Here is a 55,554-nt window from a genome sequence, read left to right on the forward strand (position 1 = left end):
ATTCTCTTCTTTTGTAAGAGTAATTGCTACTTTCATATTTCCTAATTTCAAAGTGGAATTAAACTTTTCACTTCAGCGTTTTTTTATATTATTTGATATTTTTTTGTTTTATTTGTTAGCTTTTTATCATTTTCAATTATTTTTCTTCTCTTTTCTCCTATTGTCGCTCAATTTGTTCGCTTTCCAAAAACACTTGTGCAAGATATACTAGAATACAGTTCAGTTTTTGTTTAGTTTTTCACATAATTGAAAACTTAAATTTTTAGTAAAGTTGTCACTTTCTGTATTTTTATTCATTTTTAGCGTATTTTTATTCTTTGCTTGTACGAATATCCGACAGTTTTATACAATTTTTTCACTTATAAAGAAAGTTTATGCAGAACGGCCTCTTATAGGCGAAAAAAATACAGGGACGTACCGTAATACGTCCCTGTATTGTAAATTATCTGTCAGTTTCTGGCATTCAATTATTCTGTTTTTCCGTACAGTGTAACAAGTTTGTTGAGATATTCGTATCTCTCCTTTGCTTCCTGTTCGTTCTTGGCAAATAAAACTTTTGCTTTTTCCGGATCCTGTCTTACAAGAGAGTTGTAACGAACTTCTCCGTTGAGGAATTCCTGATAGTCTCCTGTAGGAGCCTTGCTGTCAAGTGTGAACTTGTTCTCTGCAGCCGGGTTGAAGCGGAAGTTGTTCCAGTATCCGCACTCTACTGCGAGCTGTTCTTCTGTCTGAGCTTTGCTCATACCCTTCTTGATACCATGGTTGATACATGGAGCGTAAGCAATGATCAGTGACGGTCCCGGATAAGCCTCAGCCTCGGAGATCGCTTTTACTGTCTGGTTGAAGTCAGCGCCCATTGCGATCTGAGCAACGTATACATAGCCGTAGCTCATCGCGATACCCGCAAGGTCTTTCTTCTTGGTTTCTTTTCCGCCTGCTGCAAACTGTGCTACCGCACCTGTCTTTGTAGCCTTGGAGGACTGTCCGCCTGTGTTGGAGTAAACCTCTGTATCGAATACCATGATGTTGATATCCTGTCCGCTTGCAAGTACGTGGTCAAGTCCGCCGAATCCGATGTCATATGCCCATCCGTCTCCGCCGAAGATCCACTGTGACTTCTTAGCGAGGAAATCTTTATTGTTTACGATGTCTTTGCATACTTCGCAGTCGCATCCTGAAAGAACTTCTACCAGTTTGTCTGTAGCTGTTCCGTTTGTTGCGCCGCAGGAGAATGTATCAAGCCATTCCTGACATGCTGCTTTTACTTCTTCAGAAGCGTTTTCAGATGCTGCAACAGACTCTACTTTTGTCTTTAATCCATTTCTGATTGCCTTGTTTGCAAGAAGCATACCATATCCAAACTCAGCGTTGTCTTCGAAGAGGGAGTTAGACCATGCAGGTCCCTTGCCTTCTGCGTTTACTGTGTATGGTGTGGACGGTGAGGAGTTACCCCAGATAGAAGAACATCCTGTTGCGTTTGCGATGTACATTCTGTCACCGAATAACTGTGTAACAAGTTTTGCGTAAGGTGTCTCACCACATCCTGCACATGCGCCTGAGAACTCAAGCAGCGGCTGTTTGAACTGGCTTCCCTTTACAGTATTTTCTTTGAATTTTGCTACTACTTCTGGTTTTACCGGAATTTCTCTTCCGAAATCGAAGTATACCTGCTCTCCTGCATTTGCTTCCATGTTGCCCATAACGAGAGCCTTCTCGCCCTTCTTTCCAGGACATACATTTGCGCAGGAGCCGCATCCTGTACAGTCGTAAGCGGAGACTGTCATGGTAAACTTCATATCCGGCATACCGATCATCGGAATTGTCTGAATTCCTTCCGGTGCGTTTGCAGCTTCTTCCTCTGTCAGAGCTACCGGACGGATAACTGCGTGCGGACATACATACGCACAACGGTTACACTGGATACAGTTCTCCGGCTGCCAGATCGGGATATCCACTGCGATACCACGTTTTTCGTAAGCAGCTGTTCCTGACGGTGTTGTACCATCTACGTATTCTGTAAATGCAGATACCGGCAGAGAGTTGCCTTCCTGAGCGTTTACTTTTGCCTGGATATTCTTAACGAAGTCTACAACTTCTTTTCTTCCGCCTTTTACTTCCGGTGTGAATAAACCTTCGTCAGCTGCATCTTTCCAGCTTTCCGGTACAGTTACTTCAACAACCTGTTTTGCACCTGCATCGATTGCGTCATAGTTCATCTGAACGATCTTGTCACCTTTTCTTCCGTAAGTAGCTTTTGCTGCTTTCTTCATCAGGTCGATCGCTTCTTCCTCCGGAATGATGGCTGCCAGTTTGAAGAATGCAGACTGAAGGATTGTGTTGATACGTCCGCCAAGTCCGATCTCCTTACCGATCTTGATACCATCGATTACGTAGAACTTGATGTTGTGGTTTGCAATAAATGCTTTTACCTGTCCCGGAAGGTGTTTCTCCAGTCCTTCCATATCCCATGGACAGTTCAGAAGGAATGTTCCTCCGTCAACGAGTTCCTGTACCATGTTGTATTTGTTGATATAGGACGGGTTGTGGCATGCAACAAAGTTTGCTTTCTTGATCAGGTAAGTGGACTTGATCGGTTTCTTACCGAAACGTAAGTGAGACATTGTCACACCGCCTGATTTCTTGGAGTCATAATCAAAGTATGCCTGTGCATACATATCTGTATTATCACCGATGATCTTGATGGAGTTCTTGTTAGCTCCGACAGTACCGTCTGCTCCAAGTCCCCAGAATTTGCAGTTGATTGTTCCTTCCGGTGTTGTAACAAGCGGTTCACCTTCGTCCAGTGACAGGTGTGTCACATCATCAACGATACCGATTGTGAATTTTTCTTTTTCTGTGTTGTTGTATACGGCAACGATCTGAGCCGGTGTCGTATCTTTGGAACCTAATCCGTAACGTCCTGTGAGGATCTTCACGCCATCGAATTTTGTTCCTTTTAATGCTGCAACAACGTCAAGGTAAAGCGGCTCGCCCTGTGCTCCCGGCTCTTTTGTTCTGTCGAGAACGGAGATCACTTTTACGCTTTCCGGAATTGCATTTACAAGTGCTTCAGCGCTGAATGGTCTGTAAAGACGTACTTTTACGACTCCGACTTTCTGTCCTTTTGCAAGCAGGTAGTCAACAGTCTCATCGATTGTCTCACATACAGATCCCATAGCAATGATTACATGCTCAGCATCCTCTGCTCCGTGGTAGTTGAACAGTTTGTAGTTTGTTCCGATCTTTGCGTTTACTTTGTCCATGTATTCCTGAACGATGGCCGGCATTGCGTCATAGTACGGATTACATGCTTCTCTTGCCTGGAAGAATACGTCAGGGTTCTGAGCGGATCCTCTTTCGCAAGGATGATTTGGATTTAACGCGTGCTTACGGAATGCATCGATCGCATCCATGTCAACGAGATCTTTCAGATCTTCGTAATCCCATGTCTCGATCTTCTGGATTTCGTGAGATGTACGGAATCCGTCGAAGAAGTTGATGAACGGAAGGCGTCCTTTGATTGCCGCACAGTGAGCAACCGGTGTCAGGTCCATAACTTCCTGAACGCTTGATTCACAGAGCATTGCGCATCCTGTCTGACGGCATGCGTATACGTCGGAATGATCTCCGAAGATGGAGAGCGCGTGGCTTGCAAGCGCACGGGCAGATACATTGAACACACCCGGAAGCTGTTCGCCTGCAATCTTGTACAGGTTCGGGATCATCAGAAGGAGTCCCTGAGATGCTGTGTATGTAGTTGTCAGGGCACCTGCTGCAAGAGAGCCGTGTACGGCACCTGCTGCTCCGGCCTCGGACTGCATCTCCGTAACCTGAACTTCCTGTCCAAAAATGTTCTTTCTTCCCTGGGTAGCCCACTCATCTGTAGCTTCTGCCATAACAGATGAAGGGGTAATCGGATAGATCGCAGCTACATCGCTGTATGCATAAGAAGCATGAGCAGCAGCATGGTTACCATCCATGGTTTTCATTGATCTTCCCATTTCTTTATTCCTCCTTAAGTTTCAAAAAATGTTTCTAAATTCATAGATATTCATATTATATCGCCATTACCTGTAAAAGTCCAGTATACTTGTCCCAGATTTTTGCACCTTTTTCTGAACAAAAAGCCGCACAGCCGTCGTTTCCCGACAGCTGTACGGCTTACCTGTTGTTTTTGAAGTTGTTATACGTTAAACCGGAACAGTACTACGTCCCCGTCTTTTACGACATATTCTTTTCCTTCGGAACGGACGAGGCCTTTCTCTTTTGCGGCTGTCATGTTGCCGCAGGCAATCAGGTCATCGTATGCAACTACTTCCGCGCGGATAAATCCTCTTTCGAAATCAGAATGAATCTTTCCGGCTGCCTGAGGTGCCTTTGTCCCTTTCTTGATCGTCCATGCACGGACTTCCGGCTCTCCTGCTGTCAGGTAGCTGATCAGGCCAAGGAGACTGTAGCTTGCCTTGATCAGTTTTTCCAGTCCGGATTCTTTCAGGCCAAGATCCTCGAGGAACATCTGCTTTTCGTCGTCCTCAAGCTCTGCGATCTCCTGCTCGATCTCAGCGCAGACCACAAAGACTTCATAACCTGCTTCTTTGGCAAATTCTCTGACTTTCTGTACCCCTTCATTAGAGGCGCCGTCATCCGCCAGATCATCTTCTGATACGTTGGCCGCAAAGATCACCGGTTTTGCTGTGAGGAGATTGTAGCTGTTCATCCACTCTTCTTCCTCTTCATCCCGGATATCCGTAAAGCTTCCTGCCATTTTTCCGTCTTCCAGATGCGCCTTGATTCTCTGCATCAGGTCCACTTCTTTTGCTGCCGCCTTGTCGTTTCTTGCCGCCCGGATCTGCTTGCTGATACGGCGTTCCAGCACTTCCAGATCGGAGAAGATCAGCTCCAGATTGATGGTCTCTATATCACGGAGCGGATTGATGCTTCCATCTACGTGAACGATATTGCTGTTTTCAAAACATCTTACCACATGGACAATGGCGTCTACTTCCCGGATATTGGCAAGGAACTGGTTTCCAAGACCTTCCCCTTTGGATGCTCCTTTTACAAGTCCCGCAATATCTACGAATTCAATGACAGCCGGAACGATCTTTTTTGTCTGGTACATTTCCGCCAGTACATTAAGTCTCTCGTCCGGTACAGTTACGACGCCCACATTCGGGTCAATGGTACAGAACGGGTAGTTGGCTGATTCCGCTCCTGCCTTTGTCAGGGAATTAAACAGCGTACTCTTCCCTACGTTCGGTAATCCTACGATTCCAAGTTTCATTTAATTTCTCTCCATTCTCTTTGTAAATTTCTTACTCGTCTTTTGTTTCCATCAAAATCAGTGTTCCGTATGCAAACGTGATCACAAGCTCGTCTTCCGCGATCTCATTGCTGACACAGAGACTGTCGTTCGGGAGCAGGTGATGATGGTTCAGCGGATATTTCGCTCCGCGGATCGTGAGATCCTCCACCTCTCCCCCAAACGGGAACAGGGAAAAATATTTCCCGAATGCATTGCGCCGTTTCAGGCGCACTTCCCGGTCGCATAGCCGGATCCTGTTGCATGAATCCAGAATCTCCGCCTGTATTCCTGCCTTTCTGGCAATTTCCAGAGACTGTACATTGGCCCAGACATGGTCAATCCTGCATCCCGTTGCTCCCAGAATAATCATCCGGTCGCAGCCAAGTGTAATGGCAAGCCGGATTGCGATCTCTGTATCCGATGCATCCTTGACCGGATTATACTCCCGGATCGGAATTTTCGTCTCCTCCCGGTAATAGCGGATTACTTCTTCTGAGATACTGTCAAAATCCCCTACAATGTACTCCGGCTCAATTTTGTGCCTGTACAGAAACTCCACTCCTTTATCCACTCCGATGATACGTTTCGATTCGTAAGATTCCAGTACGGAAAGTGCGAAATTATCGTTAATCGCGCCTCCGCTGATGATGATTGTCACTCTACTCATATTGTCTTAATCTCTCCATCATAGCCTTTGTATTTTGTCCCGGATCTCCGCCAAATACCGCGGATCCTGCAACAATTACATTCGCCCCTGCTTTCAGCACTTCCTCTACATTGTCCTGATAGATTCCTCCATCCACTTCCAGATCAATGTCCCGGCCGCATTCCGTAATCATCCGGCGTACCTTCCTGATCTTTTCAATGGATTCCGGAATAAACTTCTGTCCTCCAAATCCAGGCTGTACACTCATGACAAGAATCATGTCCACAAGCTCCATATACGGGAGCAGCTGATCCGCATCCGTCTGCGGACAGATGGAAATCCCTGCCTTCTTCCCGCAGTTCTTAATTTTCTGAATCGTTTCCTTCACATCCTGACATGCTTCCAGATGGATCGTAATGATATCCGCGCCTGCATCTGCAAAATCTGTCACATAGCGGACCGGTTCCTGAACCATCAGATGCACGTCCATCACCTGCTCTGTAGCTCCTTTGATGGACTTTAATACCGGCATCCCGAAAGAGATACTTGGTACAAACATCCCGTCCATTACATCAAAGTGCAGGTACTCTGCCCCGTTTTCCTCTGTCATTTTCATCTGCCCGGCAAGACATTTAAAATCTGCCGCCAAAAGAGACGGCGCCAAAATATATTTCATGCTTTTCCTCCTCAATATCGCTTTTTCTGCTCCAGTTCGCGGTACATCTCCAGATAATTTTCATATCTGCTCTTCGGAATGAATCCTTCTGAAAGTGCCTCCTTTACCTCGCATCCCGGTTCATGGATGTGGCTGCATCCCTGAAAACGGCAGCTTCCCTCGTAAGGTCTGAATTCACGGAAATAATCCTTCAGATCTTCTTTTTCAAAATCATTCACATACAGCGAACCAAATCCCGGCGTATCCATGATATAGGTCTCCCCGCCAATGGAAAACAGTTCGGAATGTCTCGTTGTATGGCGTCCCCGTTCAATCTTCCTGCTGATTTCTCCGGTCTCCATATTGGCATTCGGATCCAGCAGATTGATCAGTGAGGATTTTCCCACACCGGACGGTCCCGCAAGGGCAGTCGTCTTTCCTTCCAGGATCTTCCTTACCTGATCGATATTCTCCTCTTTTGCGGCGCTGGTAAATATAACCGGATAGCCGCAGGCTTCATAAGTCTCTTTTAACAGTTCCCATTCTTTTTCGTCTGCCAGATCCTTTTTATTAAAGCAGAGCGTCACCGGAATGGATTTGCTCTCCATCATAATCAGAAACCTGTCCAGCAGATTCAGATGGGGTTTGGGGCTTGTCACCGCGAATACAATCAGTGCCTGATCGATATTTGCGACCGCCGGACGGATCAGTTCATTTTTCCTTGGCAGGATCTCTGTGATATTCCCCGTTTTCTCCGACTCATTGATCACATCAATTTCGACATTGTCTCCTACAAGCGGTTTGATCTTCTCCTTTCGGAAGATCCCTTTTGCCTTACATTCATAAACACCGGATTCTACTACGTGAACGTAGTAGAATCCGGCAATTCCTTTCACAATCTTACCCTTCATGAAAGTCTCCTTGTATGTTTGTCCGCATCCTGTCCTTAGCCGATGCTTACATAGAAGGTGTAACTTCCGTCAGAATTCTGTTCGTAACGGATCACCTGTCCACGGCTTACTGAAGAATTTTCCTCGTATTCCACATTATATTTCGGATTTCCGTTTTCCTGTACCCAGGATGCGATGTTACTCTCCCAGACCGGTCCATCCGAAGATGTAGAAGATCCGGAATCGTTTCCGGATGAGGAATCGCTTCCTCCATTATTGGTATTGTCACTGCTGTTGTTGTCATTGTTATTACTGCTGTCCGACGGCTCTTCTTCGTCCGGCTCTCCTCCAAGGCTCACCACGTAGCTGATGGTCGTGCCTTTTGCCACAGTGCCGGATGTCAGAGACTGGGAAATGATTCTTCCTATGCCCACATCATCACTGTAGTCCTCAGACCTAGATACGTTGATCTCATTGTCTTCTGCCCAGGATGTCAGATTTCTCTCCGGCATGCCGACAAAGCTCTGAACTGTCACCATCTCATCCTCCGGATTTACTCCCTGGCTGACTACCAGATTAACTGTGGAGCCTTCTTCCACCTCACTGCCGGAAGACGGTGTCGTCCGGATCACTTCTCCTTCATCGTACTCATCGCTGTACTCTTCACTTGTGGAACCCACGCTGAGTCCTTCGGCCTCAATCTTCTCGGTTGCCGTGCTGACATCATCACCGGTTACATCCGGAACAGTCACGGTCGACGGTCCTGCACTTAAAACAACATTGATCGTGCTTCCTCTCTCAGCCTCTTCTCCATATTCCGGATCCTGATCGATGACAGTACCTTCGTCCTGGTCAGACGCTTCGGTGCCGGATACTTCCAGCTTGAATCCTGCTTTCTCGGCAGCTTCTCTTGCCTGGTCTTCTGTCAGGCCAAGGTTGGCAAGATTCGGAACGTCCGCCATACGGACTTCTTCCTCTTCCTGACTGCCGGAGCCTCCTCCAAAAAGGCCTACCGCGCTTCCGATTCCGTAAGCTGCCGCACAGACAACAAGGACTGCCACCAGCGCAATAATGATCTTCATCATATTGCTCATCTTCGGCTTCTTGCCGGTGTGTTCCTCTTTGTTCCTGTGGGTTTTCAGGTTTCTTGTATCGTAATCGTCATCGTCGTAACCATCGTCATGGTCATCGTCGTATCCGTCATCGTACTCATCGTCGTATCTGTCGTCATCATCATACTCGTCATCGTACTGATTCTGAAGTTTCCTTCTGTCTGACTCGGAAATCATGACAGTATCAGCGCCTGCACCGTATGCGGCAGCGCCGTTCTTCACGAAATCACCATTCGGATCGGAAAGTGATCTTCTAAGATCCTGTGCGAGCAGTGTCACGTTTGGATATCTCAGATCCGGATTCTTCTGGGTACATTTTAAGATGATCTGCTCAAGACTGTACGGCATCGGCACGTACTCTGACGGCGGCACGATCTCTTCCTGGAGATGCTTCATGGCAATCGCAACTGTGGAATCTCCGTCAAACGGCACGCGACCGGTCACCATTTCATACATCGTAATACCGATGGAATAGATGTCGCTCTTTTCATCGGAAAAGCCCCCTCTTGCCTGTTCCGGTGAAGTATAGTGGACCGATCCCATGGCATTGGAACTCGTTGTATTAGAGCTTGCCGCCTTGGCAATACCGAAGTCGGTTACTTTTACCTTTCCTTCATTTGAAATAATAATATTCTGCGGTTTGATATCACGATGAATGATGTGGCCTTTATGTACCGCCTCCATGCCGGCACATACCTGAAGTGTGATGCTGATTACCTCTTTCGGTGTCAGCTTTTCTTTCTTTGCGATATATTCTTTCAGCGTGATTCCCTCTACCAGCTCCATTACCATATAATAAAGTCCGCGGTCCACGCCTACATCATAGACATTGACAATATTCGGATTCATGATTCCGGCTGCGGCCTGAGCCTCCGACCGGAACTTCTTCACATAGGTTTCATCTTCCCGGTATTCTTTTTTCAGTACTTTGACGGCAACATAACGATTCAGTACATTGTCGCGTCCTTTGTAAACATCGGCCATGCCTCCGGCACCGATCTTACTGAGGATCTCATACCGCTCCCCTAATACAATACCATCTTTTACCATACACTCACCTCATCTGCATACGGCTGCGCCAGTACTACTCCAATATTATCCGAGCCGCCGTTTTCATTTGCTCTTTGAATTAGACTTTCCACTGCTTCCACTATATCACGTGCGCTCTTTACAATCTGAAAAATTTCATCGTCATCTACCATATTCGTGAGGCCGTCGCTGCACATCAGTATGATGTCTCCGCCCTTTAAGCGGTACTCAAAAAAGTCCGGCTCTACTTTCTGCTTCACCCCGATCGCACGTGTGATGATATTTTTATCCGGATGATGCTTTGCCTCCTCTTCTGTCAGTCCTCCAAGCCTTACCATCTCTTCCACCATGGAATGGTCTTTGGAAAGCTGTCGGATCTCCTTGTTGATCAGATAGAGTCTGCTGTCTCCGACATTTGCAAAATAAAGTACATGATCCAGTATCGTGGCAGCGACCAGAGTCGTTCCCATGCCCTCCAGCCTGTTGTCCTTTTCGGCCTCTTCTAAAAGCCGCTCGTTTGCCGCCTGGATCGAGTTTCCAAGAATCGTCTCAGGATGGGTCTCTTTGCAGTTCTGTACCTCTTCGGCCAGAACCTCCACGGTAAACCTGGAAGCAAAGTCACCCGCACGATGTCCGCCCATTCCGTCAGCTACCACAAGAAGATTCGGGAGATTCCCGATCGTTTCATCTGTAGCGAACACGTAGTCCTGATTGATCTCTCTTTTTCTTCCAATATCAGTCATTGAAAATGTTTTCATTTTCATTCTCCTTATTATTGTCTCTGTGTTTTATTCTGAGCTGACCACAGGCTCCGTCAATATCAGAGCCCATTTCTCTTCTTATAGTAACATTAATCCCATTTTTTTCAAGTTTATTTTGAAAAATCCCTGCAGTTTTTTTATCCGGTCTTTTGAAATTATTTTCCCTTACCGGGTTGACCGGAATCAGATTCAGGTGGCAGTTTCTATGCTTCAAAAGGGCCGTCAGCTCCCGGATGTCTTCTTCTGTATCGTTGACCCCGTGCACCAGACTGTACTCAAACGTGATCCTTCTTCCGGTCTTTTCAAAGTACTCGTCACACGCCGCAAGGACTTCAGACAGCTCATATTTATTTGCCACGGGCATAAGTGATTTCCGCTTCTCCTGGTTGGATCCGTGAAGGGAAAGCGCCAGCGTGATCTGAAATTTCTCATCCGCCAGGCGCCGGATATTCGGCACAATCCCGCAGGTGGATGCGGTGATGTTTCTCTGGCTGATGTGAAGCCCGTGCCCGTCGCTGACCATCCGGATAAACCGGACGAAATTCTCATAATTGTCAAGGGGTTCGCCCGTTCCCATCACAACGATGTTCGAGATCCGCTCCCCGCTGATTTTCTGCACTTCATATACTTCTCTCAGCATCTCTGACGCGGTGAGGTTTCGCACCAGTCCGCCGATGGTTGACGCGCAGAAGCGGCACCCCATCCTGCATCCTACCTGGGAGGAAATGCAGATGCTGTTTCCGTGTTTATATTTCATCAGGACACTCTCAATCATGTTTCCGTCCGAAAGCTCAAAGAGAAATTTGTTCGTTCCGTCGATTCCGGAAATCTGCCGTTCCACCAGACTTACCGTCGCGATCTCATACTCCCGGTCCAGCTTTTCCCGGAGAGCTTTGGATACGTTGGTCATCTCATCAAAGGATTCCACCAGTTTTACATGGATCCACTCGTAAATCTGCTTTGCCCGGAACGGCTTTTCACCGATGGCTTTCATCTCGTCTTCCAGTTCCTGAAGAGTATAGGACGCAATATCTTTCTTTTCCATCTATTTCGACTCCTGTTTTTTCATAACTGCTATGTAAAATCCGTCGCACGGATCAATGCCCGGAAGGAACTGTTTTTCCTTTTCAAGCGTAAACTCCCTGTGCTGTTCCAGAAACCAGGCTGTATTTTCCTCGTTCTCCTCCCGGTTGATGGTGCAGGTGCTGTAAAGAAGCGTTCCGCCCGGCTTCACATAACGGTGCACCACGGACAAGATCTCCCGCTGAAGCGCGGCAAGCTCTTTTTGTGTCTCCGGCGTCATATTGTAACGGATATCTTTCTTTGTGGCAAGTACGCCAAGGCCGGAACATGGAAGATCGGCAATGACGATGTCCGCCGTTTCAACCGAAGCCTCATCGCACACTCTTGCGTCCTGCTGCCGCGCGCTGATATTGGTAAGCCCGCTGCGCCCGATATTCTCTTCGATAAGACCCACTTTATATTCCGTCAGGTCTCTGGCGTCCACATGCCCGGTTCCCGCAAGCTTTTCCGCCGCATGGAGCGCTTTCCCGCCCGGCGCGGCACAGACATCGATAATCGAATCGCCTTTCTTGACCGGCAGGCTTTCCACCGCCATCATGGAACTTGCATCCTGCACATAAAACAGTCCTTCTTCAAATGTTTCCAGGCCGCCCAGATAATCGTATCCGGAAATCCACAGCGCATACGGGAGAACCGGATGATCCTCCACTTTTTCCACTCCGTCTTCTTTCAGGCGGGCTTTGATTTCCTCTTTGGTGATCCGTTCCGGGTCAAACCGGATACAGGTCGGATGCTCTTCCATCATAAAGGAAAGCATCTTCTCCACCGTCTCTTCCGGATAGCTCGAAAGCCACATTTCCACCATCCATTCCGGAATGGAATACTGCACAGAAAGACGTCTGGAAAGAGGATGCTCCGGAAGCTTCACCTGATCCATCTGTCTTGCGATGGTCCTAAGTACTCCATTAACAAATCCGGAAAGATTCTGAAATCCTCTCTTCTTTGCAAGTCTTACCGCCTCATTGCAGACTGCGGAGGCCGGTACCTGATCCATATACTTCAGCTGGTAGACCGCGCTTCTTAAAATAATACGGATAACCGGCTTCATTTTTGCTGTTTTTGTTTTGGAAAACTGATCGATGATGTAATCAATCTCGATCATATGCTCCAGCGTTCCTTCCGTCACCCTTGTGATGAAGGCACGTTCTCTTTTATCCAGATACTGATACTTGCTAAGGACTCTTGACAGGGCCAGGTGCCCCGGCACCTTGTCTCTTGTCACCTCCAGCAAAATGGCAAGAATCAGTTCTCTTTCTTCGATCGGTTTATTCACGCCGTCTTCCTCCTGTCAGCAGAATGATACGCAGAAGCTGCAGAATCGCCGAGGCGGCTCCTGCCACATAGGTCAGCGCCGCAGCCCGTAATACTTTCTTCGTCATGGAGAGCTCATCCGGAAGCAGCATCCCGCTCTCTCCCAGAATCTGCACTGCCCTTCTCGATGCGTTGAACTCCACCGGAAGGGTAACAAGCTGAAACAAAACGGCAAACGAAAATGCCAGAATCCCGATCTGGATCAGCAGATACGAAGAACGGCTGTTGAATAACAGTCCCAGAAGGATCAATGGCCATGCGATGGCCGATCCAAAATTCGCCACCGGAACGATAGCGCTTCTGATTTTCAACGGCGCATATCCCCGTGAATGCTGGATCGCGTGTCCGCACTCGTGGGCCGCCACTCCAACCGCCGCTACAGAAGCAGACTGATACGTGGCATCTGACAGACGCAGTACCCTGTTCCTTGGATCAAAGTGATCCGTCAGATTTCCGCTCACATGCTCGATCCGTACATCGTAGATCCCTGCGCTTCGCAGAATCCGATCGGCAGCCTCCCGTCCGGTGAGCCCGGAACGGCTCCGCACTCTCCCGTACTTTGCATAGGTGGAACGGACCCGTGCCGATGCCGCAAGGCAAAGGAGGAGCCCGATCAGTACAAGGCTGTACGTCGGATCATAGTAATAGTAAAATGGCATTTCTACCTCTCCCTTTCTTTATTCAGATCAGTTCTCCCCTAAACTCATTCCTGCTTCCAGCGGATATCCACGCAGAAATGCTCCCGCGTCCATCCGCTTTTTCCCCGGAATCTGAAGCTCCCGGATCACCAGACTCTTCTCTCCGGTCTTTATTGTGAAATCCTTTTTGGACACTGCCGTGATCTCTCCCGGTCCGGCATCTTCCGTTCCCGGCACATCTTCTGTCACATCCGCATCCCAGATTTTCATTGTCTTGTTGTCCCATGTAGTATATGCACTTGGCCATGGATTTAAACCACGGATCAGACGTTCAATGGAAACCGCATCCTGATTCCAGTCAATGGCTCCCATCGCTTTATTCAGCATCCGGGCATATTCCGTCGGGCTTTCTCCCTGCTTTTCCGGCTGGATGCTTCCTTCCTCCAGACGTTTTAATGTTTCAACACAGAGCTTTGCCCCGGCATCTGAAAGTTTGTCGTGAAGGCTTCCTCCCGTCTCCTTTTCATCCAGAACAATCGTTGTCTTTAACAGCATGTCTCCGGTATCCAGTCCTTCGTCCATCTGCATGGTCGTCACTCCGCTTTCCTTTTCCCCGTTGATCACGGCCCACTGAATCGGCGCCGCGCCCCGGTACTTCGGAAGCAGGGAGGCATGAACATTGACACAGCCATACGGCGTCATCTCCAGAATCTCTTTTGGCAGAATCTGTCCAAAAGCGATGACAACCATGATGTCCGCCTGATAGGCGGCAAGTTTCTCGATACATTCTTTTTCCCGGATCCGTCTTGGCTGGTAAACCTCAATTCCATGCCGAAGAGCCGTCTCCTTGACCGGAGGAAACTGCATTTCCTTTCCTCTTCCCTTCGGCTTGTCCGGCTGTGTCACCGCAAGGACAACCTCATGTCCTGCCTCAAGAAGCGCCTCCAGTGTTCCGACGGAAAAATCCGGTGTTCCCATAAAAATGACTTTCATACTCTGTCACAGTCCTTTCTATTCTTCTTCCGCTGCATTGTCATGGATGCCGTCTTCTGCAAGACGCATGTACATCAGGCCGGAGAGATGATCAATCTCATGACAGAATGCTCTTGCAAGGAGGCCTTCTCCCTCCCAGATGACTTCTTCCATGTCCTCGTTGAGCGCCCGCACTTTGACATGGTTCGGACGGGTTACAATGCCGTATTTGCCCGGAAGACTTAAACATCCTTCCTCCCCGGTCTGCGTGCCGTCCGATTCAATGATTTCCGGGTTGATCAGCACGATCGGCTGATCTCCTACATCAATGGTGATGATCTGCTTTAAGATGCCAACCTGCGGAGCCGCAAGTCCGACTCCCATTGCGTCATACATCGTATCGAACATATCCTGAATGAGGATCTTCGTCCGAAGTGTCATCTTGTCCACCTTTTTGCACTGCTTTTCCAGTACGTCATCTCCAACTTCCCGTATCTTTCTGATTGCCATAATGAATCCCTCTCTTTACTATTAAAATGTCTGAACCGGATCAAAGTCAAACTGGATCCGGATGTTTTGAAATCCTTCATTAATCTCAATATATTGTTCCATCTTATCCTTTGCCTCTGTCAGCACGCGGTAATCCTCATGCTTCAGATAAAGCACTTTCCGGTACTGATCCTTCACCTTTCCGATGGCAGGACTGGCAGGCCCGATGATCTCAAGCCCTGCATCCGTCCGGATCCTGCCCGCAAACAGCTTTAGATAGTAGGCCCCTTTATTTAAAAGCGCCTCATCTTCGCTCGTCATCAGCACCGCCATCAGGTGAGCCGCCGGCGGATATCCCATCAGCGTCCTGAACTTCATCTCCTCCGCAAAGAACGCCTCGTAGTCCTGCCTTGCCGCGGCCTGTATGCTGTAATGCTCCGGATTGTAGCTCTGGATCACCGCTTCTCCCGGCAGATCCCCCCGGCCTGCACGGCCTGCCGCCTGACAAAGAAGCGCAAAAGTCCGCTCTGCCGCCCGGTAGTCACTGATATAAAGGGAAAGATCCGCCGCCAGCACCCCGACCAGGGTGACATTTGGAAAATCATGTCCCTTTACGATCATCTGGGTACCGATCAGAATATCGGCCTCCTGATCTGCAAACGACGAGAGAATAGTCTCGTAGCTTTCCTTCCCTCTTGTCGTATCCAGATCCATCCGAAGCACCTTTGCCTCCGGAAACTCTTTCCGGATCAGATCTTCCACCTGCTGCGTCCCTGCCTTAAAGGCTCCGATGTGAGGGGAACCGCAGGACGGGCAGGTATGAATCATCGGTTCCTCATACCCGCAGTAATGGCAGACCATCCGTCCCCCTCTGTGCCAGGATAAAGACACGTCGCAATGAGGACATTTTACTACATATCCGCAGGACCTGCAAGACAGGAAGCCCGCAAATCCCCTCCGGTTCAGGAAAAGCATAACCTGTTCCCGCCGCTTCAGCCGGTCCTCGATCTTCTCCCGTAAACAGTCACTTAAAATGGAGCGGTTTCCTTTTTGCAGTTCCTTTCGCATATCGATCACGGACACCTCGGCCATCTTCTGCTTCTTCACCCTTTGGGTCAGGCGGAGCAGGCGGTACTGCCCTCTCCTGCATCCTTCAAAGGCTTCCAGCGACGGTGTCGCCGATCCGAGCACCACGCCCGCCCCTTCGATTCTGGCCCGCTCGATCGCGGTCTCCCTTGCATGATACCTTGGCACCTGCTCGCTTTTATAGGTCGTTTCATGCTCTTCGTCAATCACAATCAGACCCAAATGCTCAAACGGGGTGAAAAGCGCCGACCTTGGACCGATCATCACATCGATCTCACCATTCTTTGCCCGCATCATCTGGTCATAGCGTTCCCCGGCAGACAGTCTGGAATTCATAATGGACACCCGGTTTCCAAATACCCGCACAAACCGCATGACCGTCTGATAGGTCAATGCTATCTCCGGGATCAGGACAATCGCCTGCCTGCCGCTTTGTACAACGCTTTGGATCATCTCCATGTAAACTTCCGTCTTCCCGCTTCCTGTCACGCCGTACAGAAGATAAGTCCCCGGATTTCCCCGCTGGAAATCCTCCTTGAAAATCCGGATTGCTTCTTTCTGCTCTGTTGTATATTCGATCTGCTTCGTCTGCTCTTCGGATGCCTTGACCGGATTTCTCCATACCGTTTCTGTATCCACGGTAAGAATCTGCATTTCCTCCAGTGCCCGGACAACCGAAGCGGTCAGACCAAGCTTTCTCAAAATCCAGCCGTAATCCAGCTCCTCATTTTCCAGAAGCGCCTCCAAAAGCCTTGCCCTTGCCTTCTGATTCTTCCTTTGGAACAGAGCAAGCCACTCTCTTCCTTCTTCCTCTGTGACAGTCCGGCGGATGATCCGCTTTTCTTTTGGACGCTCCTGTTTCTTTACCGGCCAGACCGTCTTAAGCGCCTGGATCATCGTACCGCCGTAATGCTCTTTCATCCAGGCTGCCAGCGCTACCAGATTCTCCTCGATCCGGACACTTTTCGGAGCTTTCCCCCTGATCTCTTTGATCTTTGCCGGATCAAAGCTGCTCTTTTCCGAAAATCCGATGATAAAACCTGTTCGGACTTTGTCCCCGTTTCCAAACGGAACCAGAACGCTGCTTCCGACGGCAAGTGTCCCTTCCAGTTCTTCCGGCACCTTATACTCAAAGGTCCGGTCCAGTTTTTCATGTGTGATATCTATAATAATTTCTGCGTACATGCTTCCTCTACCAATTCCTGTTCATCCATCCGATAGAAAACACCCTGAATCTCCTGGGTATTCTCGTGGCCTTTTCCCGCGATCACAACCAGATCGCCCGGTCCTGCCATCTCCACCGCCTGTTTCACTGCTTCTTTCCGGTCCGTGATCCGAAGATACTTCCCGTCTGTCTTTCGTACTCCGGTCTCGATGTCATCCATAATCGCCTCCGGGGCCTCCCATCTTGGATTGTCAGATGTAATCACCGTCAGATCCGACAGTCTTCCCGAGACTTCGCCCATCTGAAATCTACGTTCCTTCGCCCTCTGGCCTCCGCAGCCAAACACCGTAATCAGCCGGGCCGGTCGGTATGCCCGAAGCGTCGTAAGCACACTTTCAAGGCTCATGGCATTGTGCGCGTAATCGATGACCGCCTCTCCTCCTCCCGGGATGGAGAAAAACTGCATCCGTCCCTTTACCTGAAAATCAAGAAGGGATCCGGCTGCCGTCTTCGGCGTCACGCCGTACCGCATACAGACACGGACAGCTGCCAGCGCATTGTATACGGTAAAGATTCCGGGTGCCGGGATCTGAAAATGCACCTTCCCGATGTCAAACTCCACTCCCGGATGCCCCTGGACAAAGCTTTCCGTCCGTATCTTTACCGCCCGGAAGTCTCCATTTCGGATACCAAAGGTCTGAAACGGACATCCCGTACCCGCAAGCATCTGCTTCCATGCCGGATCATCCGCATTGACCACTGCCTCCCGGCTCTGCAAAAACAGCTTCCTCTTACATGCCAGATATTCCTCTTTGTCCGCGTGCTCAAATCTTCCGATATGATCATCCCCCAGATTCAAAAACACGCCGGTATCAAAGCAGATCCCCTTCGTTCTCTGAAGCTTCAATGCCTGGGAGGATACTTCCATCACACAGGCACGGCAGGCATTTTTCCTCATTCTTGCGAGACTTCTCTGCAAGGTCACCGCATCCGGCGTCGTATGTTCGGACGGCAGATGCTCCTTCCCGTCAAACTGCCCGGTCGTTCCGATCATTCCGGTCCGGATTCCGGCCTCCGACAAGATCTTCCGGATCATGCTGACTGTCGTCGTCTTTCCCTTGGTTCCTGTCACGCCGATCATCGTCATGGATCTCGACGGTTCTCCTTCGTACCTTGCCGCCAGAAGGGCCGCTGCCTCCCGCTCATCCTCTACAAGGACTCCTTCACATTCCGGGAATTGCCCAAGTATCTTACCGATCAGTTCCTGCTCTTCTTTTGCTGCCACCAGAACCTTTGCTCCATGCCGGACCGCTTCTTTTGCATAGCGGCTCCCGTTGCATACGCTTCCCCGGATGCATACAAACACCGAACCCTCCCGGCAGTCTCTGGAATCGAGGCTGACTCCGAAAATCTCTCTGTCCGGAAACCGGATCTTCTCTCCTGCCGGCTCATACCGGACTGCCTGTAAAAGCTCAATTGCTCTCATAAGCCCGCATACTTTCTGACAGTTCTTACTATCAATATAAGTAATCATAGCATAATTGTTACTTTTAGCCAACCGTCATCTTAGAGCCCTCCTTGTCTTTTCCATACCCTCATGTTATACTGGTTAGGCACAAAAACTATATCATTGGAGGTTGCTATGTTCAGTATTTTTGGATGTCCGATGCACTTTGGGGTTGGCGCACCAGGACTGAAATATAGTCTGGATTATCTGAGAAATCGTTACGAAAATTTAAGAATTGTAAAGCTTCCGGAAATCATAATGGAGGAAGATCCGGACTGCGTATTAAAAAACCGGAATACCGTGGCTGCTACCTGTCAGAGCATTGCCCAGTATATGTATTCTGTATTTGAGACAGGAAAGACGCCTTTGTTTCTGGGCGGTGACCACAGTGTAGTGATGGGCTCTGCCTCGGCTGCCAGTGTCTATGTAAAGGATCACTTTCAAGAGGAAATCGGACTGATCTATATCGATGCCCATGCGGATATCAATACGGATGCCACGACGGTAACCGGAAATATTCACGGTGTGCCGGTAGCTTCTCTTCTGGGACTTGGCGATCCTAAACTCACCGGATTCTTACACCCGGGTGCCAAGATCCGCCCTGAGAACATTGTATATCTTGGACTTCGGGATATCGATCCGCCGGAGCTTACGATCATGAAGGATCTTGGGATCCGCTTCTATACCTATCCGGAGATCTGCAAAAAGGGACTGGCTTCGTGTCTCTCCGAGGCGGTACAGTATCTCTCCCGCCTGAACTACTTCCATCTGAGCTTTGACATTGACTCCATGGATCCGGCCCTGATGCCGGGAGTGTCTGTTCCTGTCAAAAGCGGCTTTACGGAAGAAGAAGTCTATGAAATGATGGGAACTCTGATGAAAGAACTGCCGATTGTATCGTATGATATCGTCGAGTTCAACCAGGAGTTTGACCGCGATAACCGGACCGCCGACTTTGTCTCCGAGCTGGTTGACTTTATCACAAACGCCGAACGAAAAGAGGCCTTCTGACAAATGATGCCGGGGAAGCACATCCCCGGCATTTTTCTTTAATGAGTCTGGTCGTAAATCTCCAGATATTTTTTCACATATTCCACGTCGGACGGGCAGTCGATGTACTCACTTCCGTACTTCTGACGTGTCTCATTTCCCTTTCCTGTCACAAGGATCACGGTCTTGTCCTCTGACTCCTCGATCGCTGTACGGATGGCTTCCCCACGGTCTTCGATCATCACATACGGACAGTTCTGGGCTTTCACATACTGGGCGATATCGCCGGAAATCTCTTCCACCGGCTCATATCCCGGATCTTCCGCCGCCAGATACACCTTTTCGGAATACTGTCCCGCGATAGTTCCCAGATCCTTTCTCCGGATGTAGGCTTTCTTTCCCGGGCATCCGAACACCGACTTGATGGCGTAGTCCGGATATTCCTCCTTCGTAGAGGAGAACAGCTTTTCAAAGCTGAGCTTGTTGTGGGCATAATCGACAATGGCAATGATCTTTTTGTCCCTGCTTGCGTAAAGCTCCATCCGTCCGCTGGATCTTGCTTTTTCCAGTCCTGAATGAATGCAGGAATCCGGAATGCCAAGAATCTTTGCCGCCACAATGACCGCCACCGCGTTTTCCACATTAAACAGGCCCGGCATGGTCAGGACATAATCTTCCTCCCCGTCTTTGGAACGTACGGAAAACTTCGTCTCATGTCCGTCTTTCCGGATGTTGTACGCAAAGTAGTCTGCCCCCTCGTCCTTCTGGCTGAACGTGGTCAGGTCACCTGCCGCCCTGGCAGCTTCCAGAATCCGGTCTGAAAAGTCCGCGTCCAGGTTGACTACCGCATGATCGGTCTGGGCAAACATTTTCATCTTGGATGTAAAGTAATCCTCAAAATCCGGATGCTCAATCGGACTGATATGGTCTTCTGAAATATTCAAAAAGATTCCAACATCAAAGCGCATCCTGTCCACCCGGTTGTATTTGAGCGCCTGGCTGGATACTTCCATCTCCGCAAAAGTAATTCCGCTGTCCACCGCGTTCCGGAAATGGCGCTGAAGCTCTACCGCCTCCGGTGTTGTGATGTGGGACTCCACTCTGCTGACACCGTCATAGATATCGATGGAGGAAATCACGGCGCTCTCAGGCTTTCCGGTCTCTTTCATATAATCATCTACAACCGATTTCATGTAATATGCGGAAGTGGATTTTCCTTTTGTTCCGCCGATTCCGGTCACGGTAAGCTCTTTCCATGCGGAACCGTAGAAGACATCTGCCAGTACCGCCATCGCCTTACGGATATCTTTTACAAGGATATGCGGAATGTCCTTTCCGGTATCGTACTCTTTCTCACTGATATAAAGGATTGCTCCCTTTTCCACGGCGGAAGTCAGATACTCTTCCTTAAATGCCGCACCTTTGCAGATGAACATCGTATTTTCCGTCACTTCCCGTGAGTCATAGGTCAACACTTCCGGATGAGTGTCTTCCTGTCCGAAGAACTCTGCTTTTACAAGAAGACCGCACTCCTCCATCAGATCCGCATATGTTTTCAAGGTATCGCTTTTCCTCTGTGACATACATTTTCTCCTTTTCTTTATTGATAGCAGGCCCCGGACCTCATGATGGACTCCCGGATCAGCACATCCATGGCATCCAGGCAGATCTCCGGCAGCACGTGATCTTTTTTAAAGACCGAAATCTCGGTACATGCCAGAATCACCACATCGCAGTCCTTTTTGATGAACTCTTCCATCACCCGCTCAAACTTCTGATAATCTCCTTTTTTTCCGGCTTTGACATCATCGTAGATCAGAGACATGACGTCTTTTTGTCTTTTTTCCGACGGCACAATCTCCTCGATTCCCAAAGCTTCGCACTCTTTCCGGTAAATCCCGGCAGATACCGTTCCGTCCGTCCCCATGATTCCGATCCGCTTTACATTTTCATAATGACTTTTTGCGTAGCGGATCGTCTCCCTCGGCATGTGAATGATCGGAATGTCTGTCATTTCCTGAATCTGGTCATAAAAATAATGCGAGGTGTTGCATGGAATTGCAAGATTGGCCGCACCGACCGCTTCCATGATCCGGATATCTTCTGCCATCGCCTGCAGAAGCTTCCGGCTTTCTCCCGTCTGGATCGCTTTCGTCCGGTCCGGCATGGAAGCATGGCTTAAGATGGTCATGTCCAGATGGTCCTGGTCACAGTCCGCTTTCGTATGCCGGATCACTTCCTCGTAAAAATATGCGGTTGCCTCCGGTCCCATGCCGCCGATTACCCCTAATTTTTTCTTCATGGCTCCTCCTGTCATTTCCAGCCTTCTAGCTGTAGTACTTCCTGAATTTGATAAAGTGGCTGAAATGTGTCCGCAGCATCCGGTAAAGTCTCGGCCATCCAAGATCTCCCTTCTTGAAGACCGGGTTGACCATCTTTCCTGCTTTGATCAGTTTCTTCATCTTCGCTTTTGACTCCGGATCTTTGACATATTTGAATGCGACCGCCTTCGGAACAACCATCCAGAGGTGCTCTTCCTTTGCAGTCTCAAACTTCAGTTCTTTTCCGTACACATATTCTTCTACAATATATTTTGCAACATTGAACCCGGAACCGGTCACATAGTAGTTACTCCGTCCCTGTCTTGTGTTGATCTCGAAAAACTTGTACTTTCCGTCCCGTCTGTCGTACTTGATATCGAAATTGGAAAATCCTACATAGTGCAGATCCTCCAGAAGATTTCTTACCCGCTTCATCAGCTCCTGATTCGGCTCGGTGATGATCACCGCATGATTTCCAAGTCCGTGCGGTGTGTGCTCCTCTAACAGTACATGTCCCAGACACATCATTTTCACCTTTCCGTTTTTGTCGGAATAGGAAGTCAGCACACGCATGTACTCGTCATTTCCCGGAATCATATCCTGGATAATCAGGTCATCATCGTATCCCGCATCGTAGATCTCTTTGATGACGCTGTTTAACTCCTGTCTGGACCGGATCGTGTAAACCTTCTTCTGGGTGTCAAACGGATGCTCCCAGTATTTGATACTGTCGGACGGCTTTAAGATCACCGGGTACGGGAAGTCGATGGTAAAATCCATAGACATGCCGTTCTTATAAACAAAGGTTCCAGGATAGTCTACCCCGTGCTTCTCACAAAGCTTATAGAAGGTCTCCTTCTGCTGAAGGCTGTTCATCAGGTCAAAATCAATATAAGGGGCAATAATGTTATCGTCAAGCTCCGCTTTATGCTTACTGATCAGCGCTACATAGCTGTCTCCGCAGCCGATCAGTACAATCTTTTTATCTTTATGTTTCCGTGCAAAGGCATGTACGGTTTTCAGAAAATAGTCATCCGTATCAATCTTTGGATTGGCCCGGTACTCGATCATCCTGCTCTGGTAGCTCGGTCCGGTCGGATATTTTCCAAAAATATACGTCTTTACCTGATACTGCTCATAGAAGGCGCGCGCCACACTGTACGTGTTGATGTCACCGCCAAGCAGAACCGGTATGAATTCTCTTGACACAAATTCCATAGTTTTTTCCTCTTTTCTCCTGTTTCACGTCGTTTTATTATAACCCTCCAGGAAACCGCTGTCAAACGCTATCCCTGCTCTTTCGGGTCCTTTTCCTCTTTTTTCAGAAAAGCGGCACGCATCACCGCATCGTCACCGAATTTCTTCCGGATCTGATCCAGGGCCTGATCCAGCTTCTGATGCTTTTCGTCCTTCCTCTTTGGCTGTTTCTGTGTTTCCTGTATCGTCTCCAGATAATCGAAAAGATTCATCTGCTGCGGAGCGCTCTCTTCTTCCAGTTTTGCAGTCCGGATTCCAAGCAGACGGATGGGCATCCCGTTCCACAGCTCATGAAAAAGAACGCACGCTTTCTGATAGAGAATGGAATCCGACTGTGTGGGTGGTGAAATCTGCATCTGATGGGAGACATTCTGAAAGGTGGCATACCGGATTTCCACAGTGATGCTTCCGGCCTTCTTTCCTGCCTTCCGCAGTCTCCCTCCGACACTTTCGGAAAGCATCAGAAGTACTTTCCTCGCCTCTTCTTCTGTCTCGACATCCTCGGAAAGGGTGGTGGAATTTCCGATCCCCTTTGCCTCTTCCCCTTCGGACCGGACAACGTCATCCCCCTGTCCGTTCGCAAATTCCCACAGAAGCCTGCCGTGGCTTTTCAGATGGATCTCCAGATAATCCGGATCCGCATGAGCCAGCTCCCCGATAGTACGGATTTCCAGCTTTTTCAGCACTTCCACGCTTGCCTTTCCCGCCATGTAAAGCTCCGAAACGGAAAGCGGCCACATTTTCTCCTCGATCTCCTCCGGGAACAGAGTGTGCACCCGGTCCGGCTTTTCAAAATCGGAGGCCATCTTTGCCAGCAGCTTGTTGGTGGAAATCCCGATATTCACGGTAAACCCAAACTCCTCCCGGATCCGGTTCTTGATCTCAAAAGCCGCGTCAATCGGTGTGGCAAACCGGTGGGCGATGCCGGTAAAATCGAGGAAACATTCGTCGATGCTGAGCTGTTCAATGTCCGGCGTGTAGCTTCGCAGAAGATCCATCAGCTTCCTGCTGTACCTTGCGTACATCTTGTGATCCGGCGGCTCCATCCGAAGGGTCGGACATTTTTTGATGGCTGATACGACCGGCTCCCCGGTGCGGATGCCGTAGGCCTTTGCAGGGATGGACTTGGCGAGGACAACCCCGTGCCTTGACTTTCTGTCGCCTCCGATGATGCACGGAATATCGCGGATATCCTCCTCATCCCCTCTTTTTAAGTATTCGATTGCCGTCCAGCTTAAATACGCGGAATTCACATCAATATGAAAAATAATCCGTCTCATCCTCTTCGCCGCCTTTCTCTTCTGCTTCTATGGTAACAGCAAAAGAAGCAGGATTCCAGCAAAATCCTGCTTCTTTTCTATTCTTTTCCCAGGCGGTTATCCCTTCATTCCGCTGATGGTGATTCCCTCTTCGAATTTCGACTGTAAAATCAGATAAAAGATAAACGGCGGAAGGAAGGTCACTGCTGCACCTGCCATAGTCAGCCCTACATCCGAATCATAGGCTGTTTTCATCGTGCTGATGGCAAGAGGCAGCGTCCGCATGGAATCCTCCGTTGTTGCAACCAGCGGCCAGATAAAGTTATTCCATGCACCTACAAAAGTGAAAATGGCAAGTGTCATCATGGAAGACTTCACAAGCGGAAGGATCACTCTCCATAAAATCTTCATATCACCGGCGCCGTCCAGTTTTGCTGACTCAATCAGCTCTTTTGGAACCCCGATGATTGCCTGCCTCATGATAAAAACCCCAAACGCCGTCGGGAGCGGCAGGATCAGTGCCCGGAATGTATTAATCCAGTCAAATCCACGGACAATCAGGTACAGTGGTACAATAATCACTTCCGAAGGTACAACCATCGTCATCATCAGAAAAAAGAAAATCTTGTCATTTCCTCTAAACTTCAGCTTTGCAAATGAATATCCAGCCAGACAGCTGCAGAACAGTGTCAGGGCAACTCCCCCAAATGACACAATCACACTGTTCGTCAGATACTGCAAAAAATTGTTTTTGGTAAAAATCTTAATATACTGTTCCAGTGTTGCTTCGGACAAACTGAAACTGAAATCATAGGCATTCACCGTGCTTTTCAATGACATCAGAATCATGTAGATAAATGGAAGCACACAGAATACCGCTGTCGCAAGCAGAAGAAGATCACCAAGAAATCCCGGTATTTTTTTCTTTCCTTTCATGCTCTTCCTCCCCTCTATATTTCCGAAGCTTCCCGCTTCATGAATCCTTTTTGCAGCACCATGACTGCCAGAACAAGCAGGAACAGCACATTGGATACCGCCATGGCATATCCGGCCTTTCCGGTTTTAAATGTCAGATTGTACGCATAAAATACCATCGTCATAGTGGAATTTGCCGGACCGCCTCCGGTCATTGTATAAATCAGTTCAAAGCTCTGCAGTGAGCTGACCACGCTTAAAAATACATCCATGATAATCGCCGGTTTCATCAGTGGAAGAGTAATGTACCGGAACCGCTGAAGTGTTCCGCCTCCATCCACCTTTGCAGCCTCATAGTAACTGTCCGGTATGGACAGAAGTGTCGCGAGATTCAGTACCATATAGTATCCAAAGCTTTTCCACACCATGATCATGGACACCGTAACGATTGCAGTGGTACTGCTTCCAAGAAGCATTGCGGTATCGATACCGAAAAGATCCAGCAGATCCGAAAGTACCGGAATTCTTGCATTCAACATTGTTTTCCATACAGTACCGACGACCGCATTGGATGAAATCACCGGAATAAAGATTGCCGCCTTGGCAATTTTACCGATCAGAGTATGCTTTCTGGATGCTACCAGCACGGAAAACAGTACAGATAATACTACCTGCAGAGGAACTACCAGTACCATGACTTTCAGTGTATTTATAACAGCCAGATGCATCTTCGGATCTGTCAGCATCCTTTTATAATTATCAAACTGAATGAACTCCGGATCCAGAAGCAGGTTGTATTTTGTAAAACTGAAGATCAGAGAGATCACGACAGATCCGACCACGAAGGTCAGAAGAATCAGGCTGATCGGCATCACGTACCCGTAGGGCGCGATGGTGGATAAAAACTTTCTCCTTTTTTTCATCTCTGCTCCTTTTCTGTAACCGCCAAAGCCGGTTTATTCTTTATCAGCCCAATATTCATCCAGAGCCTGATTCGCGTACTGGGCAGCATCGTCCATTGCTTCCTGAGGGCTCTTGCTTCCTTCCATCATTCCCTGAAGCTCGCTTGCAAGGTTCTGAAGAATATCGCTTCCGCAAGGTCCTACCTGAAGCGGACGGTATTTATCTCTGTCTTCAGTTACAATTCGTTCCATCTTCGGATCTCCCTGGTACTGCTCACTCTTTGTCAGCGGAGCGCCGGAAGCAATCTTGTGGTACTCTGTCATGAACTCGGATCCTGTGATGTACTTGATCAGCTTCATGCAAAGTTCCGGATTTTCCGCCTGTGAAGATAAAGTCAGACAGTCTGTTGCTCCGAATGTACCATAATCTTTATTCTTTAAGGATGTAACATAGTTCCAGTTCAGATCCGGATAGGACTCTGCAAACAGTGTCTCCTGAATTGCGGAAGAACGTGTTACTCCGAACGCCGCTTTTCCCTGTCCGAAGATTGTAGAAAATGCATCCTCAGCCGCAAGAGACATCATGTTCTCCGGCATATAGTCTTTCAGGCTGTAGAAGAATTCCGCTGCCTCTACACCTGCTTCATCGTTGAATTTCACAGTCTTATAGTCATCGTTGTAGATATCTGTTCCTGCCTGCCACAACAAGCTGTAAAAATATGCGTTCAGAAGGTAAAGCATGTTCATGCTTCCATTATTGAATCCGACTGCATATCCGTACTGATCAACCTTGCCGTCACCGTCTGTATCCTGTGTTGCTTTTTCACAGATGCGCGCGAAGTCTTCCCATGTCTCCGGCGGCTGTTCGCCAAGGGAATTCAGAATGTCTTCGTTATAGTAAAGAACAAACGGTACTCCTGTTACAATCGGAAATCCGTACTGTCCGTCCATCATATACCCATGATCCAGATAGAGATATTCTTCTCTGTCTTCATCCGTAATGTATTCACTCATGTCCGCCACGGCTCCGGAATCGATGTAAGTAGGGAACATCTCCGCATACATATATCCGATGTCCGGCAGTTCACCTGATGCCGCGCCTGTGGACCATTTTTCTTCATAGTTTTCCCAAGGCTGAATCTGGATATCGATTTCACAGTTATTTTCCTCTTTGAAGTCTTCTAAAAGCGGCTCCCAGTTTTCCAGCATGTTGTCATCAAGCGGAGGGCACCACATGGTGATCGTCTCTTTTCCTCCGTCGCTGCTTCCGCCCTTATCATCGGATCCCCCTCCGCATCCTGCGAGAAGTCCTGTGACCATGGCTGTACAAAGCAGTACACTCACTAATTTCTTTTTCATGTTCTCTCCTCCTGTATCTTATAAAAAGTTACAATATATATCATCGTTTATGATATCACGCAGTTTGTTATTTCCACAAATCAATAATGTCTATATGGACATAGGCATTTTCTATAAGCCGGAAATCTTACGGATTTCATCCATCCAACTATCCAGCATGGCAAAATCGGTCTGGTACGGCACATCGCATCCGCTGGCACTGATATATCCTTTCGGACTTCCCGCTGCTTTTTGTACCTCTTCCCGGATTTCTTTGCGAAGTTCCTCTTCCGAGCCATGCAGGAGACATTCCACCGGAGGGATATTTCCTACAATCGTCATCCGGCCGCCCAGTTCCTGTTTTGCTTCTTCCAGATCCATAATGTTGTCAAGACTGATGGCACGGATCGGCATCTCCCGGAAATAATCCCATACTTTTCTCGTATTTCCGCAGATGTGAAGGGACGGCTTTTGCCCGATTTTCCCGTCGGCATACTCCATGATCTCCACAAGATAAGGATAAACCAGCTCCCGGAAATATTTCGGAGAGATCAGTGCCGGGGATGCCACCGGATCTGCCATCCGAAGACCGTCTGCATAAGGCGCGATCATGTCCACGCAGTTCTTCATGGAATCTGTCACAAGGCGCAGCAGACGCTTCACCTGTTCCGGCTCCTTTCTCAGATCACGAAGAAAATATTCCACGCCTCGTAAATTGGCAGCAATCGTAAACGGGCCGCCGATACTCGGGGCCACATCCACGACTCCGTCCGCCGCCTTTTTCATCCGTTCCAGCGCCTCCCGGAAAAACAGCAGACGCTTCGACTGTTCCGGACGTACCGGCTCCATCCCATCCAGCATCCGGTAGTCTGTCAGATATCTTCCTTCAAAGTAAGGCATTCCCTCCTCCGGGTAGACAACGTTCCCTCCAAGGGCCTCCAGAATCCCGCACGTATTCGGGCCGAGGCTGAGTTCGTCGTGTCCCAGCCGGTTAAAGGCCGCAATCTCCGCCTCCACCATTTTCCCGGCATCGTGCCAGTACTCCCGGCTCGATGTCCCTGTCAGGCGGCCGGAAATCTCTCCGATAAAAGGAATCACCGGAATCCGGTCTGTCCTTTCCCCTTTCTCCATGGCAAGCCTTCTTTCATGGGGTGTCATCTGATCCCGTCTATTCGGTTCTGCTTTCATCTGCTTTTCACCTCCGTCAGTTTCCCGGAAAGATCATGCTTTCCGTAAAAATCCGTTCGTAATTTTCTGTCTCGGCAAGTTCCATATATTCGATTTTCTCCGCCAGTGCTTCCATCTCCTGCTTCATCGTCTCTGACATCAGTGTCATGTAGGCTCCGGTCTTGGAAGAATTGCCCACATAGACAAGGCGGTCCTCCACCTCTTCTGGCAGGATTCCCACACCGGTGAGGAACTCTGCCGGAAGATGGGCTCCGAACTGCCCGGCAATCAGTACTTTTTGCAGTTCCTTCATCTCGATCCCCGCCTTTTTCAAAAGGGCGGTAAATCCGGAGAGAATCGCTCCTTTTGCAAGCTGTACCTGCCGGACATCCCCCTGTGTGATGAACAGATCCCGTTCGTCATCAAGAATCAGCTCCCGTTTGGTGCCGTTCAGGCGGATCAGGTCATAGCGGTAATCTTCCGGATCCAGAGCATCCTTTTTGACAAAAACTCCGGTCTTTTTGACAAGTCCGGTGCGGAGAAGCTCTTTGACCGCTGCCAGAATTCCGCTTCCGCAAAGTCCTTCCGGCTCCCCGTCTCCGATTGTAGTAAGCCGGATTCCGTCTTCGGTGATCCGGACATCCTCCACCGCTCCGTCCGCCGCCCTCATTCCGCAGCTGATATTCATTCCTTCCAGCGCAGGCCCCGCCGCGCAGGAACAGCTGAGCAGATGTCCTCCGCCTGCAAGGACAATCTCTCCGTTCGTGCCGATATCGATAAAAAGCACCTTCTCCGTTTCCTCATGCAGGCCGCAGACCCGCACGCCTGCCACGATATCCGCACCGATATAGGCAGAAACCGACGGCAGGCAGTAGAGCATGGTCTCTTCCCCTGCCCACAGGCCGATCCCGGCCGCCTTTAATTTCTGTGCTTTTGTAAATTCCGGCCGATACGGCGCGTGTCCGATGGATCTTGCATCTACTCCGAGCAGCATATGCATCATCGTACAGTTTGCCGCCACATCGATCTCCCGGATCTCCTCTTTTTCGATACCGGCTTTTTCGCAGAGCTGCCGGATCTCTTCATTCAAAGACTCCACGACTGCCCGCTGAAGGTCCGCAATCCCGGTATCCGGGTGGTCGTACTCATAGGTGATCCGTGTCAGCACGTCCTGGCCAAACTGCTTCTGGGCATTCAGCATGGACGCCTGGCCCAGTACTTCTCCATCGGAGAGTCTCACCAGATCCAACGCCGCCGTTGTCGTACCGATATCCACCGCAATTCCGTAGCCCTCCCGGAATTCCTTTTCAAATTCCGGAACATAGCCGGAGGTGAGCACCTTTCCTTCCTTTTCTGTTCCAAGAAGCTCCACCTCCAGATCTTCCGTCACCTCTACCAGGCAGGAAAGCCGGATGCCAGGCTCGTCTCCGGAAAGGATTCTGACTTTACACTTTCCACATGTTCCGTTTCCGTTGCATGGATTGTCCACAAAAAAGCCCTCCTTTAAGAGGGTCTGTAACAGATTGGCTCCGTTCTCACAAAGAATGGCTTTTTCGCTTCCTTTTACTCTGATTTCAGGCATGATTCTCCTCCTCTCTCACCGCCTGGAGGATGGCGCGGATGTTGACAAGGGGTGAGCGCATTCCCAGTCCGCATGCCGGGGCAATGATGTCAGATCCGTTTTTGACACAGTTTTTCGCCAGGGTCTCCACCTTGTCCGGATCCCCGAATTCCAGTGTGTAGGTGCTGACATTTCCCATCAGTGTCCGGTCTTTCAGCTCTTCTCTTGCTTCTTTCATCGGTACGACGGAATCAAAGCTCAGTGCATCGCTGTGGATTTCGTCCACCTCTTTGTACACCGGATTCATGTGGCCGCAGATATGCACAATCGTCTGCGCACCTGCCTCCTTCATGGCATCCACAATCTGGTTTACATACCGGACTGTAAATTCCCGAAAATATTTTGGCCCCAGAATTTCCCCGGTTGCGCTTGGGTCGGAAATGGCAATCACGTCCGCCCCCGCTTCAATCTGTGCCTGCCCGAACCGGATCAGCTGGTCTGTCACAAACTGCATAAACGCATGTGCGTCCGCGTTCTTTTTCCGAAGTTCTTTATAAAAGACGACCGGCTCCATCACCGAGCTTGCCGTACTGACCGGACCGGTGAGATTTCCTACGATCGGCACAGCGTCTCCCTCTTCTTTCAAAATCCCCAGAGCATCCAGAACTACCTTTGCCCTTCCTTTCGTCACATCGAGTTTTGGGAGCTTTTCCCAGTCACTCACTGTCCCGATCACGTATTCTGTCACATGCGGCTCGTAGGCACTGGATCCCAGATCCACCCCGGCGCCCATCTCCTCCGCCTCAATCGTCATACAGAACGGCACGCCGTAATTTTCAAAGCATCCCTGTTCGTAGACCGCCTTTGCAAGACCCGCCATCATCCTGGCATCTGTATGCGCCTGCGGCAGATAGATCTGAACCGTTTTCATCAGCTCTTCGGTAATCATATTCATCATACCGCCCGGGCAGATACACGGCGTACGGTCCGCCTTCTTTCCGGAAAGTACCGTTTTCAGTCGTTCTTTTGGTGTCAGCATTTCTTTTCCCTCTTCTTTCTGTTATGCGATGTTGAGCAGACTTTTCGCAAGGCGCACTGCCTCCACTGCATTCTGCGAATAGCCGTCGGCACCGATTTTATCCGCGAAGTTCTTGGATACCGGTCCCCCTCCGATCATTACTTTGACCTCATCCCGGATACCGGCCTCTTTGAGCAGATCAATAACTGTCTTCATTCCGCTCATGGTCGTTGTCATCAGCGTGGACAGGCAGACCAGATCCGCGCGGGTCTCCTTTGCCGTATCCACAAACTTCTGGAGCGGCACGTCTCTTCCAAGATCCACCATCTCAAAACCGGCCGTCTCCATCATAATCTTAACCAGATTTTTTCCAATATCGTGGGTATCTCCTTCTACAACACCGATCACCGCTTTCTTTTTGCTCTCCGGGTCTTCCTCCGGGAGATGCGGTTTTAATACGTTTAATCCTGCGTACATGGCGTCCGAGCAGAGCAGGACATCGGTCACGAAATACTCTTCCTCTTCAAACAGAACGCTTGTCCGGTTCATTCCGTCAATCAGCCCGTCCATGATTCCTTCCAGTGCCGGGTATCCCGCATCGATAAATTCCTGCGCGGCCTCAGCCACATCATCTTCTTCCATGTCCACCACGCCGTCGGACATCCGTTTTAATAATTCTTCCTTTGAACTCATGTTGTTCCTCCTTTTCGCCTCCCGGCGTCTTCGCTATTACTCCTCTATTTCATTCCGGCAAAGCCTGATCACCTGTAATGTTTTGCTTTTCAGCACGCTCCCGCCGCCATTGATACACATCTGAGCCGGAAACCGGGCTTTCCCTGCTGCATAGATGCAGGCTTTCTGATACGTCATCTCTTCCGGCAGGGCAATCTCCTCTCTCACCGCAGATCCGGTGTCTTCCAGCGCACAGGCTGTCTTCGGACAAAGAATCATCACCATCTCCTGTCCAAGGATGTGCTCTGCTTTTCGCAGAAATGGTGCCGTAAACACGTCTGTTGTCCATTCTAACATACGGGGACCAAGAATAGAAAGCCCTCCTGCGGAATCTGCGTAACTGACCATCCGTACACCGTTTTTCTTCACTTCCAGAAGCAGGCCGAGCAGATCCTCCTCCAGCTTCTGAAACAGCGCTTCCACCTGTTCCGGTGTTTTTCTGGCGGCCTTAAAGACCTGTTTCAGTTCAATCAGCGTATTCCAGATCGTGTAAGGTCCGGACATCTGAAATACCACTTCCTCTCCCTGCTCTCTGAGTATTCGGCACGCCGCCAGTGTTTCTGCCATTCTGCCGCTTTCCGGATCCATCCGGGAGAGAAAAGAAAGTTCCTCCAAAGAACTGCAGACCGGGGCAGCCGCCCTCGGTCCTGCTTTCTCATTTCCATAACGGATGCTCCCGCCCATATTCTCTGCCTCCAGCGTATGGTCAAAAGGCAGCGTACAGAATGGTTTCTTCTGTTTCTCTCTTTCCAGCACTGCAGCTTTGATCATCTGTTCTCTCTTTTTATATATTTCCGGAACCGGAAGATCGTATTCCCGGATCAGACCGGCAATCCCCTGCTCTGACATTTCCGGTCTGCACGCATAATCCCGAATCATATCCTGTCTCGCTTTCTTTTGTGTTAACAATAAAGTATCACAAATGCTTATTCTGCTCTAATAAATATTTTCTATGAATACGCAAAAAAAGAGACGGTACTCTATAAGTACCGCCCCTGAGTTTTTGTTAATGATCACTTTCCTGATATTCCATCGGCACCCGTCCTCCGGTGCTTGCTGTCAATTCTCCGTCCTTTTCATCGATGATAATCGTATCACCGGAGCCTACATTTCCTTCCAAAATCAGCTTTGCTGCAAGAGTTTCCACATATTTCTGCAGATACCGTTTCAGCGGTCTTGCACCGTACATCGGATCGTAGCCACCCTCAACGATGTGCTTCTTGGCATCCTTTGTCAGTTCAATGTGCAGATCCCGATCTGCCAGACGTTTATTGACATCTTTAACAAGCAGATCAACAATTCCGGTAATGTTTTCTTTCGTCAGCGGACGGAACATGATGATCTCATCCAGACGGTTCAGAAATTCCGGACGGAAATGCGCTTTCAGTTCGTTCATAACAAGCTCTTCATTTTCCGGGCGGATATTTCCGTTCTCATCGATTCCTTCCAGCAGGTGGGCAGAACCGATATTGGATGTCATGATCAGGATGGTATTCTTAAAGTCTACCGTCCGTCCCTGAGAGTCCGTGATCCGCCCGTCATCCAGTACCTGCAGGAGGACGTTGAATACATCCGGATGTGCCTTTTCCACCTCATCAAAGAGGACAACCGAATACGGTTTTCTCCGGACTGCCTCTGTGAGCTGTCCGCCTTCGTCATATCCGACATATCCCGGAGGTGCTCCGATCAGTCTGGACACGGAATATTTCTCCATATACTCACTCATATCAATACGAACCATGTTCTTTTCATCGTCAAACAGGCTTTCCGCCAGTGCCTTGGCAAGCTCCGTCTTTCCGACTCCGGTAGGTCCAAGGAACAGGAAGGATCCGATCGGCTTTGTCGGGTCTTTGATACCCGCTTTGGAACGGATGATAGCTTCTGTCACTTTGGTAACACCTTCGTCCTGTCCGATCACCCGTTTATGAAGCTGCTCATCCAGGTGAAGAGTCTTGCTCCGCTCACTTTCATTTAACTTGGCTACCGGAATTCCGGTCCATCTGGAAACAATCTTCGCAATTTCTTCTTCTGTCACACTTTCGTGTACCAGGGACATGTCTTCATCTTTGACCTTTGCTTCTTCTTCCTCCAGCTGTTTTTTCAGCTGCGGGAGACGGCCGTACTGAAGCTCTGCCGCCTTCTCCAGATCGTAGCTGCTCTGTGCTTTCTGAATCTCCTGGTTGACACTTTCAATCTCTTCACGGAGACGGTGTACCTGCTCCAGAGATGATTTTTCATTATCCCACTGGGCTTTCTGTTTGGCAAATTCTTCTCTGTTTTCCGCCAGCTCCTGCTGCAGTTTTACAAGACGCTCCTGACTTAACCGGTCGTCTTCTTTCTTAAGAGCTGCTTCCTCGATCTCCAGCTGCATCGTCCTTCTTCTGAGCTCGTCAAGCTCGGTCGGCATGGAATCCAGTTCTGTCTTGATCAATGCACATGCCTCATCCACCAGGTCGATCGCCTTGTCCGGCAGGAAACGGTCGGAGATGTAACGGTTTGACAAGGTTGCCGCCGCTACCAGGGCACTGTCTGTAATCTTTACACCATGGAAGACTTCATACCGCTCTTTCAGTCCACGAAGAATAGAAATGGCATCCTCCACTGTCGGCTCATCTACCATTACCGGCTGGAACCGCCGCTCCAGAGCAGCGTCTTTTTCAATGTACTCCCGATATTCATCCAGCGTGGTGGCTCCGATACAGTGAAGCTCGCCTCTTGCCAGCATCGGCTTTAACATATTGCCGGCATCCATGGAGCCTTCCGTCTTTCCTGCTCCCACGATCGTGTGCAGCTCATCGATGAAGAGAATGATCTCTCCGTCGCTGTTTTTGACTTCCTCAAGAACCGCTTTTAAACGTTCCTCAAATTCACCTCTGTATTTTGCTCCTGCTACCAGCGCACCCATATCCAGTGCAAACAGCTGCTTATTTTTCAGTCCTTCCGGAACATCGCCCCGGACGATCCGCTGTGCCAGCCCTTCGACAACTGCGGTCTTTCCGACACCCGGCTCACCGATGAGCACCGGGTTATTCTTCGTTTTACGGGAAAGAATCCGGACTACATTCCGGATCTCGACGTCACGTCCGATGACCGGATCCAGTTTCTGCTCTCTGGCTCGTTCCACCAGATCATACCCGTATTTGTTCAGCGTATCATAGGTTGCTTCCGGATTGTCACTTGTTACTCTCTGGTTTCCTCTGACTTCGGAAAGCACCCGCAGAAAATTCTCCCGATTGATGCTGAACTCTTTAAAAATCTCTTTTACCTCACGGTTTGCGTACTTCAGAAGTGCCAGGAAAATATGCTCTACTGAAACATATTCGTCCCCCATCTGCTTTGCCTCATCCTCCGCATGGATCAGCACCTTGTTCAGATTCTGACCGATATAGAGCTGTCCGCCCTGTACCTTCGGACGCTTCCTGAGCGCCTGCTCTACACGCTCAATCAGCAGTTCTTTCTGAATCCCGAGCTTTTCCATCAGCTTCAGAATCAGGCTCCCATCCTGTGTCAGCAGGGAATAAAGCAGATGCTCCTGCTCGATCTCCTGATTTCCGTAATCATCTGCGATCTTCTCGCATCCCTGTACCGCAAGCATAGAATTTTGTGTGAATTTGTTAATATTCATACCTTTCTTCCTCCTTACGAATAATTCTCTTAATCTATTTACAGTTTCTGTTTGTCTGTTCTATCGACGATATAACAATAGCATTTTTTATTAGCACTGTCAACACTCGAGTGCTAATTTTCTGAATTTTCTCGTTTCAATTTTCTATATTCCCTGCTCTTTCACTATCTAGTTCTTACCTGACTTAGAAGATCATCGCCAGTTATCCGCCTGTGCGATAAAACTACGGTTCTGTCAAGGAAACTCTCTTTTAGAACCGTAGTAAAATGTGGGTGACTACGGTGCTTACAACGAAAATCGAGCTGGTAACCGTAGTAAATCGTATGTAACTACGGTTCTCTTAACGAAAACTGGCTAGCTAACCGTACTATATCGCCCGTGTCTACGGTTCTTACAGCGAAATTTGATCTGGCAACCGTACTATATCGCGCATGACTACAGTTCTTACAGCAAAAATCGATCAGCTAACCGTACTAAACCGCTTGGAACTACAGTTCTGCCAGGGAAATACTTTGCGATTGTTCTCTTTCTTTCCTTATTGTATAATGAAATCAGGGGTGATCCTATGTCCGTAACTGTAGAGATCCGTCAAAAATCTATTTTCAGAAAACCGTTGACCCTGGAGGATGTGATAAAACTTATTTTGACGCAAACCACCGGATCATTTCACTGAGCCAGGAGAAACTGGATGCCATTCTGGAAACCTGGGAATCTCCGGTAGACTAAAGCGAAGGCTGTGCGGATGTCGTTCCGCACAGTCTTCGCTTTACTTTCCTACGGCACCAGCCGGTGGATGTCTCTTGGAAACAGGGATGCCCGGCGCACATTTTCAAAGCCAAGCAGCCTGCTTGTAAATCGTTCCAGTCCAAGTCCCAGGCCTCCGTGCGGCGGCAGTCCGCACTTATGTGCCATGAGATAGCTTTCAAACACTTCCGGATGCATGCCTCTTCGTTTCATCTTCGCCACCTGTTCTTCGTAATTGTGAATCCGAAGCCCTCCTGTCGTGACTTCCAGACCTTTGTAAAGAAGGTCGAAACTTTTTGTCACATTCGGATTTGTCTCGCTGTCCATAGCATAAAATGGACGCTTTTTCTCCGGATATTCGGTTACAAAGACAAGCTCGCTTCCGGTCTCTTTTAGAATCCATTCGGAAAGCAGCTTTTCTTCTTCCGGTTCCAGGTCTTCCGGCTCCTCCACCGGTCTTTTCCGAATCTTGGCCACAATCTCTTTTGCTTCGGCAAATGGAATCGCCGGGATTTCTTTCCATTCCGGAATCTCCACCTGAAGGAGGGCAAGCTCTTCCTGGCACTCTTCTTTCAGAGAAGCGAATACGAATTTCAGCATCGCAGCCTCCATCTCCATCAGCTCTTCCACTCTCGTCACATATCCCATCTCAAAGTCCACGCTTGTATACTCGTTTAAATGTCTGGAGGTGTCATGTTTCTCCGCCCGGAATACCGGCGCGATCTCAAAGACTCTCTCGTAGACGCCTACCATCATCTGCTTATAAAACTGCGGGCTCTGTGCCAGATACGCTTCCTTTCCAAAATAGTCCAGCCGGAAAATATTAGCTCCGCCTTCGGCTCCTGCGGATCCGATCTTCGGTGTATGAATCTCCGTAAATCCCTTTCCTTGCAAAAATCTGCGTACCGCGTTGGTAATGCCGTTCTGAATCCGGAAAATGGCACGTTCCTTTTCATTTCGAAGTGTCACCGGACGATAGTCAAGCAGCGTGGCGATGGATGTGTCCACCTGCTTTTGATTGATGACCACCGGGCTTTTTTCATACGGCCTTGAGAGTACTTCCATCCCGATCAGATGCAGCTCCACACCGGTCCGTGACCGCTCTTCCTTCACCACTTCCGCCTGGAAGATCACGCAGCTTTCCTCTTCCAGTTCCTCCAGCGAAAAGGATGCCTTTTCTTCGGAATAAACACACTGAATCACGTGTTTTGCCGTCCGCAGCAGCACAAATGCAAACCCTCTCATCTTCCGGATTTTGTAAATGCTTCCGTGTATCTCCACAATCTCCCCTGCATGCTCCAGAAGGCTGAGCTCCTCCTGCTGATTTTTTACGTTTCCTTCGATATATCTGATTTCTTCCATCTTTCTTTTCCTTACCTTTTCATGAATTTCTGATCGTTATTTTCTCCTTTTCTATCCGGACCCTCATCCATGTGGGCATCGTCTTTATGTCCCATTCGATCACAACCTTTCCTGCCAGAATAAAAAGAGCTGTTGGCTGTACCTTTGGTTTTTCGGTAATAAAAAACAGAACCACACAAGATTTCTCATTATCCTGTGTGATTCTGTCTCTATTTCTTCCACACAGGTACAACACAAGAAGCGCTTGTACCTGTGAACTCTCTCACAATACAAGCGCTACCTATCGTCGTCCCTGTTCATGCTTACAAACTGATTCATTAATACCGGGCTCATACAAAAAGCAGCTCCTTTCGATTTTCTTCATTCTAGATCGAAAGGCGTGCCCTGTCAAGACCTTTTATATTTTTCGTACTTTTTTTCCTTAAAGCTTCTGCCGGAAAAGAAAGCCGCCAGCCATACGCCGAGAAATACCACTACAAGAAACGGTGTCAGCACATAGGAAAGCACGGCTCCGAGCACAAACCACAGTGCCCACAACACAAGTCCGTTTCTTGCCCCGTTTACAACAAGGCCCGGATCGTAGAGATCCCGTTTCTCCTTTGGAAGATCCCGGTAACTTTTAATCAGCCAGACGCATTTTTCACCCAGAACAGTAAAGACCACTGCGTGGGCAATCAGAAGCGCCGTCATCATCATGCAGATAAACACTGCAATTACAATCACTCGTTCCATTATCCTTCTCCTTTGCATCGGTCTTCTATTATCTTACTCCGATTTCCAGAAAAGGCAAGTGCTTCTTTTTCAGGATCGTTCTTTATGAATACTTACCCACACTGCCATCAGGAGGCATATAAGGCCGGTCACAGCCAGATACCTTTTTTCTGTATAGCCTCCCGCCGACAAGGAAAACAAAAACCAGTTGCCCAGATATTTTTCTCCGGTCCCGAAAGCGAACAGATAATATGCAAGAGATGCCATATAACCGATGACCGGATTTCCGCTCAGAGCGTAAGCCACGGCCCCCAGTCCTCCCAGGAAAATCATTCCGGAAAGTGCTGCCAGAAGGAATTTCCCTGCTGGAAAACTGCATCCGCCCTGTTTCAGCATCCACACAAAAGCCGTGGTCAGAAGCACCATCACAAGAGCGCTTAGTAGAATCCGGATCAGATAAATGCTTCCCATGGAAGTATATTTTGACCGGATCAGATCCCGGATGTCCGGATTCTGTTCCGGAAGGAAAATCGGAATCAAAAGAATCATGCCGGGCAGTACGGCATAAAAATCCAGAAGCTGTGCTGTCTCCACCTGACTTAAATTCTCGACTCCGGCAATCAGGGGAGCCGCGCCAAACAGAACGGCACTAACGAGTGCCTGCTGCGGCAGATGATGCCGGATGTACTCTTTTCCGGCCGCGAGATAATTTTTAAAGCATCCGGATTCCCGGTTCATCATCTACAATCAAAAGTCGTTCCATTTTCTTTTCCTCTTCTTTTCCATATCATTTCAGCGTTATTATACTACATCTTTCCCTATTTTTTCCCTACAATTCTCCCTCCAAAGTGTCCTTCCGGATTTTCGGGACTTGTACATCCTGTAAAAAATGCTATAATGGGATATAGGAAAATTTACAATAAAGGAGAGGAATTCCAATGAAAGCTTATGAAAGATTACTAAAATACGTCGTTGTCAGGACACCAAGCGATGAGAACAGCGAAACTGTTCCATCTTCCAAATGCCAGTTTGATCTTGCGAACATTCTGGTAGACGAACTGAAAGAGCTGGGCGTGGAGGCTCATGTGGACGATCAGTGCTATGTATACGGAAAGATCCCGGCAACTCCGGGCTACGAGAACTGCCCGAAGATGGGATTCATCGCTCACATGGACACGGTTTCCGATTTCTGCGACCATGACATCGTTCCGGTGATCCATGAAAACTATGACGGCGGAGACGTTGTGCTTGGCGACAGCGGCCGTGTACTGGAAGTCAGCGCCTTCCCTCATCTTCCGGAACTGAAAGGCCGTACTCTGATCACAACAGACGGCACGACAGTACTCGGAGCAGATGACAAGGCCGGCATTGCCGAGATCATGACCATGATCGAACGCATCAAAGAAGAAAACATTCCTCATGGAGCGATCCGTGTTGCTTTCACACCGGACGAAGAGATCGGAACCGGCGCTTCCCACTTCAATGTAGAGGAATTCGACGCGGACTTCGGCTACACTCTGGACGGAGACGGCGAAGGGGAAATCCAGTACGAAAACTTCAACGCATGCAAAGCAGACTTTGAAATCACAGGCTTTGCCGTTCATCCGGGATCCAGCAAGGATACAATGATCAATGCAAGCCTTGTTGCCATGGAAATCAACAACATGCTTCCGGGCTGCGAGACACCTCGTGGAACTGAAGGATATGAAGGATTCTACCATCTTGTTTCCATGAGCGGAGATGTAGGAAAGGCGGAACTCCACTACTTCCTCAGAGATCATGACGCTTCCATGTTTGAAGCACGCCAGCAGACACTTCGTCTGATCGAAAAAGACCTGAACGAAAAATGGGGCGAAGGCACAGTAAAACTGACGATCACACAGCAGTACAAGAACATGTCCACCATTATCAAGGACTGCATGCACCTCATTGAGAATGCGAAAACTGCCTGTGAACGTGCCAATGTTCCGGCTCAGATTCTTCCGATCCGCGGCGGCACAGACGGATGCCAGTTAAGCTTCAAAGGACTTCCTTGCCCGAACCTTGGTACCGGCGGACACGCATACCACGGACCATATGAACATATCACAGTAGAGGGAATGGATCTTGCAACCGATGTAGTAGTCGAAATCGTAAAGCTTTACGCAGAACAGAAATAAAAGATACGAAAAAAAACGGCAGAGACCTGAATGATCTCTGCCGTTTCTGTTTTCTCCTACATGTCCCGGGCTTTAGTGGGCTTTGAATCCCTCTCCAAGCACCTCGTTGGACTCTACAATGATGATAAATGCCTTCGGGTCAATCTCCTTTACAACCTTACGGATTCCGTACATTTCTTTATTGTTGCATGCACAAAGTACAACATCTCTCTGAATATGTGAATAGCTTCCCTCTGCCTTTAAGAACGTGCTTCCCCGTCCGACTTCTTCGTCGATCCGTGCCGCCACTTCTACCGGAAAGTCTGTCACAATCAGAGACATCTTTCCGGAATCAATTCCGTACATTACCTTGTCCACAACCGCTGAGAGAATAAAGCTGATCATCATACCGTAGATCAGGCTGTCAATATCTTTCGAAACAAGAATTGTTCCAATAAGAACAACAATCGCTTCCAGCGCAAATGAAATCTTTCCAAGAGACAGATGCGGATTCAACGCCTTAATAGAAAGCATGATGAAATCCGATCCTCCTGTAGATGTATTTCTCATGTAGATCAGGGCATAGCCCAGACCGGAGAAAATACCCGTACAGATTGCTGCCAGCATCCGGTCTCCGGTATATACCGGGAACATCGGCGCAACAACGTCCATGATCACGGACGTAATGATGATCGTCCGGATGGAGCGGATAAAAAAGTCTTTTCCGAGGATCCGGAAGCACGCAATGGCAACCGGGATATTCAGAAGCATCGCAACCGTACCGATCGGCAGTCCAAACAAATGATAGAAAATCAAAGCAATTCCGTTAAATCCTACCATTGGGAATTTCGCCATGGCGGCAAAGTTGTATGTTCCAATTGCAATCAGAATTCCCCCGACAATATCAATCAGTATGTCAATTCCAAGTTTCTTCGTATCCAGTTTCTTCATGTTGGATTCTCCTTTCCGCAGTTTTACTCTCTTTTTTCCAAAAAAATAACATCTGCAAACTATTAGTATAATTCGCAAATGCTCTTCTGAGGATTAGTATACTATTTCTTCTGATTTATTGTCAACCCCTTTTCTTTACTTTTCCGTTCGTTCTGTCTATAATGAAAAAAAAGAAATAATAAGGAGGCTCTTTCATGAAACTTGTATTTCTGGATGCCAAAACCATCGGCTCAGATATCGATCTGTCCGCTTTTGAAGACTTGGGCGAAGTGATCTATCACGACTTCACGACACCTTCGGAAGCATCTGCACGGACTCAGGACGCTGATGTTCTGATTGTCAATAAAACACCCGTCAACGAAACAACCATCGGGAACGCTTCCCATTTAAAGCTGGTCTGCGTCACCGCCACGGGTACCAATAATCTGGATAAAGACTATCTGGAACGCCGTGGGATAGCCTGGCGCAATGTGGCCGGCTATTCTACCGAATCCGTTGCGCAGCACACCTTTGCCATGCTCTTTTACCTGCTGGAAAAGCTCCGCTATTACGATGACTATGTTAAGGAAGGCAGCTATATCAACGACCGGATCTTCACCCATTTTGCCGAGCACTTTCATGAACTTTGCTCCATGCGCTTCGGCATCATCGGACTTGGAAACATCGGCCGCCGGGTAGCTGATATTGCCTCCTGTTTTGGTGCGGACGTTGTATACTATTCTACCTCAGGCAACCCGGAGCAGGAAGGCTATCATCAGGTGGACTTTGACACTTTATTATCCACCTCCGATATTATTTCCATTCACGCCCCTCTGAATTCAAATACAGAAGGGCTGATCAATACAAAAGCTCTCGAAAAGATGAAATCATCCGCCATCCTGCTGAACCTCGGACGGGGACCGATCGTTGTGGAGCAGGATCTGGCGGACGCATTAAAAAAGGGGACCATCGCCGCGGCCGGTCTTGACGTACTTTGTCAGGAACCGATGTCAGCTGACAATCCCCTCTTTGATATCAGAGACAGTAAAAAACTTCTGATCACACCTCATGTTGCCTGGGCGGCGGTAGAATCCCGCACCCGGCTGATGGAAATTATTCATGGTCAGATTAAAGAGTTTTTCTCTGCTTCTTAACCTCTTTCCGGATTTCTTTTGTAACTGATCTGGCGGCCTGGGCGGCTGCAAGAACGGCAGCCCCGGCCATCAGGCAGAAATCTCCGATATTAAACGTAATCTTTCGTATCTGCGGATCCGCCGCCGCAAATCCGATGTAATCCACCACATAGCCTCTCCTGAAACGGTCGCATAGATTACTCAGCGCCCCGGCAAGCATCAAGGATGTCCCTGCAAATTTCCATGTTCCTTTTTTAGAAAAAAACAGCTTCACATGGTAACAAAGCAGCAGGATTCCGGCAAGAAGGGATCCTCCCTTTACAATCCGGTCCTCTCCGCTTAACACATTCAGGGCAAATCCATGATTGTGTACCTTGCGGATCAGCACTTTCCCTCCGAAAAGCTCTTTTTCTTTCTCTCCGTCGGCTTTTTGTTCCGTACGGTACTTACAGAAGAGATCTGCACCCAGAAGAACGGCCGCAAATCCCGTTATCCATTTTTTCATCCGCATTTATTCTCCTTTGATCCGGTCGATCTCCTTTTTCAAGTCTTCGATCTGCTCCTGTCTTTTCTCAATCGCTTCACAGAACTCAATGCATGACTCATCTGTCACCTCATTCTCCTGAAACTTCTCATAAACGGACTTGCCGATGTCAATATAGTCCCGCTCATTGGCACGTTCCAGAGTACGGATCCGGCTTTTCAGCTTTTCCGTATCCAGGATCTCATTGGTCTTTTTTCCTACAATATCTGCAGTCTCTGAAATTTTCTTCCCAAGTTCGCTAAAAAAATCATCCATTGTTTCTTCCTCCTTTATAACTGCCGTATCTCTTCAAAGGTGTGGTAAAGGTCCATCGTACCATAGCCCCACTGCCGGTTCGGATATTCGTTTCCCGGAATCCTTCTTGTACCAAGAATAAGAATATTCCTCACCTGAGCCGAGGATGCCTGAGACTTCTGATCCTGTATAATCCACTGCAAGAGAAGCGCCGCGCTTCCGGCCGCAATAGCGCTCGCCGCGCTGGAACCGGACCTCTCCGTAAAGGTTCCTCCCGGAACAGCCCCTGTCACATTAACGCCCGGAACGGCAAATTCCGGCTTGATCATCCTGTTTCTAGTATAGCCCCTGCCGGACTGAACCGCAACCGAATTTTCTTTCCAGTTATAAAAGGAAGCGGTAATAGCTGACGGTGTGCTACCCGGCTCCAGAATCGTCTCGTCCGGGCTCGACCTCAGAAAATAGACTTCTCCCGTCAGAAAATCCGAAACCGGAAGCCAGATATGAAAAAGCCCGTCGATACTCTGCAGAGGTTCCAGACCGATTTTCCAGATTCCTTCTGCCGGATTGATAAATCTCAGAATAATCAGTTCCGAATTCGTCCGCTCTACCAGGAGACGGTAGTCTATAATAACCGTTGTCTGTTCCAGAAGAAAACGGTATTCATTTCTACTGTTCTGACGGATCGGAACTTTCTGAACCTGCTCCCCGGACGGGGAGTATAATGAGACTGCCAGAACATCCGGAATGTCTGTCCAGATTTCCGCCTGAAATCCCCGTACTCCCGGCCCGACCCGAAGTTCCACCATCTCCCTTTCCTTCTGTCCGCTGGTCTCTCCCTGATAATGATGCCGCTTATCTGCCTCGTTTCCTGTTCCTGTCACAACTACGCGGTTTTTCTGACCGGCATAGAATTCCAGTTCCTCACATACCGGCGCCGTCCCGTTATGCCCTCCAAGACTGCCCCCCAGGGGCACGCAGAGTACAAGCGGCCGGTCATATTTCAGCGCCAGCCGGTTTAAATAGTAAAGTCCGGCAAGCATATCATTCTCCTGATAGGCCAAGGCCCCTTCCCGGATAAAATAATACTCCCGCAGATACTGTTTTGCGGGTTTCAGCTTCACCATGGCAATCATCGCCTCCGGCGCAGCCCCCACGAACTGGTTCTCCACATTGGCGCTTCCTGCTGCCACGCTTGCCGTAAAGGTTCCATGCCCGTCCTCATCTTTTGTCGGCACAAAAGCCAACGGATCTTCCTGCTGCAGTGCCTTGTTAATATCTTCTCTTGTATAGGCACTTCCATAGCAGAATCCTTCCGGCGGATTGCCGTCCTGAATGGTCTGGTCCCAGATCCCCAGAATCCGGGTGGATCCGTCCAGACTTCGGAACACCGGATTTGTATAATCGATCCCGGTATCCAGAAATCCGATCAGCATCCCCTGCCCTTTCAGCTCCAGTCCCGGATAATTCTGTACTGTCGTAATCCCGGCAGCATTTAAGGCCCCCATATCGAGCGGCGTGAAACACTTTGGAATGGAATAATAAGGAATATCATTTTCCGGAAAACGCTCTGCCTCAGAGCGCGGCAGATACACATTCTGATACAAAGTTCCTGCCGGCTGTGTCAGATAGGTTCCTTCCCTGAGTAAAGAAAAAAAACGGTCTGTGAACATAAAGTCCCGATATTCTTCCGACAAAACCGCTTCCCTGCACTGTTCTACATCCATCAAAAAACCTGCATATACTTTTTGTAAGTATATGCAGGTCCCATATTACTTATTTCATTTTTCTAAAGGCCGGACTCCTGTACCGGATTATTCTCAAGCAGCGGAGGCACTTCCTGGCCCCTGAGCCGGATCACCGGTCCGCCGGTTCCCTCTATGTAGTCCCTTGTGATAATCACTTCTCCGATGCTGTCATCCTTTGGAATCTCATACATGATATCCAGCATGAACTCTTCGATAATGGCACGCAGCGCTCTGGCTCCGGTATCCTTCTCCATTGCCTTCTCCGCAATGGCGTACAGCGCGTCATCCTCAAATTCCAGACGCACCTCATCCAAAGCAAGGAGCTTCTGATACTGCTTGAGGATCGCGTTTCTAGGCTCTTTTAAGATCTTGACGAACATATCCCGATCCAGGCTCTGCAATGTGCAGATCACCGGGAGACGTCCCAGAAATTCCGGAATCATTCCGAAGTTTCGCAGATCCTCCACCGTCACCTTTGACAGCAGATTTTTGTCGTTGTCATATTTGTCCTTCAGATCTGCAATAAAGCCGATGGAGGAGTGCTTATTGAGCCGCTCTTTGATAATCTGCTCAAGCCCCGGAAAGGCTCCGCCGCAGATAAAGAGAATGTTTCTCGTATTGACCGTAGTCAGAGGTACCATCGCATTCTTGCTGTTGGCTCCTACCGGAACCTCCACATCGCTTCCTTCCAGAAGCTTGAGCATTCCCTGCTGTACGGATTCGCCGCTGACATCTCTCTGATTGGTATTTTTCTTCTTGGCAATCTTGTCGATCTCATCTACGAAGATAATTCCCCGCTCCGCCTTCTCTACATCATTGTCGGCTGCCGCCAGAAGCTTTGACACCAGGCTTTCGATGTCATCACCGATATATCCGGCCTCTGTAAGGGAAGTCGCATCCGTGATGGCAAGCGGTACATCCAGAAGCCTTGCCAGTGTCTTTACAAGGTATGTCTTACCGGAACCGGTCGGTCCAAGCATCAGAATGTTGGACTTTTCGATCTCGATGTCATCCATCGTATCGGTCACCACTCTCTTGTAGTGGTTGTAAACCGCTACCGAGATAATCTTCTTTGCCTGCTCCTGGCCGATCACATAATCATCCAGCTTTGCCTTGATCTTGTGCGGCGCCGGAATATTGTGAAGATCCAGCTCCGGCTTTTCTTCTTTCTTCTCTTTTTTCTTCTTTACCTTCTGCTGCTTCGGCATCATGTTTTCCAGATCCTGCATATTCAGAATCTGAACACCCGGCATCCGCATCAGCTGGTTTAAGTCGATCTGTCCGTTATTCATCATATCAAAGCTCTTCTGCATACAATCCGGACAGACATACAGATTATTCGGAAGCTCTATCATCTTTCCCGTAATGCTTTCCGGGCGGTGGCAGATAGAGCAGAGTTTTTCATATTCGCTGTCATCTTTTGACGTATCTTCTACAACGCCTTTGACAGTCTCTTCGAGTTTCTGGTCATCTGTGTTCACTTCGTCGATCGTTGTATTCTTTTCATCTGACATTTGCTAAAACCCCTTCTATACTGATTTTATAGAATTTTATAGAAGATATTATAGCCCAGATGTCCCGTTCGGACAAGTAAAGTTTTTCTAAACTGATGCTTTACTCTTCCACCCACGCCTTTAATTCGTCCTCCATCAGGACTCCGGAATGGCGTTTTACGGATTCGCCGTTCTGAAACAGCATGACTGTCGGAATGCTCAGGATCCGGAACTGCTTTGCAAGCTCTCTGTTTTCATCCACATTGATCTTTCCGACTTTTACCGCGTCCGTCTTCTCTGCGTAGGAATGGATGATCGGGATAAAGGTCTGGCATGGTCCGCACCATTCTGCCCAGAAATCAATTAATACCGGTTTCTCGGATTTTAATACTTCCGCTTCAAAATTTTCCTGTGTGATTGTCATTACTTCTGCCATCTATTATTCCTCCTGTGAATTGTTGTTTTCCTTGTTTCTGTCTCCTATTATACGCAATTTCCCACCTGTTTCCGTAACAAAGTCACAAAGCCGGCCGCTTTTTTATCGAAGACTCTCCTCCGCCAGCGCATAAAGGCGGTCCCGGTCCAGGATCCGGACCTTTCCTCTGGAAAGAAGCACAAGCCCCTCCTGCTGGAAATACCGCAGCATCCTTGTGACGACTTCCCGCGCCGTTCCAAGCTCTCTCGCCGCCCGGTCGTGGGTGAGGGAAAATTCCTCCTCCCCGGTATTCTGGGCTTCCTCGATGAGCAGTGCTGCCAGACGCTTGTCCACACTCTTTCCAAGGATCTGCTCCATCGTCCACATGACGTCGGAAAACCGCTCCGCCATCAGGTCGTTTGTATATTTCATGACCGGAAGAGACGTATCCATCAGCTCCTGATAGACGACCGGAGGGATGACCCAGTAGGTCGTTTCCTCCCGCGCCTCCATCCAGATCTCAAAATCAATGTTCCGGAAAATACAGCTTGCCGCCAGAAGGCACATATCCCTCTCAAACATCCGGTATACCGTGATCTCCTTTCCTTCCTCCGAGACCACATAGGCTCTTAGCTGCCCGCTTTTTACAATCAGAAATCCCAGGCAGTCACCGCTTCCCCGGTGGACAATTTCTCCTTTTCCGGCTGTTTTTTGCACTGCCTCCGAACGGATCTTCGCCTTCTGGGGCTCAGTCAGGCTCTCCCAGAAGGGCAGGTACGCTTCTATTTTATTTTCTGCATGATTTCCCATTTTTATCCCTCGTTTTTCAGCATATCCAGAAAATCTTCCTCCGAAAGAATCGGAATTCCGAGCTCTTTCGCCTTCCGGTTTTTGGAGGAAGTGGATTCGGTGTCATTGTTGATCAGGTAGTTTGTTTTGGATGTTACAGAACCTGTCACCTTACCGCCCCGTTTCTCAATCTCTTCCTTGACTTCGTTTCTGTTTTTAAAATGTGTAACCGATCCGGTAATGACAAAATTGATTCCGGCAAAGCTCTGCTGCTCCTGCCGTTCTTCCTTTTGCAGATGAACTTCCTTTAACAGATTTTCATACCGGGCTCTCTTTTCCGGATCCTGAAAATACTCTGTAAATGTTCCGGCAATAACATCCCCGATTCCCTGAATCCGGCTCAATGCCTCCCGGTCTGCATCGGCAATCTTTTCCGGATCGTCATCAAACTGTCTGCAAATCAGTTTTGCCGTGGCCGCCCCCACGTTTTCAATACCAAGGGCGTAGATCAGCCTGGAAAGTGTCGTCTCTCTGGACGCTTCAATACTGTCCAGCAGATTCTGGCAGGACTTTTCTCCGAAACCGTCCATCCCCTGAATCTCCTCCCGGTGTTCATCCAGGTGGTAGATATCCGCAAACTCGTGGATGAATCCCTTTCCGATCAGCTTTTCCATGGTCGCCTCAGAAAGCCCGTCAATATTCATGGCATCCCGGCTGACAAAAAGGGTGAATGCCTTGATCTGTTTTGCCTGACACTGCGGATTCGTACAGTAGAGCGCTTTCGCATTCAGGATCTGCCGGACCTCAGTCTTCCCGCTGCACACCGGACACGTTTCCGGAATGTCCCGTACTCCGCTTCTGGTCAGATTTTCCGCGATCTGCGGGATAATCATATTGGCCTTGTACACCTGAATCCGGTCCCCGACGCCCAGCTCCAGTTCCTCCATAATGCTGATATTGTGGACGCTGGCTCTGGAAACGGTCGTTCCCTCCAGCTCCACCGGATCGAAAATAGCCACCGGATTAATCAGCCCTGTCCTGGACGGACTCCACTCGATCTCCCGAAGCGTCGTCTCCCGGATTTCATCCGCCCATTTAAAAGCGAAGGAATCCCGGGGGAATTTGGCAGTACTTCCTAAAGACTGGCCGTAAGCAATGTCGTCATACAGAAGCACCAGCCCGTCGGACGGCACTTCATTTTTCTGAATCTGATCCGCAAACCAGGCCACTTCTTCCTCGATCGTGCCTGCATTTACCATATGATATTCTACAGTCTCAAAGCCCTGTTCTTTTAACCACTCCATCTGGCGTTTTCTGGAGTTCTCAAAGTCTACGCCATCCGCCCGCACAAGGGAAAAGGCATAAAAGCGGACATTTCGCTTTGCCGTGATCTCATTATTCAGCTGCCGCACGGAACCGCTGCAAAGATTCCGCGGATTTTTGTATTTCGCATCCACATCCTCGATTTCCTCGTTGATCCGCTCAAAATCATCGTAGCGGATCACCGCCTCGCCACGGAGAATCAGTTCTCCCTGATAAGGAATCTTTAACGGAATGTTTTTGAACACCCGGGCATTGTTGGTAACAACCTCCCCGATTTCTCCGTTTCCTCTGGTGACCGCCTTAAAAAGCGCCCCGTCCCGGTAGGTCAGGACAATCGTAAGCCCGTCCATTTTCCAGGAAAGCAGGGCAGTCTGGTTTCCCAGAAATTCTTTCAGACGGCCCACCTCCTTGGTCTTGTCCAAAGAGAGCATCGGACGCTCGTGCCGTTCTTTTGGAAGCTCGCTGACTACCTCGTATCCGACATGCACCGTCGGGCTTGCCGCAAGGGTCGTCTGAAGCTCTTCCTCCAGCGAAAGCAGTTCATCATAAAGCCTGTCATACTCAAAGTTGCTCATGATCTCCCGCGCTTCCTGATAGTAGGCGCGTCCTGCCTGATTCAACAGATCGACAAGCTCGGTCATCCTCTGCTTCTTTTCTTCTATGCTTCCCTGTATTTTTGTCATGGTTTCTGTCTCCTGTTCTCTTTTCTTTCCCGGTTCTTCCGGTCACGCTCCGGCATGTTGGAAGAGTGTTCCAGCATCCGATCCAGGCTTGCAAGCTCCTGCTCTGTAAGAGTCCGGTACTGCCCCGGCTTTAAATCTCCAAGGCGGATCTGCATGATCCGCACACGCTTCAGCGTCACGACCTTATAGCCGAGTGCCTCGCACATCCGGCGGATCTGACGGTTCAGTCCCTGTGTCAGGATAATCCGGAAGGTCTTTTTCCCCTCTTTCTTTACCTGACATGGTCTTGTCACCGTATCAAGAATCGGAACTCCACGGGCCATATGCTTCAGGAATTCCTCTGTCACCGGTTTGTCCACCGTAACAAGATATTCCTTTTCATGATAATTGCCTGCCCGCATCATCTTATTGATAATATCCCCGTTATTTGTCATCAGAAGAAGTCCCTCGGAATCCTTGTCAAGCCTGCCTGCGTACGTGATTCTGGTCGGATAATTGAGAAAGCGGATAATATTGTCCGGCTCCCGCTTCTCTTCCGTACAGACAATTCCCCTTGGCTTGTTGACCGCAAGGACAATCATTTCCTCCTCCGGTTTCACCAGTTTCTGGTCTACCCGGACTTCCTGTCCCGGCGTGATCTTCATGCCGGTCCCGGCCTTTTTTCCGTCCACGGTCACCCGGCCGGCTTCAATCAGACGGTCCGCCTCCCGGCGGGAGCAGACCCCTGCTTCGCTCAAAAATTTATTCAGACGTAAGGCTTCTCTTTTGGAACGTTCCTGAAACTGTCGTTCGATCTGGCTGTTCAAAATCCTGTTTTCTCCCCTTTTCTCTTTCTCATCTTCCATTATTCCGCTGAAAAGAAAGTGCGGATAAAGGAAGTCAGCGCTTTCATATCTTTCTTTCCCATCAGTTCCCTGCTGGAATGCATGGCAAGAAGCGGCACGCCGATATCAATGGTCCGCACCGGTACCAGGGCGGACGCAATCGCTCCCAGTGTTCCGCCACCGGTTCCGTCCGAGCGGTTTACAAATTTCTGGTACGGAATCTTTTCTTCCTCGCAGAGTGCCTGTACAATGGCAATCGCTTCGCTGTCCGTAGCGTAGCTCTGGGAAGAAGCTTCCTTGATACAGAATCCCCCGTTCAGCACCGGATGATTCGTCGGATCCGCCTTTTCCTGATAATTCGGATGTACACCGTGGGCTACATCCACAGAAAGCAGCATCGTATCCTCCAGCATTCTCAGAAGATCCATCCGGTCCCATCCAAGAGCTGTCACAATTCTCTCCAGAAGCAGAAGAAGCAGCGTCGATCCGGCTCCCTGCTTGGTGCTGCTTCCGATCTCCTCATGGTCGAACACGATTCCAAGATTGATGCCGCCCGTTCTTTCGCCGTCCCAGAGACCTTCCAGAATCGCAAGCACTCCGGTCAGGTCGTCCAGTCTCGGTCCGGATACAAATTCCTCTTCAAATCCAATCAGCTCTCCCGGATCCGCATTGTAGATATTCATCTCATATTCCAGAATATCCTCCTCCGCTACATCCAGCTTTTTCGCTAGGTATTTCTTAAAAAATCCCTTCTCTTCCGCTCCGGTTCCCATGGCTGCAAGCGGGAGCATCTGGGTCTGACGGTTTAATTCTCTTCCTTTATTCATCTCACGATCCAGATGAATAGCAATATTCGGAATCGTCAGAACCGGTTTTTCAAAATCTACCAGCCGCATTTCCGGATGAAAGGCATCTTTCCCGCGGACTGCCACACGTCCCGCTGCTGAAAGCGGACGGTCCAGCCAGCTCGCCAGATTCACCCCTCCATAAGGCTCCGTATTCAGCCTGATATACGCTTCTGCCTTCATATCCGGATCCGGTTTGATCCGAAATCCCGGAAAATCACCATGGGCTGCCGCCATCCGTATCTCCTGCTCCTTCTTTGCGTCTTTTCCGATGGTAAATGCAAAGAGCGCGGATCCATGGTGAACCAGGTAGTATTTTCCGCCCGGATTCAGGTTCCATTCCTCTTTCCAGGAAAGCGGGGAAAATCCCTTCTCCTCCAGCAGCTTTCCCGCCGCCTCCACCGTATGGAACGGGGAAACTGCTTCCTTTGTAAATGTAAGCAAGCGTTCTATTTCATTCATTGTCATCTGACCTCCTGATCTCATTTTGCGCTACCTCTATCTTACTTACAACAAGACAAAAAGTCAACGCCGGGAGAACTTCCAAACAAGTCTATATCTTTTTTACAACGATTCTGGTATACTGGTACAAGGAAATTAAGAAACTACAAACCATGGAGGCTTACGAATGGTCAGCTATATCATGAATACAAAAAACTGTATGTCCGTCCTTCTGTTGTCCAGCCGCTTCGACAATTTCTCCTTCATCAGCGGAGAAATCACGACCTACTGCACCTTCCAGATCGACGGAACCTACCACCCGGAATTCTATCCGGACACCGAAAATGAAAGCCCTGAGCCTTACGTCCGCTGGAAACAGGTAAGAGAATACTGCTTCTCCCTCATCAAAGGAAAACAGACACCATTACGCTTTCACTTCATTCTCTCCCTCGCTCCGGACCAGATCGAGTCCCTCCTCCAAAACGAAGGACTCCCATACCAAACCAGCGATATCAAAGGACTGTATCTGAACTTCCGCTTCGACGGCACCAGACTCACATGCACCACTGGAACATCCTTTCACACATTTGTACTTGACAAAAGCCTGGAACACACATGGGACAGCATGGTAACCAAAATATTCACACAAAAAGGACTGGAATTCGAAGAAAATCGGTAGAAAACACCACAAACGCAAAAGTTGTACGGTACAGATTGCAATACAGATTTTTCAAAGGGGACGTGTTCCGATGCATCGGAACACGTCCCCTTTGAATAAAAAAGTTATTTTGTGAGCATCATCATGATGTCGTTGCTTCGTTTGATGAATGCTGTCATTTCTTCCGGGTTGAGTGGTTTGTTTGACAGCATTGCCAGGTCGTAGAGCTGCTGGCAGATGAGGTTGATGTTTTCGTTGTCTTTGTTGTTTTCGATATACTGTACCAGTGGATGGTTGATGTTCAGTACGAGTGTGGTGTCGGTTCCGAACATGGAGGCGTCCATACCGCCCATGCCATACATCTTCATCATTTCCTGCATTCTTCTGGACTCTTCGGAGAGGGTCATCATGGATGCAACGCTCTCGTCTTTGAGTTTTTCGACTTTGACGTTTAAGTTTTCGTTGTTCATCGCTTTTTTCACGATACCGGCAATTTCTTCTGCGCGTTTGTCGAATGTTTCTTTTTCTTCTGCGCTCACTTCTTCTTTGAACTGATCTGTGACATCAGCGTCAATTCTCTGGAAGTGGATGTGTGGATTTCTCTGCTCTAACTGTGTGATGAACGGAGAGTCGATATTGTGGGAGAGGATGACCGCATCCATGCCCTGGCTCTTGAACATGTTGATGTACTGGCTCTGCTGCTGTTCATCTGTCACGTAGTAGATGGTCTTCTTCTCCGGCTCTTTCTTCTCGTCTGCTGTTTCTGCTTTCTGATCTTCTGTCTTTTCTTCTTCGGTTTCTTCCGGTGCTTCGCCGATCAGTTCTTTCATGGACAGATACTTGTGATCCAGGTTCTTGAAGAGGATGGAATCCATCATCTTATCGCAGAATTTCTGGTCTTTGAGGCATCCGAATTTTACGAACGGACTGATATCGTCCCAGTATTTCTCGTAATTTTCCAGATCTGTGTTGCACATTCCTGTCAGTTTGTCAGCGACTTTCTTGGAAATGTAGTCAGCCACTTTATTTACAAATCCGTCGTTCTGCAGAGCGCTTCGTGATACGTTCAGCGGAAGATCCGGACAGTCAATCACACCTTTTAAGAGCATCAGGTATTCCGGAATGATCTCTTTGATATTGTCCGCAATAAATACCTGATTGTTGTACAGCTTAATTGTTCCTTCAATGGAATCGTACTCGGTGTTAATCTTCGGGAAGTACAGGATTCCTTTCAGGTTGAACGGGTAGTCCATATTCAGATGGATCCAGAATAATGGTTCTTTGTAATCCAGGAATACTTTTCTGTAAAACTCGATGTAGTCTTCTTTGCTGCATTCGTTTGGATGTTTTGCCCACAGCGGGTGAATGTCATTGATCGGAACCGGGCGTTTCTCTATTTTGACTTTCTCTTTAGCCGGAGAAACTTCTACCATTTCTTTTTCGCCGTTTTCATTCTCGCGCTCTTCCATCTTTGCATCTTCATGGATGTGCTCTACTACGACGTCGGTATCTTTCAGTTCGCTCTCATCGATGGTCTCATACTCGGTCGGTGCATTGGCCTTTTCGAGATAAATCTCAACCGGCATGAAAGAGCAGTATTTCTCAAGTACTTCTCTTGCACGGTATTCGTTTGCAAACTGTAAACTGTCCTCATTTAAGAACAAAGTAATCTCGGTACCTACGCCTTCCTTATTGCCTGGCTGCATCTCATACTCTGTGCCGCCTTCGCTTACCCAGTGAACGGATTCAGCTCCTTCTTTATAGGAAAGAGTATCGATATGCACTTCATCCGCTACCATGAACGCAGAGTAAAATCCAAGTCCAAAGTGGCCGATCATATCGTCTTCTGTCGTCTTATCTTTATATTTCTCAAGGAACTCGGTTGCACCGGAAAATGCGATCTGGGTGATGTATTCTTCTACCTCATCTGCTGTCATACCGATACCGTTATCGATGAATTTCAGTGTCTTCTCTTCCGGATTGACCACAACGTGAATCTCCGGCTTGTAATCCTCCGGCAGGCTGTATTCGCCCATCATATCCAGCTTTTTCAGCTTTGTAATGGCGTCGCATCCGTTTGAAATCATCTCACGGAAGAAAATGTCATGGTCTGAATACACCCACTTCTTTATAATAGGAAAAATATTTTCACTGCTGATGGAAAGACTTCCTTTTTTTACTGACATGATAATCACTCCTTCATCATATATCGTGCCGGCGGTGCACTCCTTCTCATGGCACTTTCAGCTCCGCCGGCATATCTTCTTTTCACATCTAACAGTAATCTTAATACTCGAATCTGAAAAAGTCAATAGAAAATTAGCACTCTTTCCAAAAGAGTGCTGATAATCTATCCTTTTTCACTTTTTCATGCTGTTTTTCTACCCGCACACTACTGCATAGCCGGGATATCCCAGAGATTCAAAGACGTTCCGATCTGCATTTCCCGCGCTGCGTCATAACAGTCACATGCCCACGCAACATCTTCTACCGGAAGACCGCCTTCCGCAAAAATGTATATTATTCCTCTTTGCTTTCCACAAGCTTTTGGAACTCTTCTACTGGCATTTTTGCCTCTTCTGCCGCCTCTTCCAACGTCAGACGGTTCTTTCGGTAAAGCTGAATCAGCATCGACTGCTCTCCCTGAGTAATTCCACGCTCGAAGCCCTGCTCCATGCCCCGCTGGAAGCCCCTATTCCTGGCTCCCTCCATATTGGATCTGTAATCCAGGATCGCTTTCTCTCTGGCTTCATACTCTAGACGCTTCTGCTCATCCAGGCTCATCTTTACTAAATCTTCGTATGC

Annotated in this window: 46 protein-coding genes; 4 read left to right on the plus strand and 42 right to left on the minus strand. The window is 48.8% G+C overall.

The window, feature by feature from the left end; translation table 11 throughout:
* Positions 1-467: 467 nt before the first annotated feature.
* The 14 genes from nifJ to FGQ85_RS11440 all read right to left on the minus strand — a co-directional run bounded on the left by nifJ (position 468) and on the right by FGQ85_RS11440 (position 18,700).
* On the minus strand, positions 468-4,001 hold the full coding sequence (gene nifJ, locus FGQ85_RS11375; protein WP_087169299.1) for a pyruvate:ferredoxin (flavodoxin) oxidoreductase: 3,534 nt from the start codon (positions 3,999-4,001) through the stop codon (positions 468-470).
* Between the two features lie 182 nt (positions 4,002-4,183).
* Complete coding sequence (ychF, locus tag FGQ85_RS11380; RefSeq protein WP_087169298.1) at positions 4,184-5,284, minus strand: redox-regulated ATPase YchF; 1,101 nt, start codon at positions 5,282-5,284, stop codon at positions 4,184-4,186.
* A gap of 31 nt (positions 5,285-5,315) precedes the next feature.
* A complete protein-coding gene (locus tag FGQ85_RS11385; protein ID WP_087169297.1) occupies positions 5,316-5,972 on the minus strand; it encodes a thiamine diphosphokinase in 657 nt (218 codons plus the stop codon).
* Entirely contained in the window at positions 5,965-6,627 is a 663-nt protein-coding gene (gene rpe, locus FGQ85_RS11390; protein ID WP_087169296.1) for a ribulose-phosphate 3-epimerase, read from the minus strand. Before rpe ends, FGQ85_RS11385 begins: the two co-directional genes overlap by 8 nt.
* A gap of 11 nt (positions 6,628-6,638) precedes the next feature.
* Positions 6,639-7,517: a ribosome small subunit-dependent GTPase A gene (rsgA, locus tag FGQ85_RS11395; protein WP_087169295.1), complete on the minus strand. Its 879-nt coding sequence runs from the start codon at positions 7,515-7,517 to the stop codon at positions 6,639-6,641.
* 35 nt (positions 7,518-7,552) lie between these two features.
* On the minus strand, positions 7,553-9,658 hold the full coding sequence (gene pknB, locus FGQ85_RS11400; protein ID WP_138373514.1) for a Stk1 family PASTA domain-containing Ser/Thr kinase: 2,106 nt from the start codon (positions 9,656-9,658) through the stop codon (positions 7,553-7,555).
* The gene (locus tag FGQ85_RS11405; protein WP_138373515.1) at positions 9,652-10,395 is read right to left on the minus strand and encodes a Stp1/IreP family PP2C-type Ser/Thr phosphatase; all 744 of its coding nucleotides are present in this window, start codon (positions 10,393-10,395) and stop codon (positions 9,652-9,654) included. The genes pknB and FGQ85_RS11405 overlap by 7 nt, the downstream gene beginning before the upstream one ends.
* A complete protein-coding gene (rlmN, locus tag FGQ85_RS11410) occupies positions 10,373-11,443 on the minus strand; it encodes a 23S rRNA (adenine(2503)-C(2))-methyltransferase RlmN (RefSeq protein WP_118636579.1) in 1,071 nt (356 codons plus the stop codon). Before rlmN ends, FGQ85_RS11405 begins: the two co-directional genes overlap by 23 nt.
* A complete protein-coding gene (gene rsmB / locus FGQ85_RS11415) occupies positions 11,444-12,754 on the minus strand; it encodes a 16S rRNA (cytosine(967)-C(5))-methyltransferase RsmB (protein ID WP_138373516.1) in 1,311 nt (436 codons plus the stop codon). It abuts the gene before it with no gap.
* A complete protein-coding gene (locus tag FGQ85_RS11420) occupies positions 12,747-13,451 on the minus strand; it encodes a zinc metallopeptidase (RefSeq protein ID WP_138373517.1) in 705 nt (234 codons plus the stop codon). The genes rsmB and FGQ85_RS11420 overlap by 8 nt, the downstream gene beginning before the upstream one ends.
* Before the next feature lie 27 nt (positions 13,452-13,478).
* Positions 13,479-14,423: a methionyl-tRNA formyltransferase gene (gene fmt / locus FGQ85_RS11425; protein WP_087169289.1), complete on the minus strand. Its 945-nt coding sequence runs from the start codon at positions 14,421-14,423 to the stop codon at positions 13,479-13,481.
* A gap of 18 nt (positions 14,424-14,441) precedes the next feature.
* Positions 14,442-14,912 carry a peptide deformylase gene (gene def / locus FGQ85_RS11430; protein WP_087169288.1) on the minus strand — a complete coding sequence of 157 codons (471 nt, stop codon included), beginning with the start codon at positions 14,910-14,912 and terminating at the stop codon, positions 14,442-14,444.
* A gap of 21 nt (positions 14,913-14,933) precedes the next feature.
* A complete protein-coding gene (priA, locus tag FGQ85_RS11435; protein WP_138373518.1) occupies positions 14,934-17,162 on the minus strand; it encodes a primosomal protein N' in 2,229 nt (742 codons plus the stop codon).
* Positions 17,141-18,700, minus strand: a complete 1,560-nt coding sequence (locus FGQ85_RS11440) for a UDP-N-acetylmuramoyl-L-alanyl-D-glutamate--2,6-diaminopimelate ligase (RefSeq protein ID WP_138373519.1) — start codon at positions 18,698-18,700, stop codon at positions 17,141-17,143. The genes priA and FGQ85_RS11440 overlap by 22 nt, the downstream gene beginning before the upstream one ends.
* 84 nt (positions 18,701-18,784) lie before the next feature.
* Here FGQ85_RS11440 and FGQ85_RS11445 point away from each other — a divergent pair, with 84 nt between their 5' ends.
* Positions 18,785-19,660, plus strand: a complete 876-nt coding sequence (locus FGQ85_RS11445) for an arginase (RefSeq protein WP_087169285.1) — start codon at positions 18,785-18,787, stop codon at positions 19,658-19,660.
* Positions 19,661-19,698: 38 nt separating this feature from the next.
* Here FGQ85_RS11445 and FGQ85_RS11450 read toward each other — a convergent pair whose 3' ends face one another.
* The 16 genes from FGQ85_RS11450 to FGQ85_RS11525 all read right to left on the minus strand — a co-directional run bounded on the left by FGQ85_RS11450 (position 19,699) and on the right by FGQ85_RS11525 (position 39,292).
* The gene (locus FGQ85_RS11450; protein ID WP_087169284.1) at positions 19,699-21,222 is read right to left on the minus strand and encodes a UDP-N-acetylmuramoyl-L-alanyl-D-glutamate--2,6-diaminopimelate ligase; all 1,524 of its coding nucleotides are present in this window, start codon (positions 21,220-21,222) and stop codon (positions 19,699-19,701) included.
* Positions 21,223-21,239: 17 nt separating this feature from the next.
* Positions 21,240-21,941 (minus strand): amino acid racemase, encoded by a 702-nt coding sequence (locus FGQ85_RS11455; protein WP_087169283.1) that lies wholly within the window; start codon positions 21,939-21,941, stop codon positions 21,240-21,242.
* A gap of 25 nt (positions 21,942-21,966) precedes the next feature.
* A complete protein-coding gene (locus tag FGQ85_RS11460; protein WP_087169282.1) occupies positions 21,967-23,178 on the minus strand; it encodes an ATP-grasp domain-containing protein in 1,212 nt (403 codons plus the stop codon).
* A gap of 68 nt (positions 23,179-23,246) precedes the next feature.
* A complete protein-coding gene (locus FGQ85_RS11465) occupies positions 23,247-24,497 on the minus strand; it encodes a DNA polymerase IV (RefSeq protein WP_087253978.1) in 1,251 nt (416 codons plus the stop codon).
* Positions 24,498-24,593: 96 nt separating this feature from the next.
* On the minus strand, positions 24,594-25,412 hold the full coding sequence (locus FGQ85_RS11470; RefSeq protein ID WP_118636588.1) for a carbohydrate ABC transporter permease: 819 nt from the start codon (positions 25,410-25,412) through the stop codon (positions 24,594-24,596).
* A gap of 14 nt (positions 25,413-25,426) precedes the next feature.
* On the minus strand, positions 25,427-26,314 hold the full coding sequence (locus FGQ85_RS11475) for a sugar ABC transporter permease (RefSeq protein ID WP_087253972.1): 888 nt from the start codon (positions 26,312-26,314) through the stop codon (positions 25,427-25,429).
* A gap of 33 nt (positions 26,315-26,347) precedes the next feature.
* Positions 26,348-27,652, minus strand: a complete 1,305-nt coding sequence (locus FGQ85_RS11480) for a sugar ABC transporter substrate-binding protein (RefSeq protein ID WP_087169278.1) — start codon at positions 27,650-27,652, stop codon at positions 26,348-26,350.
* 111 nt (positions 27,653-27,763) lie between these two features.
* Positions 27,764-28,819 (minus strand): uroporphyrinogen decarboxylase family protein, encoded by a 1,056-nt coding sequence (locus FGQ85_RS11485; RefSeq protein ID WP_118636589.1) that lies wholly within the window; start codon positions 28,817-28,819, stop codon positions 27,764-27,766.
* A gap of 16 nt (positions 28,820-28,835) precedes the next feature.
* Positions 28,836-30,380, minus strand: a complete 1,545-nt coding sequence (locus tag FGQ85_RS11490; RefSeq protein ID WP_138373520.1) for an ASKHA domain-containing protein — start codon at positions 30,378-30,380, stop codon at positions 28,836-28,838.
* A complete protein-coding gene (locus FGQ85_RS11495) occupies positions 30,373-31,398 on the minus strand; it encodes a methylcobamide:CoM methyltransferase MtbA (protein WP_138373521.1) in 1,026 nt (341 codons plus the stop codon). Before FGQ85_RS11495 ends, FGQ85_RS11490 begins: the two co-directional genes overlap by 8 nt.
* A gap of 21 nt (positions 31,399-31,419) precedes the next feature.
* The gene (locus FGQ85_RS11500) at positions 31,420-32,070 is read right to left on the minus strand and encodes a corrinoid protein (RefSeq protein ID WP_087169274.1); all 651 of its coding nucleotides are present in this window, start codon (positions 32,068-32,070) and stop codon (positions 31,420-31,422) included.
* A gap of 36 nt (positions 32,071-32,106) precedes the next feature.
* The gene (locus FGQ85_RS11505) at positions 32,107-32,988 is read right to left on the minus strand and encodes a uroporphyrinogen decarboxylase family protein (RefSeq protein ID WP_138373522.1); all 882 of its coding nucleotides are present in this window, start codon (positions 32,986-32,988) and stop codon (positions 32,107-32,109) included.
* Between the two features lie 127 nt (positions 32,989-33,115).
* Complete coding sequence (gene clpB, locus FGQ85_RS11510; RefSeq protein WP_138373523.1) at positions 33,116-35,734, minus strand: ATP-dependent chaperone ClpB; 2,619 nt, start codon at positions 35,732-35,734, stop codon at positions 33,116-33,118.
* A 774-nt stretch (positions 35,735-36,508) separates the two neighbouring features.
* Entirely contained in the window at positions 36,509-37,840 is a 1,332-nt protein-coding gene (gene aspS, locus FGQ85_RS11515) for an aspartate--tRNA(Asn) ligase (RefSeq protein ID WP_087169270.1), read from the minus strand.
* 387 nt (positions 37,841-38,227) lie between these two features.
* Positions 38,228-38,572, minus strand: coding sequence for a DUF3784 domain-containing protein (locus FGQ85_RS11520; RefSeq protein ID WP_171027951.1), 345 nt, complete (start codon positions 38,570-38,572; stop codon positions 38,228-38,230).
* Between the two features lie 69 nt (positions 38,573-38,641).
* Positions 38,642-39,292 carry a hypothetical protein gene (locus FGQ85_RS11525; RefSeq protein ID WP_138373525.1) on the minus strand — a complete coding sequence of 217 codons (651 nt, stop codon included), beginning with the start codon at positions 39,290-39,292 and terminating at the stop codon, positions 38,642-38,644.
* Between the two features lie 197 nt (positions 39,293-39,489).
* Between FGQ85_RS11525 and pepT the strand changes: the two genes are divergently transcribed.
* Positions 39,490-40,710, plus strand: coding sequence for a peptidase T (gene pepT, locus FGQ85_RS11530; RefSeq protein WP_087169264.1), 1,221 nt, complete (start codon positions 39,490-39,492; stop codon positions 40,708-40,710).
* 72 nt (positions 40,711-40,782) lie between these two features.
* Here pepT and FGQ85_RS11535 read toward each other — a convergent pair whose 3' ends face one another.
* Complete coding sequence (locus FGQ85_RS11535; RefSeq protein WP_087169263.1) at positions 40,783-41,640, minus strand: YitT family protein; 858 nt, start codon at positions 41,638-41,640, stop codon at positions 40,783-40,785.
* Between the two features lie 194 nt (positions 41,641-41,834).
* Here FGQ85_RS11535 and FGQ85_RS11540 point away from each other — a divergent pair, with 194 nt between their 5' ends.
* Positions 41,835-42,773 carry a D-2-hydroxyacid dehydrogenase gene (locus FGQ85_RS11540; protein ID WP_138373526.1) on the plus strand — a complete coding sequence of 313 codons (939 nt, stop codon included), beginning with the start codon at positions 41,835-41,837 and terminating at the stop codon, positions 42,771-42,773.
* Here FGQ85_RS11540 and FGQ85_RS11545 read toward each other — a convergent pair.
* The 9 genes from FGQ85_RS11545 to FGQ85_RS11585 all read right to left on the minus strand — a co-directional run bounded on the left by FGQ85_RS11545 (position 42,748) and on the right by FGQ85_RS11585 (position 52,118).
* A complete protein-coding gene (locus FGQ85_RS11545) occupies positions 42,748-43,257 on the minus strand; it encodes a signal peptidase II (RefSeq protein ID WP_171027952.1) in 510 nt (169 codons plus the stop codon). The genes FGQ85_RS11540 and FGQ85_RS11545 overlap by 26 nt on opposite strands.
* Before the next feature lie 6 nt (positions 43,258-43,263).
* Positions 43,264-43,551 (minus strand): hypothetical protein, encoded by a 288-nt coding sequence (locus FGQ85_RS11550; RefSeq protein WP_087169260.1) that lies wholly within the window; start codon positions 43,549-43,551, stop codon positions 43,264-43,266.
* A 14-nt stretch (positions 43,552-43,565) separates the two neighbouring features.
* Positions 43,566-45,257: a S8 family peptidase gene (locus FGQ85_RS11555; RefSeq protein ID WP_138373528.1), complete on the minus strand. Its 1,692-nt coding sequence runs from the start codon at positions 45,255-45,257 to the stop codon at positions 43,566-43,568.
* A gap of 62 nt (positions 45,258-45,319) precedes the next feature.
* Complete coding sequence (gene clpX, locus FGQ85_RS11560; RefSeq protein ID WP_087169258.1) at positions 45,320-46,792, minus strand: ATP-dependent Clp protease ATP-binding subunit ClpX; 1,473 nt, start codon at positions 46,790-46,792, stop codon at positions 45,320-45,322.
* Positions 46,793-46,892: 100 nt separating this feature from the next.
* Positions 46,893-47,207, minus strand: coding sequence for a thioredoxin (trxA, locus tag FGQ85_RS11565; RefSeq protein ID WP_087169257.1), 315 nt, complete (start codon positions 47,205-47,207; stop codon positions 46,893-46,895).
* A 102-nt stretch (positions 47,208-47,309) separates the two neighbouring features.
* Complete coding sequence (locus tag FGQ85_RS11570) at positions 47,310-47,996, minus strand: Crp/Fnr family transcriptional regulator (RefSeq protein WP_138373529.1); 687 nt, start codon at positions 47,994-47,996, stop codon at positions 47,310-47,312.
* Positions 47,997-47,998: 2 nt separating this feature from the next.
* Complete coding sequence (gene ligA, locus FGQ85_RS11575) at positions 47,999-49,981, minus strand: NAD-dependent DNA ligase LigA (protein ID WP_243273029.1); 1,983 nt, start codon at positions 49,979-49,981, stop codon at positions 47,999-48,001.
* Entirely contained in the window at positions 49,978-50,826 is an 849-nt protein-coding gene (rluF, locus tag FGQ85_RS11580) for a 23S rRNA pseudouridine(2604) synthase RluF (protein ID WP_347563093.1), read from the minus strand. The genes ligA and rluF overlap by 4 nt, the downstream gene beginning before the upstream one ends.
* Positions 50,826-52,118 (minus strand): M18 family aminopeptidase, encoded by a 1,293-nt coding sequence (locus FGQ85_RS11585; RefSeq protein ID WP_138373531.1) that lies wholly within the window; start codon positions 52,116-52,118, stop codon positions 50,826-50,828. Before FGQ85_RS11585 ends, rluF begins: the two co-directional genes overlap by 1 nt.
* Positions 52,119-52,278: 160 nt before the next feature.
* On the opposite strand from FGQ85_RS11585, the gene FGQ85_RS11590 reads away from it, so the two are divergent.
* Positions 52,279-52,770 (plus strand): DUF5721 family protein, encoded by a 492-nt coding sequence (locus FGQ85_RS11590; RefSeq protein ID WP_087169252.1) that lies wholly within the window; start codon positions 52,279-52,281, stop codon positions 52,768-52,770.
* 104 nt (positions 52,771-52,874) lie between these two features.
* Here the strand turns inward: FGQ85_RS11590 and htpG are convergent, their stop codons facing one another.
* Together htpG and FGQ85_RS18400 are read right to left on the minus strand one after the other, a co-directional pair.
* A complete protein-coding gene (gene htpG, locus FGQ85_RS11595) occupies positions 52,875-54,935 on the minus strand; it encodes a molecular chaperone HtpG (RefSeq protein WP_138373532.1) in 2,061 nt (686 codons plus the stop codon).
* Between the two features lie 334 nt (positions 54,936-55,269).
* The coding region (locus FGQ85_RS18400) for a hypothetical protein (RefSeq protein ID WP_347563094.1) at positions 55,270-55,554 on the minus strand (285 nt) is incomplete at its 5' end.

The sequence above is a fragment of the Pseudoflavonifractor sp. BSD2780061688st1 E11 genome (assembly GCF_005844125.1).
GTDB lineage: Bacteria > Bacillota > Clostridia > Lachnospirales > Lachnospiraceae > Sellimonas > Sellimonas catena.

Coding starts and splice junctions, on each gene's coding strand:
- nifJ (WP_087169299.1), bottom strand. CDS start 4,001: ATGGGAAGATCAATGAAAACCATGGATGGTAACCATGCTGCTGCTCAT.
- ychF (WP_087169298.1), bottom strand. CDS start 5,284: ATGAAACTTGGAATCGTAGGATTACCGAACGTAGGGAAGAGTACGCTG.
- FGQ85_RS11385 (WP_087169297.1), bottom strand. CDS start 5,972: ATGAGTAGAGTGACAATCATCATCAGCGGAGGCGCGATTAACGATAAT.
- rpe (WP_087169296.1), bottom strand. CDS start 6,627: ATGAAATATATTTTGGCGCCGTCTCTTTTGGCGGCAGATTTTAAATGT.
- rsgA (WP_087169295.1), bottom strand. CDS start 7,517: ATGAAGGGTAAGATTGTGAAAGGAATTGCCGGATTCTACTACGTTCAC.
- pknB (WP_138373514.1), bottom strand. CDS start 9,658: ATGGTAAAAGATGGTATTGTATTAGGGGAGCGGTATGAGATCCTCAGT.
- FGQ85_RS11405 (WP_138373515.1), bottom strand. CDS start 10,395: ATGAAAACATTTTCAATGACTGATATTGGAAGAAAAAGAGAGATCAAT.
- rlmN (WP_118636579.1), bottom strand. CDS start 11,443: ATGGAAAAGAAAGATATTGCGTCCTATACTCTTCAGGAACTGGAAGAC.
- FGQ85_RS11420 (WP_138373517.1), bottom strand. CDS start 13,451: ATGCCATTTTACTATTACTATGATCCGACGTACAGCCTTGTACTGATC.
- fmt (WP_087169289.1), bottom strand. CDS start 14,423: ATGAAAGTCATTTTTATGGGAACACCGGATTTTTCCGTCGGAACACTG.
- def (WP_087169288.1), bottom strand. CDS start 14,912: ATGGCAATCAGAAAGATACGGGAAGTTGGAGATGACGTACTGGAAAAG.
- priA (WP_138373518.1), bottom strand. CDS start 17,162: ATGTACGCAGAAATTATTATAGATATCACACATGAAAAACTGGACCGG.
- FGQ85_RS11445 (WP_087169285.1), top strand. CDS start 18,785: ATGTTCAGTATTTTTGGATGTCCGATGCACTTTGGGGTTGGCGCACCA.
- FGQ85_RS11450 (WP_087169284.1), bottom strand. CDS start 21,222: ATGTCACAGAGGAAAAGCGATACCTTGAAAACATATGCGGATCTGATG.
- FGQ85_RS11455 (WP_087169283.1), bottom strand. CDS start 21,941: ATGAAGAAAAAATTAGGGGTAATCGGCGGCATGGGACCGGAGGCAACC.
- FGQ85_RS11460 (WP_087169282.1), bottom strand. CDS start 23,178: ATGGAATTTGTGTCAAGAGAATTCATACCGGTTCTGCTTGGCGGTGAC.
- FGQ85_RS11465 (WP_087253978.1), bottom strand. CDS start 24,497: ATGAGACGGATTATTTTTCATATTGATGTGAATTCCGCGTATTTAAGC.
- FGQ85_RS11470 (WP_118636588.1), bottom strand. CDS start 25,412: ATGAAAGGAAAGAAAAAAATACCGGGATTTCTTGGTGATCTTCTTCTG.
- FGQ85_RS11475 (WP_087253972.1), bottom strand. CDS start 26,314: ATGAAAAAAAGGAGAAAGTTTTTATCCACCATCGCGCCCTACGGGTAC.
- FGQ85_RS11480 (WP_087169278.1), bottom strand. CDS start 27,652: ATGAAAAAGAAATTAGTGAGTGTACTGCTTTGTACAGCCATGGTCACA.
- FGQ85_RS11485 (WP_118636589.1), bottom strand. CDS start 28,819: ATGAAAGCAGAACCGAATAGACGGGATCAGATGACACCCCATGAAAGA.
- FGQ85_RS11490 (WP_138373520.1), bottom strand. CDS start 30,380: ATGCCTGAAATCAGAGTAAAAGGAAGCGAAAAAGCCATTCTTTGTGAG.
- FGQ85_RS11495 (WP_138373521.1), bottom strand. CDS start 31,398: ATGCTGACACCAAAAGAACGACTGAAAACGGTACTTTCCGGAAAGAAG.
- FGQ85_RS11500 (WP_087169274.1), bottom strand. CDS start 32,070: ATGAGTTCAAAGGAAGAATTATTAAAACGGATGTCCGACGGCGTGGTG.
- FGQ85_RS11505 (WP_138373522.1), bottom strand. CDS start 32,988: ATGATTCGGGATTATGCGTGCAGACCGGAAATGTCAGAGCAGGGGATT.
- clpB (WP_138373523.1), bottom strand. CDS start 35,734: ATGAATATTAACAAATTCACACAAAATTCTATGCTTGCGGTACAGGGA.
- aspS (WP_087169270.1), bottom strand. CDS start 37,840: ATGGAAGAAATCAGATATATCGAAGGAAACGTAAAAAATCAGCAGGAG.
- FGQ85_RS11520 (WP_171027951.1), bottom strand. CDS start 38,572: ATGGAACGAGTGATTGTAATTGCAGTGTTTATCTGCATGATGATGACG.
- FGQ85_RS11525 (WP_138373525.1), bottom strand. CDS start 39,292: ATGATGAACCGGGAATCCGGATGCTTTAAAAATTATCTCGCGGCCGGA.
- pepT (WP_087169264.1), top strand. CDS start 39,490: ATGAAAGCTTATGAAAGATTACTAAAATACGTCGTTGTCAGGACACCA.
- FGQ85_RS11535 (WP_087169263.1), bottom strand. CDS start 41,640: ATGAAGAAACTGGATACGAAGAAACTTGGAATTGACATACTGATTGAT.
- FGQ85_RS11540 (WP_138373526.1), top strand. CDS start 41,835: ATGAAACTTGTATTTCTGGATGCCAAAACCATCGGCTCAGATATCGAT.
- FGQ85_RS11545 (WP_171027952.1), bottom strand. CDS start 43,257: ATGAAAAAATGGATAACGGGATTTGCGGCCGTTCTTCTGGGTGCAGAT.
- FGQ85_RS11550 (WP_087169260.1), bottom strand. CDS start 43,551: ATGGATGATTTTTTTAGCGAACTTGGGAAGAAAATTTCAGAGACTGCA.
- FGQ85_RS11555 (WP_138373528.1), bottom strand. CDS start 45,257: ATGGATGTAGAACAGTGCAGGGAAGCGGTTTTGTCGGAAGAATATCGG.
- clpX (WP_087169258.1), bottom strand. CDS start 46,792: ATGTCAGATGAAAAGAATACAACGATCGACGAAGTGAACACAGATGAC.
- trxA (WP_087169257.1), bottom strand. CDS start 47,207: ATGGCAGAAGTAATGACAATCACACAGGAAAATTTTGAAGCGGAAGTA.
- FGQ85_RS11570 (WP_138373529.1), bottom strand. CDS start 47,996: ATGGGAAATCATGCAGAAAATAAAATAGAAGCGTACCTGCCCTTCTGG.
- ligA (WP_243273029.1), bottom strand. CDS start 49,981: ATGACAAAAATACAGGGAAGCATAGAAGAAAAGAAGCAGAGGATGACC.
- rluF (WP_347563093.1), bottom strand. CDS start 50,826: ATGGAAGATGAGAAAGAGAAAAGGGGAGAAAACAGGATTTTGAACAGC.
- FGQ85_RS11585 (WP_138373531.1), bottom strand. CDS start 52,118: ATGACAATGAATGAAATAGAACGCTTGCTTACATTTACAAAGGAAGCA.
- FGQ85_RS11590 (WP_087169252.1), top strand. CDS start 52,279: ATGGTCAGCTATATCATGAATACAAAAAACTGTATGTCCGTCCTTCTG.
- htpG (WP_138373532.1), bottom strand. CDS start 54,935: ATGTCAGTAAAAAAAGGAAGTCTTTCCATCAGCAGTGAAAATATTTTT.